Origin of the sequence: Idiomarina sp. 017G (assembly GCF_004362265.1) — a bacterium.
GTDB classification, from domain to species: Bacteria; Pseudomonadota; Gammaproteobacteria; order Enterobacterales; family Alteromonadaceae; genus Idiomarina; species Idiomarina loihiensis.
In genome coordinates, this window is sequence record NZ_SNWT01000009.1 from 1 (window position 1) to 56,542 (window position 56,542).

A 56,542-nucleotide genomic window follows, 5' to 3' on the forward strand; every position below is an offset into this window, starting at 1 on the left:
ACCATAAACAGGCCGTATATATGCGAGCGCCCCGACATTTACCACGAGTTGCCGTTGCAAAACGGGAGGGGACCATATATGACGTTCACGTCAGGAATGGCACCTCACCTGACATAAATGTCAGGCTACGTGATTAATCCTGCATATAATTTTTTGGTAAATCGATTTTAGCTGCGCCGGACTTCACCGCGGCTTCGGCAACGGCGCGCGATACGCGTGGACACAAGCGCGGGTCAATTGGCTTAGGAATAATATAATCACGGCCGAAGGTTAATTCTTTGACACCGGCCGCTTTCAATACCGATTCCGGCACTGGCTCTTTCGCCAGCTGACGAATAGCTTCCACTGCTGCAACTTTCATTTCGTCGTTAATCGCAGTAGCACGCACATCTAATGCACCGCGGAACATAAACGGGAAGCATAAAACGTTGTTCACCTGGTTCGGGTAGTCTGAGCGTCCGGTGCCCATAATCAGGTCATCACGTGCGGCCATAGCGGTTTCCGGCTTAATCTCCGGGTCTGGGTTAGAGCAGGCAAACAGAACCGGGTTAGGTGCCATAAGTTTTAGCTCTTCTGCGCTGAGTAAGTTTGGTCCTGAAACCCCAACAAAGATATCGGCACCTTCAATAACGTCTTTTAGCGTACGTTTGTCAGTATTGTTGGCAAACAGCTGTTTGTATTCGTTTAAGTCATCGCGACGGGTGTGAATAACGCCTTTTGAGTCGAGCATATAAATGTGCTCGCGTTGTGCGCCACATTTAATTAAAAGCTCCATACAGGCAATGGCGGCAGCACCGGCACCAAGGCAAACAATGCGAGATTCTGCCAGGTTTTTACCCTGAATTTCTAACGCATTCAGCATACCGGCGGCCGTCACAATGGCAGTACCGTGCTGATCATCATGGAATACCGGTACATTGCAGCGCTCTATTAAGGCTTGTTCAATTTCAAAGCACTCAGGGGCTTTAATGTCTTCTAAGTTAATACCACCAAAGGTATCGGCAATGTTAGCAACGGTATTGATAAAGTCCTGAGTAGTACGATGATTCACTTCAATATCAATAGAGTCGAGTCCGGCGAAGCGTTTAAATAGAAGAGCTTTACCTTCCATGACCGGTTTTGATGCCAGCGGTCCCAGGTTTCCTAAGCCAAGAATGGCAGTTCCGTTAGTAATAACCGCAACCATATTGCCTTTGGCCGTATAACGGTAAGCCGCGTCCGGGTCCTGAGCAATTTCCCTAACCGGCTCTGCGACGCCCGGACTGTAGGCCAAAGCTAAATCTTTGCTGGTTTCTGCGGGAGTGGTGAGTTCAACCGAAATTTTACCCGGGGTCGGGTATTCGTGGTAATCCAGTGCCTGTTGGCGAAAATCTGTCATGCGGTGATACCTGAGTCTGGTTATCAGAATGCCAGTCAGTCTATCGCTTTTATGCTAAGAAACAAATCTTACCTCCGTCTTTATGCCGAATGACGAGAACTAAATTTAATGAGTGTTCAAAAGTACACCAGTTAACTTTTCGTTAACAATAGGAGGTTTAGGCAAGCGGGCACAAAAAAAGGCGCTGTTTAGCGCCTTTCTCTTAAGATCTGCTATTAAGCAGCGTTTTCTATAGGTTTTCTTAGGAGTCTTTCTTGCCCAGAGCACCAAAACGCTTCTTAAATTTATCAACACGACCACCAGTGTCCATTACACGTTGCTTACCAGTGTAGAACGGGTGGCACTCTGAACAGACGTCCAGGTGAAGATCTTCTGAGCGGGTTGAACGCGTTTCGAACGTGTGACCGCAAGAACAGCTGACTTTTAAAGTCTCGTACTTAGGATGAATACCTTGTTTCATGGGGTTACCTCAGTTATGGGCCGCATCGCCATTCGATCCAAAGCCGAACACCATGCGCAAAAAAACATCAATGAATTAAGAGCCGCGCATTTTATGTGATCCTGAGCCTGTGATCAAGTAGAATCTGCTGCCTTGTATTCTGCGCGGTAGCGTTCCAGAATAGAGCCATGAAGCAAGCCAGCACCGGTAGCGAACGACGTTATAAAGTCGCACTGCCGCTACCTCTTCGACAAACCTATGATTATCTGTGCAAAAGTGCCGAGCCACTGCCGCAGGGAGTCCGCGTGCGCGTGCCTTTTGGCCAGCGTCAGCTAGTGGGTTACGTGGTTGCCGAAGCCAGTGACGAACCGCCAACATTTGAACTGAAGTCGGTTGCTTCGGTTCTCGATGAGCAGCGACTGTGGCCGGATGATATCTGGCAGCTGGTGCGCTGGTCTTCCGACTACTACCATCATTCATTGGGGGATGTAGCCGCTAATAGCCTGCCGGTTCTGTTGCGCAAAGGCGATGCGCCGGAATATCTGACCGAAACTTTTTATGCGTTGACCGACTTAGGCCGGGCGCAGTCCATTAATGATTTAAAAGGGGCTGCAAGACAGCAGCAGGTGCTGGCGGCGCTTAAATATCAGCCGCTCAGGCGCAGCGACTTGACCGATATAGGCGTCACCTCAGCCGTGCTTCGTACCTTACAGGATAAAGGCTGGATTGAAGTGCGCGAGCAGGCACCGACTAAGAATCAGGGCTGGCAAAAGCAGTCATCGGTGCTAAAAGAGCAGGGGCATGCACTAAATACCGAGCAGGCAGTGGCGGTTTCGACCATTAACCAACAGCAGAAGCACAGTACGTTGTTGCTGGAAGGGGTTACTGGTAGTGGCAAAACCGAAGTGTATTTGCAAGCCATGGAACCGGTGCTGGAGCGTGGAGAGCAGGTGTTGGTGCTGGTACCGGAAATAGGCCTGACTCCACAGACTTTACAGCGCTTTAAAGAGCGTTTTGACGCGCCGGTGGTCATGCTGCACTCCGGTATGAGTGACAGAGAACGTTTGAATACCTGGCTGGACGCGAAGCACGGACATGCGGCAATCATTATCGGTACCCGTTCGGCGGTGTTCACACCCTGCCAGAAGCTCGGACTTATCGTGGTCGATGAAGAACATGACTTGTCTTACAAGCAACAGGACGGCTTTCGCTACCACGCTCGGGATATTGCCATTAAACGGGCGTCTTTACTGAATATTCCGCTGGTACTGGGTAGTGCAACGGCCTCGCTGGAAACGCTGAATAACGCGGTCAGCAAGCGTTTTCACTGGCTTAAGCTGGGGCAGCGAGCTGGTGGTGCGCAAATGGTTAAACACGAGCTTATTGACCTGAAGCAGCAGCCCATTAAAGCCGGTGTTTCCAAAGCGTTGCAGGAACAGATTCAGGTAGAAATTGAACGCGGTAATCAGGTATTGCTGTTTCTTAACCGTCGCGGTTTTGCACCGGCGTTAATGTGTCATGAATGTGGCTGGCTGGCGCAGTGTCATCGTTGTGACGCTTATTACACCGTACATAAAGCTCATCACCAGTTGCAGTGTCATCATTGCGGTAGTCAGCAGCGAATACCTAAGCAGTGCGGTTCCTGCGGCTCCACGCACTTAATTTCACATGGTGTGGGTACCGAGCAGTTAGAGCACAGCCTGAAGGAGATGTTTCCGGGTCGTGGAGTGCTGCGCATTGACCGGGACTCCACCCGCCGTAAAGGCCAACTGGATGATTACCTGCAAAAGGCCACCAACAATGAGTATCCGCTGCTGGTCGGCACGCAGATGCTGGCAAAAGGCCATCACTTTCCCCATGTCACTCTGGTGGCGCTGTTGGATGTTGATGGTGCGCTTTACAGTGCGGATTTCCGGGCAGCAGAGCGTTTAGGCCAGCTTTATACTCAGGTAGCGGGGCGCGCCGGGCGGGAGCACAAAGCCGGCAAGGTGGTGCTGCAAACCCATCATCCGGAACACGACTTAATTCAGGACTTACTCAACAACGGTTATTCACATTTCGCGTTGACGGCTTTAGCCGAACGCCAGCAAAGCGAGCTGCCGCCGTTCTCTTATTTGGCGTTGTTCCGTGGCGAAGCAACCGACAGAGACTCGGTGGTACAGGCTATGACCCAAATTCAGCAGTTAATGCCGCAGGTGGAAGGTGCGTTTTTACTGGGGCCGATGCCAGCTTTAATGGAGCGTAAAGCTGGTCGTTACCGCTATCAATTACTGTTACATTGTCAGTCACGTAAATTGCGTTTTCAGCTTATCGAACACTTGTTGCCGCAGATTAACGCCTTGCCGTTATTGAAAAAAGTGCGCTGGTCACTGGACATTGATCCACAAGACTTCAGCTGATTAACAACTAAGCGGTTTTTTTTATCGAGCGTAGCGATTAAACTAAGCGCTTTGAATTTCCTCTTCGATTTTTCATACAGGTAGTCGCATTAATGAAAGAACAACTTGAACAGTTACTGGCCGAAGCCATTGGTCAACTTAAAGCACAGGGCACAATTCCGGCGGATCATTCAGTAAACATTCAGTTGGACCGACCCCGCGATAAGTCTCACGGTGACTTTGCGACAAACCTGGCATTAATGCTGGCAAAGCCTGCGAAATCGAATCCGCGTCAGTTGGCAGAAGCCATTGTTGCCGCGGTTCCGGAAAACTCTTTACTGTCAAAAATGGACATTGCGGGTCCCGGCTTTATTAACTTCACCATTTCGCAGGACCAGCTGAAAGACCAGCTAACCGCAATGCTTAACAGCGACAGCCTGAACGTGGATGTGGCAGAAGAAAGCAAAACCATTGTTATTGACTACTCGTCGCCTAACCTGGCCAAAGAAATGCACGTAGGCCATTTACGTTCAGCCATTATTGGCGATGCCGTGTCCCGTGTGTGTGAATTTTTAGGGCACAAAGTGATTCGCCAGAACCACGTGGGCGACTGGGGCACGCAGTTCGGCATGCTCTTAGCGTACATGGAAGCGCTGGATAATCAGTCTGCTGAATATGAGCTGAGCAACCTGGAGACTTTCTATAAAGCCGCCAAGCAACGTTTTGACGAAAGCGAAGAGTTTGCTGACCGTGCACGTCAGCTAGTCGTAAAACTGCAGTCGGGCGACGAATACTGCCTGAAGCTGTGGAACCAGTTTATTGATGTGTCATTGAGCCATTGTCAGGACGTTTACGACCGTTTAGGCGTTAAACTGACTCGTGACGATGTGATGGCTGAAAGCGCCTACAACGACAAGTTACCGGGTGTTATTGAGCACCTGCGAGAAAAAGGCCTGTTGACGGAAGATCAGGGGGCACAATGTGTGTTCCTTGAAGAATACAAAGGCAAAGAAGGCGAGCCGCTGCCAATTATTGTGCAGAAAAAAGGTGGGGGTTATCTTTATGCCACTACCGACTTAGCCGCCATTGAGTACCGTCAGAAAGAACTGGGCGGCGACCATTTGATGTACTTTGTGGATGCCCGTCAGGCACTGCATTTTGACCAAATTTTTACGCTGGCGCGCAAAGCCGGTTTTGTGGAAGGCGATATACAGCTGAACCATTACGGTTTTGGTACAGTAATGGGCAAAGACGGTAAACCTTATAAAAGTCGTGACGGCGGCGTAACCAAGCTGGCTGACTTACTGGATGAAGCCGAACGCCGTGCGCTGGAACTATTGCAGCAAAAAACTACCGACCTTAGCGAAGAGCAGCAGAAACGAGTTGCTGAAGTAGTGGGTATTAGCTCAGTTAAATACGCGGACTTATCGAAAAACCGTACCAGCGACTACGTTTTCGACTGGAACCACATGCTGACTTTTGAAGGCAACACTGCACCTTACCTGCTTTATGCTTTCACCCGCGTGAACAGTATTTTTGACCGTTTAGGCGACACCGCCTTTGACCGTAACGCAGATATTATTCTGAGTGATGAGCGCGAGCTGGCGCTAGCGAATCAGTTGGTCCGTTTTAACGAAGTACTGCATCAGGTTCAGGATAAAGCGATGCCGCATTTCTTATGTGGTTTTCTGTTTGATTTGGCCGGTCGCTTCTCCAGTTTTTACGAAGCCTGCCCAATTTTGAACCAGGAAGACGAAGCGCTTCGTAACAGCCGCCTGAAATTGTCGATGTTAACGGCTAATGTGCTGAAGCAAGGTCTGGAATTGCTGGGCATTCCAACTCTGGAGAAAATGTAACGCACTATGGATTACGCGAATCGTAAGCCAAAGTCGCCGAAACGTAAGCCGACTAAGAAAAAAGGAACCAATAAAAAACAGCAACGCGGCGCAAAACCGGTTGCTGAGCGAAAACCGGTGCCCTGGTTTGTGGTCGCTGTTGCCATTGGTCTCATTGCTTTCTTTACCTATATTCTGGTGCAAATTAGTGGTAAGTCTGAACAGGTTGAACAGCCGCAGGTGCAACCACCTCCGGCGGATTTATTGCCGAAAAAATCGGCTGAGCGCTGGCGTTATATTGAAGAGTTAAGAAGTAAAGAAGTAGAAGTGGATGTGCCGGAACGTGAAGTGGGTCCACCGAAACTCATGCAATGTGGCTCTTTCCGTCAGCAGGAGGACGCCGAAAGGTTGCGTGCACAAATTGCGATGGCGGGGCTGGAATCTCAGGTGCGCTCGACTGAAGGCAGTAATGGGCTTTGGTACCGAGTCATTCTGGGGCCTTATGAAACCAAACGCGATGCCGAACGTGATCGCCATAAATTGCAGCGTAATCAGGTGTTTGGCTGCGCAATCTGGAACTGGAATATCGATTAGTCGACATTCACCATTGAAAAATACGATATAGACCCTCAAATACTTGTCATCGATGTCACTAAGACAAAAAAGAGGGTCTTGATTTGACTACTATCGTATCTGTTCGCCGCGGCGATAAAGTTGTTATTGGCGGTGATGGCCAGGTTTCTCTGGGTAATACCGTAATGAAAGGCAACGCGCGCAAAGTGCGTCGTCTATACCACGATAAAGTGCTGGCAGGTTTTGCCGGTGGCACCGCTGACGCTTTCACACTATTCGAACGTTTTGAATCCAAACTTGAGCAACATCAGGGGAACCTGATGCGTGCGGCTGTGGAGCTGGCAAAAGACTGGCGTACCGACCGTGCTTTGCGCCGACTGGAGGCATTGCTTGCGGTTGCTGACAAAGAAACGTCATTAATTATTACCGGTAATGGCGATGTCGTGCAGCCGGAAAACGACTTGATCGCGATTGGCTCCGGTGGGCCGTTTGCGCAGTCGGCAGCAAGAGCTTTGCTGGAAAATACTGACTTAAATGCCCGCGACATTGTGCAAAAAGCACTGACCATTGCAGGCGATATTTGCGTGTATACCAACGGCAACCAGACCATTGAAGAAGAAGAGTCTATTGCTGAAGACAAAACGAAGCAGGGGAAAAAATAAGATGTCTGAGATGACCCCAAGAGAAATTGTAGACGAATTAAACCGACATATTATTGGTCAGGATAAAGCCAAACGCGCTGTCGCTGTTGCTTTGCGTAATCGCTGGCGCCGGATGCAGCTGGATGACGAGCTGCGTCAGGAAGTAACACCTAAGAATATCTTAATGATAGGTCCTACCGGTGTGGGCAAAACGGAAATTGCCCGTCGGCTGGCTAAATTAGCGAGAGCGCCTTTTATTAAAGTTGAAGCGACTAAGTTCACAGAAGTGGGTTATGTGGGTAAAGAAATTGAATCCATTATTAAGGATTTAACCGACGTTGCTGTGAAACAAACGCGCGAAGAAATGATGCAGAAGGTACGTTACCGCGCTGAAGAAGCGGCGGAAGAGCGTATTCTGGATGTACTGCTGCCACCAGCTAAGACGTCTTCTTCTGGTTGGGCTCAGCAACAGGAAGAGACGCCGGAAAACGATGACCAACGTGGCACGCGTCAGGTATTCCGTAAGAAATTGCGTGAAGGCCAGCTGGACGACAAAGAAATAGAAATTGATTTAGCCATGCCGCAAATGGGTGTTGAAATTATGGCGCCGCCGGGAATGGAAGAAATGACGTCGCAATTGCAGAACATGTTCCAGAACATGGGCAGCGATAAGACCAAGGCGCGCAAAATGCGCATTAAAGACGCTTACAAACAATTGGTTGATGAGGAAGCGGCAAAGCTGCTGAATCCTGACGACGTTAAAGAAGCCGCTATTGAGTCGGTTGAGCAGAACGGCATTGTCTTTTTAGATGAAATTGACAAAATTTGTAAGCGTGGTGATACCAGCGGGCCAGACGTTTCCCGCGAAGGTGTACAGCGCGATTTACTGCCTTTGGTTGAAGGAACCACGGTGAATACCAAGCATGGTATGATAAAAACCGATCATATTCTGTTTATTGCTTCTGGTGCATTCCAGATGAGCAAGCCGTCAGACCTTATCCCTGAATTACAGGGGCGTTTGCCTATTCGGGTTGAGTTGGAAGCACTGACTAGTGGTGACTTTGTTCGCATTCTGACAGAGCCAAGCGCGTCGCTGACCACTCAGTATCATGCTCTGCTGAACACTGAAGGCGTAGAGGTAAGCTTTACTGAAGAAGGTATCCAGCGCATTGCTGAAGTGGCCTTCCATGTAAACGAAACCACAGAAAATATTGGTGCGCGTCGCTTACATACGGTGCTGGAGCGTTTAATGGAAGAAATTTCGTTCCATGCCACTGACCACAGCGGTGAGAAACTGGTTATTGATGCCGACTACGTGAATGAACATGTCGGTGAGCTGTCACAGGACGAAGACTTAAGCCGGTTCATCCTGTAAAAAAACTCTGCAGAAATTGTAGAGCTAGAAAGCCGTTGCAAACTCTCCGGGTGGCAACGGCTTTTTGTCGCCCTGAATTTGGCGTTCAATAAACTGCTCGGCAAATTGCAGACGCATTGGTGGTGAATAGAAGTAGCCCTGCATCATGTCGCAACCCAGCTTTTGCAACATGTCCTGTTGCTCTTCGGTTTCAATGCCTTCGGCAATAACGCGTTTACCCAGACCGTGAGACAAACGGATCATAGCTTTTAAAATGGTGACATCGTTATTATTTTGCTGCAGTTCGCTGACAAAGCTGCGGTCTATTTTAATTTTGTTAATAGGTAATGAGCGAAGGTAAGCCAGTGAAGAATGGCCGGTACCAAAGTCATCAATAGAAATGCCAAAACCCATTTCCCGCAACCGCTGGATAACACTCATGCCGTTGTGTAAATCTGACATAGCTACGTTTTCGGTAATCTCAAGCTCCAGCCATTCAGGTGAAATACTGTAGTCTTCCAGTAGTTGCTGCATTTTTTCGATTAATTGAAAATGCTGAAATTGCGGCGCGGATAAATTCACCGCTATGGGCCAGCAGAGACCAAACTTTTGTTTCCAGGAGGCAAGGATAGCCGCCGCGTGGTTCAGCACCCAGTCATCCAGTTCGGTGGAAAGCCCCAATTGCTCGATATATGGCAGAAACTCTGCTGGACTCAGTAGGCCGCGATCAGGATGTTGCCAGCGGATCAGGGCTTCAAAGCCGCAAAGCTGTTGATGGTCAAAATCAAACTGCGGCTGAAGATACAGGGTGAACTCATTTTCCCGCATCGCGCGTCGCAAAATTGGCTCCATATCAACCAGGTAAGAGTACATCTCATCCATGCCCCGCTCATAAACGGTAACACTGGGCTGGTGTGACTGCTTTGCCTGAGTCAGCGCAATGGTTGCTTTGTTCAGCAGAACTTCTGAGCGACTGCCGTGCTGAGGGTAGCGGGAAATGCCAATACCAGCGGCAATATTCAACGTTTTTTCACCCACTTCAATGGGCTTACTCAGTGTGTCCTGAAGTTCTGCAGCTAAATCTTTTATAAGACTGCGACTTTTTAAATGATCAAAGGCAATAGCAAAGACATCGCCGCTGATACGGGATACCGCCAGGGGCTGTTTGCGAAAGTTCTGCAGGCGTCGGGCAATTTCTTTTAACACCTGGTCACCACCGCGAATACCAATGTTTTCGTTAACCACTTTAAAGCGACTGACGCCAATAAGCATAATGGTTAACTGGCGGTTATTACTGCGGCAATACTCGATGAATAAAGGAATTTTACTGACTAGCTGATCACGGTTAGAGACTCCGGTCAGTGCGTCATGGGTATGCAGATACTCGGCTCTTTGAATGGCGCGCACGGCAGTATTGCGTTCAGATTCCAGTAGCCAAATAATTATACCGACAATGACAGCTGCAATGAGGATAACGGTGAACAGTGCCTGAAAGCTGAGGATCCAGTCAATGGCGTTGCCGGGCAAGAAGAAAATAGCACCGAGTACAATAAAGTTTTTAAAACCAATGCTGAAAAAGCCACCGGATACCAGTTTAGGGCCGAGACCGCTCCCTAATTTGCGCCACATAAACAAGCTGACCGCCACTAAGACTGAACCTGTGACCAGAAACCTCATAAACCCGGCATTGGGCGTGCTACCAGCGTAGCTGATGGTTGGTTCCAGCCAAAAGTATGAAATAATGCCGCCCAGCAAAGATGCCGCATAAGCTATGTATTGCCAGTAGTTTTGTGGTTTTTTATTAAAAGCGGCGCAAGAGGCACCCAGGGCAATAAAAGAAATGGCGAGGTACTGGCAGGTTAAAGCAACCCCCTGTAAACCACTGGACCAGCTAAGCGCAGACTCAGGCGCGATCATGGCGCTACCGGCCAGAAAGGCTCTGATGATTTCTCCGGGACCAAATGCACAGCAGGCGAAAGCCCAGTAGCCTAGATAATCGCGCTGATAGTATCTATGGTAATACATCAGTAAAGCGGCAAATCCGAGCAGAAAAACTGCCTGTATTGAATGCGCAAAGGTCTCTATAGCCAGACTGGTCATGAGGTCAAGCTGGGGCATGAAAATAGCAATTCACTTTATTATTATTATGGTTAGTTAGATTAAACGGGTTTTTATCCTATAATTCAAGGGTTTCGTTGCCGCTATCAGGTTGCTTTTGTCCGCACCGGATAGCAGGTATACTGCCAGCTACTGCTATAGCAACGTCAGGAATACAATCATGGAATACAACACTTCAGAACTTTGCGATTTATACCCCGATATGGTCGATGTGGTTGAACCCATGTTTGAGTCTTACGGAGGCCGCAGCTCTTTTGGCGGAAGTTTGGTTATTATCAAGTGCCACGAAGATAAAGGGCTTATTGAGGAAACCATTGCTGCCGACGGTGGTGGTAAGATTCTATTGATTGATGGTGGTGGTTCATCGCGCCGCGCTCTGGTTGATGCAGCCATTGCTGAGCAAGCCATGGATAACGACTGGGAAGGCATTGTCTGTTATGGCGCCGTGCGCGAAGTTGACGCGCTGGAAGAGCTGGATATTGGGATTCTGGGCGTTGCTTCTATTCCGGTTGGCGCTATTAGCGAAGGCGTAGGTGAACTGAATGTGCCGGTAAACTTTGGTGGCGTAACCTTTTTGCCGGAAGACCACCTTTATATCGATACTACTGGCGTTATCTTGTCTCCGGAACCATTAGATATTGAATGATGAGTGACATCTCTTACTTAGAACTGACCGACCCGGCAAAATGGGTCACGGTACGTGAACAGGAAACGAAAATTGGCCAGGCCATTCGGGGGCTCTCTGAACAAGGCACTTACGAAGAAAGCCTGGCGGCAGCCTGGGAAGACGGCCAGCGTGTAGCATTAGTCGGTATTCCCGAGAGTATCGGTGTGCGAGCCAACCTTGGTCGCGCCGGTGCCGATGACGGTTGGCAGGCTTTTTTGAAAAGCTTCTTAAACCTGCAAAAAACGGGGCTACTTTCTACGCACGAACTGTTGTTGGTTGGAGCGGTTAATTGCGACGACTTAAACGAAAAGGCCGCTGAACTCGATGCTACAGACGCCCATGATCTGGCCACTTTACGTGAACTTTGCGCGCAGGTTGATGCCCGCGTCGAGAAAATTCTGACGCCGTTATTCGAGCAGGGTTTTGAGGTGATTGTTATTGGCGGGGGTCACAATAATGCGTATCCGCTGCTGAAGAGTTTGCATAAAGTGACAGAGGAAGCTTGTGGTGCGGTCAATTTAGACCCTCATGCAGACTTTCGTCCGCGCGAAGGCCGCCACTCCGGCAATGGCTTTAGTTACGCTTATATGGAAGGTGCGCTGGAGTTTTACCATATTGTTGGTTTGCATCAGGGCAAAAACTCTGCCAGTAGCCTGCGTCAGCTGCAAGACGCTGGCATGCGTTATCATACCCTGCATCGCTTATATGAGCGTCCATTTGTTGAGGTGATGGACGAAGTGGTAGCAAAAGCCGTGTCCTGGCAGAGGCCGCTAGGTATTGAAGTTGATGTTGATGCATTAAATGCCGTACCAGCCAGCGCTGTAAACTATGTTGGTTTGAGTCTGGGGCAGGGTTTTCAGTACGTTAAGCGCTTAGCAGAGGTGAACGAAGCGCGTTATTTACACCTTGCCGAAGCCGCTCCTTCTTTGTGCAGTACCGGCTTCGACGAAGGCATGAAAATATGCGGACAGTTGCTTAGCGAGCTGACCACGGCTTACTTACACGGTCGTGAGCGACGCCGTTAAACCATAAGGTTTTTAACGGGTTCACACCAAACTGGTACGTGAGCTCAGCGGCGTCTTTGCAACTCCATAGTGCTAAATCTGCGTAACAGCCTTCTGCAATAACGCCGCGCTGGTTTTCGCCTAATGCTTTTGCTGCATTGACGGTAACGCCCCGCAGACACTCTTCCGGTGTCATGTGGAAAAAAGTCGCAGCCATTTGCAGCATTAACGGTAAGTTATGAATCGGTGATGAACCCGGGTTTGCATCGGTGGCAATGGCCATGGGAACACCGTGTTTGCGCAGTAACTCAACTGGCGGTTTTTGCGTGTCGCGCAGGAAGTAAAATGCGCCGGGCAATAACACCGCCACCGTGCCATTTTCGGCCATGGCCTTAACACCTTCTTCATCCAATTGCTCAAGATGATCAGCCGATAATGCCTGATAATCCGCGGCCAGCTTGGCACCTTTCTGGTTGGTGATTTGCTCGGCGTGAAGCTTAATTGGCAGTTCTAAGTCTTTTGCCGTTTTAAATACTTTTTCGGTTTGTGCCGGGCTAAACCCAATACTTTCACAAAAGGCATCAACCGCGTCGACCAGGCCTTCATTAGCCAGCGTCGGTAAAATGTTTTGAATAATTTCTTCAATATAGCCGTCGGCGTTATCCTTGAACTCAGGTGGCACTGCGTGTGCCGCCAGCAAAGTGGTTTTAATGTTCACTGGTAACTGTTCGGCTAACTGACGCGCTACGGTTAATTGTTTGCGCTCATTTTCCAGATCCAAGCCGTAACCGGACTTCACTTCTATGGTGGTAACTCCTTGTGACATGAGCGTTTCTGCGCGCTCTAACGCCAGTGTCAGTAACTCTTCTGCGGAGGCCTCGCGGGTGGCTTTAACCGTACTTTTGATACCGCCGCCCTGCTCAGCAATTTCCTGATAGCTGGCGCCATGCAGGCGTTGCGCGAATTCGTTAGCGCGGGATCCGGCCCATACCAGGTGAGTGTGGCAATCAATTAACCCGGGAGTCAGCAGACCACCGTTACCGTCAATGACTTCTGCAGTCGGGGTGGCGGGGGCGTCAAAAGCGGCACCCACAAATTCAATTTTGCCCTTATTAATAATGACTGTAGCGTCCTGGATAAGGCCATAACCCTTATCATCAGTCATTGTCGCTGCGTTGATATTTTCTATGCGTTGCATAACAGTCCTTTAAGGTTGGTTCTGATAAAAGAGTAGCAAAATCTGCTTGTATATACAATTATTCTGAACTAGACTTTTAGCCTCAAAAACATCGAATCATGTCATTTACATGTTGGGGTCGGGATGAACAAGTTCTCAAAGATAAAACAGCATATTTATCTGAAGATAGAATCCGGTGAGTGGCCTGAAAACCACCCTGTCAGTTCAGAAAATGCCTTGTCGGCGCAGTTTTCTGTCAGTCGAATGACGGCAAGACGCGCGCTACAGGAACTGGCCGATGAGGGGCTGGTCATTCGGACTCAGGGCTCTGGTACCTACGTTGCGCCAATTAAATCGCAAACCTCGTTCATGGCCATTCGCAATATTGCCGATGAAGTGCGTTCACGTGGCCACGATTACCGCGCCAAAGTGCATATGCTGAAAGAACAACCCGCCTCGACTCAGGTAGCTGAAGCGCTGGAGCTGGAAGAAGGGAGCCCGGTATTTCATTCGCTAATCACTCACTATGAAAATGACTTGCCGGTGCAGCTGGAAGAACGTTTTGTTAACCCCAAACTGGTTCCCGATTATCTTAAGCAGGACTACAGCAAGGTAACCCCGCACGAATATTTGTGTGTGGTTAGTCCGCTCACCGAAGCCAGTCATCAAATTGAAGCTATTCTGCCGGTCAATACTCTCTGCCAATACTTAAGTATCGACCGTCACGAACCTTGTCTCAGAATTTTGCGCCGCACCTGGAGCTCAGGTGGCGTGGTGACTTTCGCCACGCTGACCCATCCGGGCTCCCGCTTTAAGTTAGGCGGCCATTTAACCTTTAAGGAGTAAGTCATGTCATTCACCCGTTTGGATAAAAGCCGCAAAATTAGCGCCCCTCATGGAACCGAGCTAACCACCTGCAACTGGCAGGTGGAAGCTGCAAAGCGGATGCTGATGAACAATCTGGATGATGAAGTGGCGGAACACCCACAGGCGCTGGTTGTTTACGGCGGCATTGGTCGTGCAGCGCGCAGTTGGGAATGCTATGACAAAATTATTGAAACCTTAGAGCGTTTAAAACCAGACGAATCGCTGTTGATTCAATCCGGTAAGCCGGTAGGTGTATTTCCTACCCATGAAAACGCGCCGCGCGTGCTGATTGCAAACTCTAACCTGGTGCCTGAATGGGCAAACTGGGAACACTTTAACGAGCTCGATAAAAAAGGTCTGATGATGTACGGCCAGATGACCGCAGGCTCCTGGATTTACATTGGTTCACAAGGCATTGTGCAGGGCACTTACGAAACCTTTGGTTCGGTTTCGCGTCAACACTTTAACGGTGACGCAAAAGGTAAGTGGGTACTTACTGGTGGCCTTGGTGGCATGGGTGGAGCTCAGCCATTAGCGGCAACCATGGCCGGTTTTTGTATGTTGGCTGTTGAATGTGACGAGTCACGTATCGATTTTCGCCTGCGTACCGGCTATGTGGACCATAAAGCTACTAACTTAGACGATGCGTTAAAACTGATTAATGATGCGATGGCAAAAGGCGAAGCCATTTCAGTGGGCTTACTGGGTAATGCCGCTGACGTTTATTCGGAATTGCAGCAGCAAGGCGTGACGCCGGACGTAGTGACTGACCAGACCTCAGCCCACGACCCTCTGCATGGTTATTTGCCACAGGGTTGGACACTGGAAGAATACAAAGCGAAGCAGGAAAGCGATGCCACTGGTACGGTAAATGCTGCGAAAGAATCTATGGCGGTGCAGGTGCGCGCTATGTTGCACTTCCAGAAAGAAGGCGCGGCAGTACTGGATTACGGTAACAACATTCGCCAGATGGCCAAAGACGTAGGTGTTGATAACGCCTTTGACTTCCCGGGCTTTGTGCCGGCTTATATTCGTCCGCTGTTCTGTGAAGGTATTGGCCCATTCCGTTGGGTTGCGCTTTCGGGTGACCCGGAAGACATCTACAAAACCGACGAGAAAGTGAAAGAGCTGATTCCGGATAACGAGCACTTACACAACTGGCTGGACATGGCTAAAGAACGCATTAGCTTCCAGGGCCTGCCGTCACGTATTTGCTGGATTGGCCTTAAAGACCGGGCCCGCATTGCCCGCGCGTTTAACGACATGGTTAAAAGCGGCGAGCTGAAAGCGCCGGTTGTTATCGGCCGTGACCACTTGGATTCTGGCTCAGTTGCCAGCCCTAACCGTGAAACCGAAGCGATGCAGGACGGATCTGACGCGGTATCGGACTGGCCTCTGCTGAATGCTTTGCTGAATACAGCAGGCGGCGCGACCTGGGTCAGCCTGCACCACGGTGGTGGCGTTGGCATGGGTTACTCACAGCACGCCGGTGTGGTGATTGTAGCCGACGGTACCGAAGAAGCTGACAAGCGGTTAGGCCGGGTGCTGTGGAACGACCCGGGTACGGGCGTTATGCGCCACGCTGATGCCGGATACGATATTGCGAAAAACTGCGCCCGTGAACAAGGGCTTGATTTACCTATGCTGGATACGAAGTAAGGAGGTTGCATGAGTCATTTTGAATTACAGCCAGGACAATTGCAGTTAAGTGAACTGCGCGACTGGTTTTATCAGCATCAGACACTAAAGCTATCTGATGAAGCTAAGGACAACATTGCGACTTCGGCGAAAACCGTTGCAGATGTACTTGAGCAAGGGCGAGTAGTTTACGGTATTAATACCGGTTTTGGGCTGCTGGCGAATACCCGTATTCCACCTGAGCGCTTGACTGATCTCCAGCGTCGTATTGTGTTATCGCACGCTGCGGGAACCGGCGATTTAATGGAAGACTCCGTTGTGCGTCTAATGCTGCTACTGAAAATTAACTCTCTGTCGCGCGGGTTTTCTGGCGTACGGCAAGTGTTGGTTGATGCGCTGATCAAGCTATTGAACGCCGAAGTGTACCCCTGCATTCCGGAAAAAGGGTCTGTGGGCGCATCCGGTGATTTAGCGCCGTTAGCGCACATGGTATTGCCATTAGTGGGTGAAGGTACGGTTCGTCACAACGGAAAGGTGCTAAACGCTGAGGAAGGTCTGAAAATAGCGGGTATTGAGCCGTTTGAGTTGGCACCGAAAGAAGGTCTGGCTTTACTGAACGGCACTCAAGCATCGACTGCGTTAGCTCTAGCCGGACTGTTCCGCATTGAGCGTAATTTCCATGCCGCCATTGTGGTGGGTGCGACTTCTGTGGAAGCCGCTATGGGCTCGCGTGCGCCGTTTGATGAACGTGTTCACGCAGTACGCGGCCAACCGGGGCAGATTAAAGCCGCCGAAATGCTTCGTCACGTGCTGACCGACAGTTCTGAAATTGCTAAAGACCACGAGAATTGCGAAAAAGTGCAGGACCCGTATTCTCTGCGTTGTCAGCCTCAGGTAATGGGTGCGGTGTTAGACCAAATTGAGCATGCCTCGGGTATTTTAGTGCGCGAAGCCAACGGAGTTACTGACAACCCACTGGTGTTCAGCGAAGAGCAGGACATTATTTCCGGTGGTAACTTCCACGCAGAGCCTGTCGCTATGGCAGCCGATATTCTGGCCATTGCTGCCAGCGAAATTGGTGCCTTGTCAGAGCGTCGTAGTGCCCTGCTCATAGACAGCCATTTAAGCAAGTTACCGGCGTTTTTGGTCAATGACGGCGGAGTTAACTCGGGCTTTATGCTGGCACAAGTTACCGCTGCGGCATTGGCGTCAGAGAATAAAACCCTGGCGCATCCGGCGTCTGTGGACAGTCTGCCAACGTCTGCCAACCAGGAAGACCATGTGTCTATGGCAACCTTTGCGGCGCGTCGGTTAACGGATATCGCTAAAAACGTCAGTGACATTATTGCGATTGAGTGGTTAGAAGCCGCACAAGGACTGGATTTCCGTCGCCCGTTGAAAGGTGCTGCTGCGGTTGAAACGGCGTTTAACTGTTTGCGTGAGCAAGTGGCGTACTATGCTGAAGACCGCTTCTTCGCGCCGGATATTAAAGCGGCTAGTGACCTGATTCAAAATGGTGAGCTGGCGGCAGTGGTGAAACTACCGCATATTTTGTCTGAAGTTTAATTCTGCGGGCTAGTCCCGTTTTGCCAGAACCACAAAGCGGCCGGTAAATTCTGCTACCGGCTGCTCTTCATCCAGTATCTGAGCCTTAATCGTTAAACGCGCATTTTTTCCTTGTTTTAACGCGGAAAAGTCACCGGTAACGTCGCTCAAACGCGCTATTGCCCGGGGTTCCTGGGTAACTGGCTTGTGATAGTGAATGTTACCATCGCCTAATACCACGGCTCCTTCCAGTTCCCGCTCTAACAGCTGTAAATGCAGCAATCCCCAGCAGGTTAAGGTACCCAGTGAGTAAATGCTGCCGGCAAACATGGTGCCGTGCACATTAATGTTTCGCGAGAGTACCGCGCGGGTTTCGAATACGCGACCGGTATACTGATGGATTTTAATGCCCATGGCGTCGGAAATAGGTATGTCTTCCTGCCAGGTTTTCTGTAGCTCGGTACACCACTCAGGCCGATAAATAATGCGGTTGTACTCAGTGAAGGACTTGCGTAAATGGTGTTCTGCCATGGGGTTATTTACGGTATCGGCTTCTTCCGCTACGTCGTAACCACACTTTTTATAAAAGCCAATGGTGTTGTCGCGTGAGTTGATCACCACATGCGTTGCGCCTTCTTTGCGCGCAGCAAGCTCAAGAGCGTAGATAATAGCGACCCCATGCCCTTCCCCCCGGTATTCAGGAGCAACCGCCATAAAGCGTATTTGAGCTTCTTCCGGGCTGTTAAAGTGAAGCCGGCCAACCGCAACGGGTTCCTCTGCTTCATTGACTACCATTCGGTGATGACCAACTTGATCGTATTCGTCTTGTTCAGAGCCTAAAGGGCGTTGAAAAGGCTCGCGCAGAACCCGCCAGCGAAGGTAGTAATAACGCTCGAGTTGTTCGTCTGTTTCCGGAGTAATAACGCGATACATAGGTGTTATACCTTCAATTCAAATGTGACCGGGCCGTCATTGACCAACTCAACCTGCATATCTGCTGCAAAGCGCCCGGTTTTTACCGGCAAGCCTTGCGCAGCCATTTGCTCACAAAAAACCTGATACAAATGCTGTGCCTGGTCGGGCGTTGCCGCTGAAGAAAAGCTGGGACGCCGTCCTTTACGAGTATCGGCCGCTAAGGTGAATTGAGAAACCACCAAAACTTCGCCCTGCGCATCGATAACACTATTATTCATTTTGTCTTCAACGTCACTAAACACGCGATAATTGGCTATGCGCTGAGCTAATTTGGCAGCACTGGCTTCGTCGTCTTTGTGTTCAACACCTAATAAGATTAACAGCCCGGGCCCGATAGAACCGACCAGTTCATCGGCAACAGTGACTTTGGCACGGCTAACGCGCTGAATGAGTCCGATCATGAGTACATACCTTTCAAAAACAGAACGGCTATGGTCGGCGAAAATGCAAAGCAGGTCAATCAGACTTCGGCTCAGGCTGCTGTAACTGGTACTCCTCTAAACTGACGGTTAAAACCGCACCAATGAGTACAATTAACCATGACAGATATATCCATACGATAAGAATTGGGATGGTTGCCAGTGCGCCGTAAATGGCCTGATAAGTCGGGAAAAAAGTAATGTACAGTGAAAACAGTTGTTTACTCAGCTCGAACAGAAGCGCGGCAATAACCGCCCCAAAGGCCGCGTAGCGGAATTTAACCTGACGGTTAGGCACTAACTGATACATGAGCACAAAGAATACAAAGGAGGTCACAATGGGTACGAACCACAAGACAAAGCTTTGTATGCCGGAAACATATTCATCAGCAAACTGGCTGAGCGACATCAAGTAAGAGGTTGCAGCCAAGCCCGATCCAATAAGCACCGGACCTAGGGTAAGTAGCATCCAGTAAACAGCAAAAGAAACCAACCAATGTCTGCTGCTGGAATCCCGCCATATGCTGTTCAATGCTTTATCGATGGCTGACATGAGCATAATGGCGACAATAAACAGGAAACCGACGCCAATTGCAGTCATTTTGGAGGCATTAGTCACAAACTCGTTAAGATATTCTTCCAGTTGTTCACCGGAAGTGGGTAAGAGATTCGCAAAAAGTGCCTGCTCAAGATTCTCTTTCAGCTCATCAAACATTGGAAATGCTGAGAAAACCGTAAACATAACGACTAGAAGGGGTACCAGCGACAGCATGCTGACGTAGGTCAGGTGACCGGCGGTGATATTGGTATTGTCGCTATTAAACCTTTGCCCAAAGTACTTTAGAAAGCCTAAGGTGTGGTTGAAATACGATTTCCATTCAATTTGCTTCATGGTGTATTGAGCTAATCCAGTTTTATTCACGTAGGGAAGTAATAACTATCATGATAGAGAGTCGTGCAAATGGCAATGGTGGTATTAGGTGCTGGCGGCGGATTAGGTCGGGCCATCACTCTGGAATTAAGCAAGCAATATCCCGATGAGAGGATATTCGCGTTGTCGCGGCAGCCTGAGGTGCCGGAAACAGACTCGTCAGATGTAACTTATTGCCGAATAGAAGACTACGATGAGAAAGCACTGGGCGCCTGGGTTAGTGAGTTTAAAAATAACGGTGAACAGTTAAGTGGCGTCGTCTCAACCATAGGTATGTTGCATGACGAAGAAACCTTTCCGGAGAAAAAGTTGACCGATATTACGGCAGACAACTTGAATAAGTTATTTTCCGTTAACGCAGTGAAACCCATGCTGGCGCTTAAGGCGTTTTTGCCAATTCTTGACAGAAAGAAGACCCGCTTTTGGGTACAGTTGTCAGCGAAAGTCGGCAGTATTGAGGATAACTATTTAGGCGGCTGGTACGCCTACCGCTCAAGCAAGGCCGGGTTAAATATGCTGTTGAAAACGGCGTCAATAGAGTTAAAGCGTACTCATAAAAACCTGATCGTGGCGGCAATACATCCGGGGACAACGGACACTCGTTTGTCTGAACCTTTTCAGGAGCGAATATCCACCGACAAACTGTATTCGCCTGAACTCTCTGCAGAGCGGATTGTGGCTGTAGTGAAAAACTTAAAACCGGAAAATACCGGAGCGTTATGGCATTGGGATGGTAGTCGTTTACCTTACTGATTTAGTTTGCTTTTTCTAAAGTAATGGCTCTTAATTGGTAAGCTGCATGTTAAGTGCAAGGAGAACACAATGTTGTATATTTTAGCTATTTTACTTCCCCCCGTCGCTATTTTACTGACGGGTAAAATTTTTCAGGCGATATTTAATGCGGTTATCGCTATTGTCGGCGTAGTACTTTTTATTGTCTCGCTTGGTGCGCTGGGAGCTCTTTATATTATCGCTATTCTTCACGCCATTATTGCGGTGCATGGTTATCACCGTGACAAACGCGACGAACGTATTATTAAAGCTGCACGAGGTGACAAATGAGAAAATGGACATTGCCGTTGGTAACGGTCTTCATGCTGTCAGCATGTCAAAGTGCTTACTATGGCACTATGGAAAAATTTGGCGTAGAAAAGCGCGATATTTTAGTCGATAGAGTGGATGATGCACGTGACTCACAAACCGATGCTCAGGAAGAGTTCCGTTCTGCATTAGAGCGTCTGGACGCTATGCTAAACATTGATGGTGGTAATCTGGAAAAGCAATATAACGCGCTGCTTGATGATTACGAAGACAGTAAATCTGCAGCAGAGAGCGTTCGTAGCCGTATCGACGAAGTTGACGAAGTAGCTAATGACTTATTCGACGAATGGAGCGAAGAGCTGGGTGAATACAGTAACGACACTATGCGTCGCGAAAGTGAGCGACAGTTACGCCAGACGGAACGCCGTTATGCCGAGTTGCTGAGGGTGATGGAGCGCGCGGCAGATAAGATGCAGCCGGTGCTGGATAAAATGCAGGATAACGTGCTTTATCTGAAACATAACCTGAATGCTAAGGCCATTGATGCTATTCGCGGTGAGTTTGGTAATCTGCAGAATGATATTTCCGCATTAATTAAAGACATGGAAGCGGCGGTAAGTGAGTCAAACCGCTTTATTGAAGCAATGAAGAGTTCTCAATCCGAATAATCAGGAGATAGTAATCGTATGACCGTTGTATTCATTGGTGGTAGCCGTCGTAAAGACTCGCTTAATGCCAAACTCAAACATCGTTTGGCTGAAGTTGCAGATAAGCATGGCATTCGACATGACATCGTTGATGCCGATGCGCTGGACGCGCCGATCTACCATGGCGACTTAGAGGCCGCAGATGGTGTTCCCGAGTCGATGAAAAAGTTGGCTGAAAAGATTCAGTCAGCCTCAAAAGTGGTTTTAGTCAGCCCTGAATATAATTCGTCGGTCTCTCCACTGATAAAAAATGCGATTGACTGGGTGTCGCGGGTTGAGACGCAGGCCTGGGCCGGTAAAACGGTATTATTGGCTGCTGCTTCACCCGGGGGGTTAGGGGGCATTCGGGGGCTAAGCCACTTGCGGGACATTCTTGGCAATGTGAAGGCATGGACTGCGCCGTTGTTTGCCTGCTGTCCGAATGCCAATGACGAAAGCATTGCGGCAATGGATGAAAGTTTTCTTAAGCAATTTTTAGAGCAAGGAGAGGCCAGCTAGTGATTGACTGGCAAGTTGTTCAGGAACTGGGTCCTTACTCATGGAATGGCATCGGCACTGCCCTGCTCTGTGGTGCCATTGTCGGGCTCGAGCGACAGGTTAGAGGCAAACCGGTTGGTATAAGGACCGCTGCACTTATCATCTTAGGTACCTATCTATTTTTAACTGGTGGCTCCTCGGTTGTCAGTCAGGGCGGCGATCCATCCCGCGTCATTGGACAAATTATTACCGGCATTGGCTTTCTTGGTGCAGGCGTTATGTTGGCTCGGGACGGTGTTGTAGTTGGTGTCACATCGGCGGCGACAATCTGGGCCCTGGCGGCAATTGGCATTGCAGTCGGTCTTGGTATGTACGGGGTTAGTATTGTGTTGTCGATGGTAATTGTTGGTGTATTGCTTGGTGTCGACTTACTGGAAGATACTTTTCAATCTTTGACCCGCGGCGTGCACCGAAAATACAATGGCTGGCGCCGCGGACGTGCAGACAGCAACGAGCCTTAGCGTGCTAACCCGTTAATATAGCTATCGATAGCCTGGTTGCCGTACTCCACTAAAGGAAAGTAATCCGGAGCAAGCAGCCAGTTATAAATAAGGCCGTCCACTAATGAAAACAAGCCAATAACCGCAACCCTGGGGCTAGCTTTTGAGGACAACTGACCTTTTTGGATAGCTGATTCAAACAACTTTTCGACTTCACAAATGCATTCGTTACGACCGCTAACATGCCGTAATTTTATAGGATTTACTTCGTCAATGTACTCGCACTTGTGAAGAAGGATGCTGGCAATAGAACGTACCTGGGGCTCATTTTGAACGCGAGCTAAAAATTCTTTAGAGCGGGCTTTTACTTCTTCTAAGGCATCGAATTCTAAACTCTCGGCTATTTGTTCCCGCATTTCATCGATCGGAAGAGAAATTCTTCCCATTAACGATTCAATGAGATCCATTTTATTTTCAAAATGGTGATAGATAGCACCGCGAGTGACACCCGCTTTTTCAGCCACTTGCATCATCGACGTTTGAGTCACACCATTCTCGCTGAATAAAGCCTCAGCAGCGTCTAATAACTTGGCGCGGGTCTCCATTGCGTCTTCTTTTGTGCGTCGAACCATGTTCGGCTCCTATTTCTTAACATCCGTTCATTATTATAGCGGCTTTTGCCTAATCATGCACCTATGTATGTATATTCTGATACAAGGTTTTTGAAACAAATAGGTAAAAGCGGTTGTGGAATGGACATTCGACCCTAATAATAAGGGTATACATTTAGTTAGAAAACGCTGAGGTGTGTGATGAAAAACGAACTTGATAACAAACTGATGTTGGATGCGTACGAAAAGATCCACACTCATGGCGAAGCTCGTCAGGGACGTCACTACTTGGACGGAATAGAAGCTTATACCGACCATGACGGTTATACCGTTTTTTTGGAAGGGCATGGTGTCACGCTAACCCTGCAGTTTCATAACTCATATAACTTAAAATACGACAATGAAAGACAGTATGACCAGTTTATAAGGGCACTCAAGAATATCAGTAAAGGTTATGAGACGCCGGGAATGGAACGAGGATGAGCAATCAGCATAAAGTCTATACCGTAAAGGAAGAGGTGGCTCATGCATTAACTCATGGCATTGGTGCCGTTTTAAGTATTGTTGCTTTAGTTTTCATGTTGATTTGGGCGGCGGCTTACGGTGATGGTTGGCATGTTGTTGCTGCGAGTATCTACGGTGCTAGTCTTATTCTGCTTTATACCGCTTCAACGCTTTATCATGCGTTTCCCTGGCCAAAAATGAAAGCGGTGTTTCAACAGCTTGATCATGCCGCTATTTACATTTTAATTGCTGGTACTTATACGCCATTTGCTTTAATCAATTTAAGAGATGCCTGGGGCTGGACCTTATTGGGCGTGGCTTGGGGAATTGCTTTGGTGGGTGTCGTGCTTGAGCTGACGCTGAAAAAGCGAATTGCCTGGCTGTCGCTTACTCTCTACCTTGGAATGGGCTGGATGGCGATTATTGCGATTAACCCGATGATTGATAATGTGGATGCAGGTGGCTTGATGTTGCTTGTCGCCGGCGGTTTAGCTTATACGCTGGGTGTTATCTTTTATGTCTGGAAATCTCTGCCTTATCATCATGCCATCTGGCATTTGTTTGTATTGGCGGGCAGCGTCTTCCATTTCTTCTCGATTTTCTACTTTGTATTGCCGCAACCGGAGTTGCTGAGTGCGAACTAGCTGATAAGCTGAATTTTGGTTATAAAAAACGCCCGCTAAAGTAGCGGGCGTCTTTTTATAACAGCTCTGCAAATCTTAACCGTTCTTCGGCTCACGACCTAAACGTTTACGATCGTTTTCTGTCAGTGCGCGTTTACGAATACGAATAGACTCAGGTGTCACTTCGACCAGTTCATCGTCATTGATGAATTCCAGTGCTTGCTCCAACGTTAAACGAATTGGTGTACTTAAGGTCTGTGCTTCGTCAGTACCAGAAGCGCGTACGTTAGTCAGCTGTTTACCTTTCAGGCAGTTTACTGTCAGGTCGTTTGAACGGTTATGAATACCGATGATCTGGCCTTCATAAACTTCATCACCGTGTGATGCAAATAACTTACCGCGCTCCTGCAGGTTAAACAGTGAGTAAGTCAGAGCTTTACCCTGAGCATTTGAAATCAGTACACCGTTACTACGCTGACCGATGGTTCCGCCTTTGTGCGGACCGTAGTGGTCAAACGTATGGTACATAAGGCCAGTACCTGAAGTCAGTGTCATGAATTCTGTCTGGAAGCCAATCAAACCACGGCTTGGTACTTCAAAATCAACGCGAACGCGACCTTTACCGTCTGGTGTCATGTTGGTCATTTCGGCTTTACGCAAGCCTAATTTTTCCATAACCGCACCTTGATGCTGCTCTTCAATATCAACCGTCATGGTTTCATAAGGTTCCATTTTCTTACCATCTTCGTACTTGATGATAACTTCTGGACGAGAAACGGCTAATTCAAAACCTTCACGACGCATGTTTTCAATAAGAACACCTAAGTGAAGCTCACCACGGCCAGATACGCGGAAACGATCCGGGTTGTCAGTTTCTTCAACACGTAAAGCTACGTTATGAACCAACTCTTGTTGCAAACGTTCAAGAATTTGACGAGAAGTAACAAACTTTCCTTCTTTACCTGCGAAAGGTGAGGTGTTTACCTGGAAGGTCATAGTTACTGTTGGCTCGTCAACGGTCAGTGGCTTCATAGCTTCAGCTTTACCAACTGCACACACGGTGTCGGAGATTTTTAGCTCGCCCAGACCGGTAATGGCGCAGATGTCGCCTGCTGCAGCTTTGTCCGCTTCAATGCGGTCAAGACCCAGGTAGCTAAAGACTTTACCAATTTTTCCGTTACGTTCTTTGCCGTCGGCACCAACAATAGTCACTTGCTGGTTCACTTTAACGCTACCGCGGGTAACGCGACCAATACCAATAACGCCTAAGTAGCTCGAGTAATCAAGCTGTGACACCTGCATTTGCAGGTCGCTTTCAGGGTCAGCATCGGGATGGCTTACCTTACTAACGATAGTTTCGAACAATGGCGTCATGTCGCCGTCTTGATCTTCTATGTCTAATGATGCCCAGCCGTTAAGCGCTGATGCGTAAACTACCGGAAAGTCCAGCTGTTCGTCAGTAGCGCCCAGGTTATCAAATAAGTCGAATACCTGATCCATCACCCAGTCAGGGCGTGCACCAGGACGGTCAACTTTGTTAATAACAAGAATAGGGTTCAAACCATGAGAGAAAGCTTTCTGCGTGACAAATCGAGTTTGAGGCATAGGACCGTCAACGGCATCAACCACTAACAATACGGAGTCTGCCATAGAAAGTACGCGTTCAACTTCGCCACCGAAATCGGCGTGTCCCGGAGTATCCAGAATGTTGATGCGGTAATCTTGCCAGTTAACCGCGGTGTTTTTGGCGAGGATAGTAATACCACGTTCTTTTTCAAGATCGTTGGAATCCATAATACGGTCTTCTATTTCGCCACGGCTTTCTAAAGTGCCAGATTGTTGCAACAACTTGTCGACTAGGGTGGTTTTACCATGGTCAACGTGCGCGATAATCGCGATGTTGCGTAATTTTTCTATATCAAATACCTGAATTGTCATTAAGAACTGCCTGTAGTTGTCCGGGAATGAAACCCGTCCAAGGGGTTTTGTGAAAAATAGCGGCGTATTCTACCTTTTTGAGTTGGATTAAGAAAGACCTGATTGTTTTTTGTTCGTTATATTTTTATGACGTTATCTTAGAATGTTACTTTTGCACCAATTTTGTGCGTTATGCGCTATACTGGTGCGTATTAATTTACGCATTATAGTGCTAAATGAACTAACTTTATGAATATAAACAAAAAAGTCAGTTGGCACAGGCTTTGCTATACTCAAGCTGTATTTTTAGACGCTGTCTACGGAGGACAACATGTCAGCTAATAAGATTTTCGATACCATCAAAGAACACGACGTAAAATTCGTCGATTTACGCTTTACCGATACTAAAGGTAAAGAGCAACACGTCACTATTCCGGTGTCGCAAATCGATGAAGACTTCTTTGAAGAAGGTAAAATGTTTGATGGTTCATCTATTTCCGGCTGGAAAGGCATTAACGAATCAGACATGGTACTGATGCCAGACAACGAGTCTGCGGTGATTGATCCCTTTACTGATGAAGTCACATTGAATGTACGTTGTGACATTCTTGAGCCGGAAACTATGCAGGGCTATAGCCGTGACCCTCGTTCAATTGCAAAGCGTGCGGAAGATTTCCTGCGCTCATCAGGCATTGCAGACGACGCTTACTTCGGTCCGGAACCTGAGTTCTTCCTGTTCAACGACGTACGTTTCCACACAGACATGAGTGGTTCGTTCTACAAGATTGACGCGGAAGAAGCGAAGTGGAACTCAGGCCGTGAATATTCAGAAGGTAACCTGGCTCACCGTCCTGGAGTAAAAGGCGGCTACTTCCCGGTACCTCCGGTAGACTCAGCGCACGACATTCGTGGCACCATGAGCTTAGTAATGGAAGACATGGGTATGGTTGTTGAAGCCCATCACCACGAAGTAGCAACAGCAGGTCAGAACGAAGTGGCTACACGCTTCAATACTCTGACTAAGAAAGCTGATGAACTGCAGGTTTATAAGTATGTGGTGCATAACGTCGCGCACTCTTACGGCATGACCGCAACCTTTATGCCGAAGCCACTGGTTGGCGATAACGGCTCTGGCATGCACGTGCATATGTCACTGAACAAAGGCGGCGAAAACTTATTTGCCGGCGACCAGTACGCAGGCTTGAGCGAAACCGCGCTGTTCTATATTGGCGGTATTATTAAGCACGCACGTGCCATTAACGCTTTTGCGAACGCCTCTACTAACTCGTACAAGCGTCTGGTTCCTGGTTTTGAAGCACCGGTGATGCTGGCTTATTCCGCCCGTAACCGTTCGGCTTCTATCCGTATTCCATTGGTTTCCAGCGCGAAAGGTCGCCGTATTGAAGTGCGCTTCCCTGACCCAAGTGCGAACCCGTACCTGGCCTTTACTGCGCTGTTAATGGCTGGCCTTGACGGTATCCGTAACAAGATCCACCCTGGCGATGCCATGGACAAAGATTTATACAATCTGCCTCCTGAAGAAGCGAAAGACATTCCGACCGTTTGTCACTCACTGGAAATGGCTCTGGACGCGCTGGATAAAGACCGCGACTTCCTTAAGCAAGGCGGCGTTATGGACGACGACATGATTGATGCCTACATCGATCTTAAGTACAACGAAGTAGAGACATTGAAGAAGACTACCCACCCGGTAGAATTCGATATGTACTACAGCGTTTAATGGTTACTGGCCGGGTAAGGTGTCTTGCCTTACCCGGTTGCACCAACTTGGTGCGTAATTTATCCTGCCTTCGTGAACGATAGCGCGCTACTTAACCAACTACTCACAGGCATACTCATCCTCGATGATCGCCTGACCATCCGTTACGTCAATTCGTCTGCTGAATCCTTACTCGATCACAGTGCAAAACGCCTGTTGGGCGAACCTTTCACTGCGGCTTTTTATCAGTGTTCGCTGGCGTCAGAAACGCTGATGGAGTGCCTGAATAGCGAGCAAACGGTGCTGAATGCGGAAGCTCAGTTCGCGCTGCATTCCGGGCACAATATTCGGGTGGAAACCAGTATTCAAACAGTAGAGCAACCTTTTGGACGTGCTTTGCTACTGGAATTAAAACAAGTAGACCAGTTGCGGCGAATAAATCAGGAAGATCAACAGCGTAATCAGCTATTCGCTACCCAGCACTTATTGCGCGGTATGGCGCATGAAATAAAGAACCCTCTGGGAGGTTTACGCGGCGCTGCGCAGTTACTGGCACGGCAACTTCCGGACGAGAGCCTGACAGAGTATACGGACTTGATCATCACCCAGTCGGACCGGTTAAGGTATTTGGTCGACAGGTTATTAGGGCCGGTAAAAAGGGGCGAGTCGAAGGAAACCAATATTCATGAAGTGTTGGAAAGAGTTGCCAGAACTTTGGTGTACGAATATGGAGACTCGCTGAATTTAGTTCGGGATTACGACCCGTCGCTGCCGGATATTCAGGTGGTTGCGGAAGCTTGTGAACAGGTGTTTTTGAATATTGCCCAAAATGCAGCACAAGCTATGTCAGGCGAAGGCACTATTACAATTAAAACGCGGGTAGAACACCAATTGACTCTGTTTGGACAGCGCTATCGACAATGTGCGGTGGTTACTTTGACCGATAATGGGCCCGGTATTCCGGCCGAGTTGCGCGAAACCCTGTTTTATCCGTTGATAAGCGGCCGTGCTGAAGGAACCGGACTCGGCTTGTCGCTGGCACAAAATTTAGTGCATCAGCATAAAGGGAAAATTGATTTTGATTCCAGTCCCGGAAAAACCCGATTTTCAGTGTATTTGCCTTATCTTTCAGCAGAAAATGGTAATGAGGTGACGGATGACCACTAATGCTCAGTTATGGATAATTGATGATGACGACTCTATTCGCTGGGTACTGGAAAAAGCCTTTGCTGATAGCCGTTATCACGTGCGCAGTTTTGCCAATGGCGAAGACTTTTTCATGGCTCTAAAGAGCGATAAACCAACCGTTGTGCTCACCGATATCCGTATGCCGGGAGAAAACGGCCTGGCTGTACTGGAGCGGCTGCATCAGACCGAGGCGCATTTGCCTGTTGTGGTTATGACCGCGCATTCCGATCTCGAGACAACGGTAAAAGCGTTTCAGGGCGGCGCATTTGAGTATCTGGCAAAGCCCTTTGACATTGATGAAGCTATTACCGCCGTTGACCGTGCTCTGCAGCATGCCAGACAAAGTGAAAATGCGCCCGCGCAAATAGACGCAAATTCAGTTCCCGAGCTTATTGGTGAAGCCACGCCTATGCAGGATGTGTTTCGTGCTATCGGTCGCTTGTCGGGCTCAAGCGTTAGTGTGCTGCTTACCGGAGAAACCGGTACTGGCAAAGAAGTTGTCGCGCGAGCTCTGCATAAACACAGCCCACGGGCGGATAAACCTTTTATTGCGCTTAACATGGCAGCAATACCCGCCGATTTAATTGAGTCGGAGCTGTTCGGGCACGAACGCGGGGCCTTTACCGGAGCCGACCGTAAACGCGTCGGGCGTTTTCAGCAAGCTGACGGTGGTACTTTGTTTCTGGATGAAATTGGCGATATGCCTTTACCAGTTCAGACACGGCTGTTGAGAGTTCTGGCCGAAGGACAGTTTTACCCGGTGGGAGCGTTGCAACCGGTAAAAGTGGATGTGCGCGTTATTGCCGCCACCCACCGGGAACTAGAACACTTGGTTAACCAGGGCACATTCAGGGATGACCTTTATCATCGTCTTAACGTTATCCGTTTGCGGCTGCCGCCTCTGCGTGAGCGGGCGGAAGATATCGATACTCTGGCAAGACACTTTCTTAAAAAGTCGGCCGAAGAGTTGAATGTCACACCAAAAACATTGTTAAATGAAACGCTTAGCACATTAAAGAGTTACAATTGGCCAGGTAACGTCCGACAACTGGAAAATACCTGTCGCTGGCTAACCGTTATGGCGCCCGGGCAGCAAATAAGTCCCCGGGACTTGCCTGAAGACATTCTGGTGACTTCAGAGCCAGGTTCGACAGAGCCAGGCGGTGAGCTTACCTGGTTACACTTTTTGCAAACTGAGCTGGAACAGCAGCCGTTAAACTCGCAGGATGTTCTGCAAAGTTATCAGCAGCAGCTGGAGCAGGTTGCGTTACAGACTGCTTTAAAACGTTTTTCCGGACATAAACAAAAAGCAGCCGCATGGCTGGGCTGGGGAAGGAATACCTTAACCCGAAAGTTGAAAACTCTGCTAAAGTAAAAGTTATGTAAAGAGGGTCGTATCCATCCCCGGCATTTTGGATCATGGATTTATTTCTGGAGAGAACAACAAGTTATGAGACATTCCGTACTACTCATTGACGATGATACTGAAATGTCTGTCATGCTGACAGAATTGTTTAAACGTGAATCTGTGGATTTAAGTGTCGCCGAAGATGGTGTCACTGGTCTTGATAAAGCACTTAACGGTGACTACGAACTTATTTTGCTGGACGTTATGCTACCCGGCATTGATGGTATGCAGCTTTTGCAGCGGTTACGCCAACAACATCGTGATACCGCGGTGCTGATGCTGACGGCTCGTGGTGACGATGATGACAGAGTCATGGGGCTGGAGCTTGGCGCAGATGATTATCTGCCAAAGCCTTTTAATCCACGTGAGCTGATTGCCCGTGTAAGAGCTTTGCTGCGTCGCACGCCAAACACAACCATGCAGAATGAAAGCCTGAACGTTTGTGGCATAGTGCTGGATCCGGCTACTACGGAAGTAAAATGCGATGATGCTGAACTGATTCTGACACCAACTGAGTTTGATATTTTGCGTTGTCTGATGCAGCAAGCCGGTCAAATGGTCAGTAAAGATCAGCTTTCTGTTGCGGCACTGGGACGAAAAATGGAGCCTTTTGACCGCAGTCTTGACGTGCATATCAGTAACATCCGGAAGAAATTCCCGGCAAAACCTGATCGTATTCAAACTATACGAGGTCGCGGCTACCGACTGATTGCAAGCTTATGAAGAACCGGCGTACGCGGTGGTACCGATCGCTTGCTCTGAGATTACTTTTCATTTTTTGGGCGCTGCTTTCGGTCACAGCGGCCAGTGGTTATTTGTTGGCGGTTTGGAACAAACCTAAAGCTGAACTTAAACCACTGGAGCCGGAGATTTATCAGACGTTACAGCCTTTATTGAGCGATGCGTTAACCTTTCACTCTCTACAACCCGGCCGGCTTATTGCTGGCGACTACCGCGTTGCCGCACAGTTGTCGGTGCAGGGCAGCGAAAAGCTATTAATGGACGAGATGCTGCGCGTAAGTCACGGTTCCACGCTATTGCGTATGCTGGGTCAAGAGTCTCCGCAGCAGATTCCTCTGGACGAGCGTTTGTTAATGGGTCCGTTCGAGCTCGACGGCAATAAAATTCTGGTGACTAAGCCCTTAGGCATTGAAGAGCAGGTTGACCGTGAGCGGTTGGAAGCAGAATCGACCCGCGCGCGCATACTGACCTTAATGGTTGGTAGCGGTTTACTCGCAGTATTACTGGGTATTTGGCTTATTCGACCTATACGACGAATGATTCTGGCAATGCGCGAAGTGGCTGATGGTAGTGCAACGCCTGAACTTAAACGTTTACCTAAACGTGGTGATGAAATTGGTGAACTGGCACGGGCTTTATCGCAAGGGGCGGTCGACTTAGCAACTTCGCGTGACGCGCAACGGCGATTACTCAGCGATGTATCGCACGAATTACGTTCACCTATGGCGCGTATGCAGGTGGCTCTGGATTTAGCCGATTGCAATGAGGACGACCCTAATTGGCAACAATTGCGCCGCGATACGGAACGTCTCAGTGTGATTATTGAGCGAATTCTTTCGCTGTCGAGACTGGAGAATGGGCTGGTTGATCTGAACCATGAAAGCCTGGATAGCGGTGAACTGGTGCAGCAGCTTATTAATGATATGTGTTATCAGCATCCAGAAGTACGCGAGCGCTTGCTGCGGCATGGTAGCAACTGGCCGGTTATTGATACTGACCCTGAATTGCTGCGGCTGGTTCTGGAAAATATTGTCCGTAATGCACTGCACTACACCGAAGATAACGTAGAGCTTTCCTGTGACGATTACGGCAAAGGCTGTCATATTCGCATTCGGGATCACGGCCCGGGGGTTGATGAGAGCACCATAAGTAAACTGTTTGTGCCTTTTTATCGCGGCGATCCGGCGCGACACCATAAAGCCGGCGTTGGTCTTGGTTTAGCCTTGAGTCATCGCGCGGCGGCTGTTCTGGGTGGTGAATTAAAAGCTCATAATCACTCTGAAGGGGGACTTGAAGTCGTGTTAGACTTACCCAAAAGTCAGCCCGAACAGAAAGAATGAAGCAACCGCCTACTACACAACAACGCCCTGCAGACGACACGCCCGAATGGCTGGAGTTTTTTAAGGCTCAAGTCGAAGTCTTTTGGGAACAACAAGTTACCTCTGAGTATTTTGCTGCGTTTGATGGTCTCAAATTACATTTTGCCTATTACCGACATAGTGACTCCGCACCCTTAGTGGTTATTGCTCCGGGGCGAATAGAGTCGGCACTGAAGTATCAGGAACTGTTTTGGGAGCTGGCACAGCAGGGCTTTTCTGTTGCGGCACTGGATCACCGTGGGCAGGGATTGTCGGGGCGCCTGACGGCGAACCCTCATCAGGGACATGTCGAAAACTTTAATGACTTTGTACGTGACTTTTCGGACTTTACCAACCTGTTAGTGGCACGATTTGGCGATGTACCCAAAACACTGTTTTCTCACTCGATGGGCGGAACAATAGCGACCATTTACTGTGCCACTTACCAGCATCCTTATAAAAAACTCATACTCTCTGCTCCTATGTTTTCTATAGAAACAGGAATAGTGCCTTATTGGTTCGCGCGTTGGATAGTTTTTGCGGGAGCCTGGTTAAACCGCTGGCTGGCAAAACCGTGGTATTTTCTCGGTATGGGAAATTATAAGCCGGTGCCTTTTGAAGAGAACGTTCTGACACATAGCCGACAGCGATATAAGGCGTTTCGGGATGCTTATGATAATGTTTCGGATGTTCAGCTAGGCGGGCCCACATTTAATTGGCTGTATGAGGCCATCAGTGCCGCTATCAACGCGCAGAAACTGGCAAATGACATTACCATTTCGGTCATTCTGTTTCAGGCAGGGAATGATAAAGTGGTTTCCGCGTCAGGACAAAAGAAAGTAGCTGCTGCGGTTACCCGGGACCACTTTAGGTTTGAGACCATTAAAGGTGCATCGCACGAGCTTATGATGGAAACTGACAAGTTTCGTCAACCTGTGCTGGACGCTCTTATTGAAGAAACCCGGAAACTTGCTAACGCTTAAGTGAACCTTCTACCACGGCGACAATTTCAGGATCCATGTGGACAATAATATCGGCGCCCGGGAAAGCTTTCATCAGCTGTGCTTCAACATCATCGGCAATGGCGTGAGCCCGTAATAAAGACAATTCGTTGGCCAGCTCAATGTGTAACTGAATAAAGCGCACCGGGCCTGCCTCCCGTGTGCGTAGACCGTGAAAGCCTTTAACGCCGTTTACCGCCATTGTGATATTAGCAATCTGCTCTTGCAGCTCTTCTGACAACTCACGATCCATCAGTGCCTGAAATGCATCCCAGCCAATACGAACTGCGCCAATAATGAGGTAAACGGCAATGCCCATGGCAAAAATACTGTCAGCCCAGAGCCAGCCATAGCTACTTAAAATTAACGCCACAATAACGGCTAAGTTCAGCAGTATGTCCGACTGATAGTGAAGATTATCGGCCTGCACGGCCTGAGAGTTGGTATGACGAATAGCCATACGCTGTATAACAATTAAAACAAAGGTAATGACAATAGCAATGGCAGAAACCGCGATACCGTAACCCACTTTAGGCACACTGCCGCCCTGCATAAACTGTTGAACGCTGTGAAAAATAAGCAGCATGCTGGAACCGGAAATAAAGGCGCTTTGCGCTAACGCCGCCAGGGATTCGGCTTTACCGTGACCGAATCGATGCTCTTCATCTGCTGGTTGCAAAGCGTAGCGAATCGCAAAAAAGCTGAATATGGAAGCGCCGCTGTCTAAAATTGAATCGGTGAGAGATGCCAGCATACTGGCGGATTCTGTCTGGAACCAGGCAAAAAGCTTAATGGTAATTAGGATTATGGCAACGATAACCGACGCTGTACTAGCCAGTCGTACCCAAAAAGCATAATTCTGTTGGTAGTTTTTCTGATTTGCCACAGTACCGGTACACATTTATAAAAGATATTCTGCTATTCTACCGCTTTTACCCAAGTGATGAAAACGACCATGTTGCACCTTGTACTGTTTGAGCCTGAAATTCCCCCTAATACCGGCAACGTTATTCGTTTGGCGGCGAACACGGGCATGTCCTTGCATTTAATTGAGCCCTTAGGGTTTGAGCTGGATGAAAAAAAAGTACGTCGGGCGGGTCTTGATTATCACGATTTAGCTTCTGTAAATATCCATAAAGACTGGCAGAGCTTTCTGAATAGTACCTCGTTTAACCGCATTTTTGCGTGCACAACCAAAGGTAAGACAAATTACTCTGCAGTGGCTTATGAGGCCGGCGATGTTTTGTTGTTTGGCCCTGAAACTCGCGGGCTGCCAATGGAGGTCCTGGAAACTTTTCCACAAGAGAACTGGTTGCGGTTGCCAATGGCGGACACCAGCCGAAGCCTGAATTTATCCAATTCAGTGGCTATTTTTGCTTATGAAGCCTGGCGCCAGAACGATTTTACAGGCGCTCGTTAATTTGCTGTTTAGCCCTTTTTTCAATTGTCTGTTCGAACAGCGTGTTATCAAATAGTTGACGAAGTGCACGGCCTCTGTTGTTGTCGAGAAAGGCCATGAATAAAGGTTGTGGTCCCGACAGCTTCTGTTTCTTGTAGGGCTTTTCGGTCCAGTCAGGCAGGTTGTCCTTGTAGTCTATTACCGCACTGACCCTTTCCATATCCAGCAGTGCAAAGCAGTCCAGTGAATTCGAGGCCCGGTAAAAGGGTCGGTCGGTATCCACTAAGGTTTGCATGAAGCGAGGGCCGGATACACAAATAGGACCATCATTCGGTTGTTCAAGGGTGAAAAGAAAAATGCTGTCGTCGTAGCCAATATGATATTTAGACAGAATGATATTTTTTATTTTCTGATCAGGACGAACACCGATTAACGCATCTGCACGGCCTTCCTGTAGTAATTGAATACTTCGCTGCCAACTGCTGACAACCGTATTGAGCCGGGAGGTAAAAGTCGGAAATACGGATTTAGCCAAATTCCATAATTTGCCCGTGCCGTCGGCATTCAGTAAGCCCTGGTGTATGGCTCCTACAACCGTCAGTTGCTCAGGACGCTTTATGGGCTGTATTGGTGTTTCCAGGGTGACACCATACTGCTCGCGCAGTGCCTTCATCCGGCCGTTGTCGCGCATAGTTTGCAGGTGATAAGTCAGTTGAGGTATCAGTCTCGCATGCTCTTCATTCAGATAATGAAAACCAACCTCTGTCGATAACTTATGAGTAATTAAATGAGGGTTATCTTTCAGATCTGAATTTTCAAATTGAAAATCCCCCATAAATGCCATTTGAATGCGCCCCGAATCGAGTAATTTTACCACTTGCTCAATATCAATAGGGGTGACAATAGACGGTTCGTAAGGCAGGTTTTCGACCAATTTGGTAATTGAGTCCATACCGTTAACATAGGCCAGACTTTTCATTTCTGACAATGGGCAGTAACCACAGTTACGACGATCGGCTACCGCGATAATATCGAAAGTGAATAGTGGAAAAGGCACCCGGCGCAGGTGCCGGCGCTTGTCTTCAAGTAGCGCTGTTCTTCCCAGCTCCCCGGCGATGGTACCTTCAGCAGCCAACTGCTCACCTCGTAAGCGGGGAAGTTCGATGTACTCGAGTTCAATACCGAGTTTTTCGTATGCCTCTTCAAGCACCGCTGTTACATATTGCGTAAAGGGACCTTCCTCGGGAGCACGGAAAGTCAGTTTCTGCTCTGAGAAGGCAAAACTGGTCATCGGGAGCAGGCCCGCGAGCAGTAACAGAACGCAAAAACGTAACGGTGACTTCATAACAACACGTGTGATCTTATTTCATAAAAGAGAGATTAGTATAGCAGTGTTCGGATGCTCGTCACGAGCCCTGAAAATTATTTATTTTCATAGGTTTACGCTTATTAACAGTGAGTTTACTATGCCGTATCACATAAGTTAATTCTGCGAGAATTTTAGGTCTGTCTATAATAAATGCGTTAATCTATTGTCCTATATTTGACAGTTGGGTTGTTAACGCTCTAGCGTTGCAGCCTGTTGATTTTGTTAGTTGAAATATTCTAGCGGTGAAAGCCGTCGGTAACTAGGGGTTTTATTTATGGTTAAGTCGTTGTTTTCCTTGCTCTCTTTGGCGGCATTGTCATCAGCTTTTGCGGCGCCGTCAAATGCTGCCGATGACGATACATACCGACATTTATTGTTGGCTGGTGGCGGTCTGACGGCCTGTTCCAGTTTCGCGTCGGATAACTGTGATGACGTTGACTGGATTGATAAGGAAACGATGCGCACCGACAGGTATTTAAACCTGTCGAAAAAATTTCGTTCGAGAGCAACGGCAGAGTCGGTTTGGCCTAGTTACCGTGAAGAAACTCGCAAAAAAGTTGCTGATGCGCTGGAATTAATTCACGAGCGTTTAAAAGAAGACATTGTTCCTGAGCGCGTTTTTCTGCGTGAGTTTACCCGGCGGGCGACACAACAGCTTTATAACTCGTTGTCAGATGCTGAGTGGAACCGGATTATTGACTTAATTGAGCTACCGGTTCCGGATTCCGCACGTGAAGTGGTTAATCTGGATGAAAACCTCAAAGGTGAGTCAAAAGCAATTTTTCAGCGCTTTGTTGAAATGGCGCAGTCAGTTGCCGGAGATGAACGGAAGCCAAAGGTGTATTTCCTGACCTCTGCATCACGTAATCCGTACGATAAGATAGATTTTTACAATAGTGTATTTGAACAGCTGGGAGCAGAAGTGCATTGGCTGCCACTGGATTCTGCTGTAGTAAAAGCTCAGCGGGAAGGTCGTTGCGATGAACTGGCAAAAATTCAGCAAAAGCAATTAGGTGCTTATGAACGTGACCGGGTGCATAAAGACCGGTATCAGGAGCAAGTCGCTTTTTGCAAAGATTCTGATGCGGCCGCAGAGATGCTGGCCGATGCCGATGGACTGTTTTTTAATGATGGTGATCAGAACCTGACTCGTTCAACCTTTATTAAGGCGAATAATGAACCCGGCGATGTGCTGAAGACGATTATTGCAGCTGTGCAACAAAAGGAAGTGGTTATTGGCGGAACGGGTGCCGGCACTGCGGTTATGACTTCTAAGCCTATGATTTCTAATGGCACAACCGCTCAGGCCATAAAAGAGGGAGCGATTGCTTCCGATCCTCCTCCATTTGGTTGCAATTTAGACACCACCTGTCCGCCGAATGTTGGACCTGATAGCCTGACTTACCATCCGCTGGGCGGCTTAAGTTTGTTTCACTATGCCACATTGGATACTGAGTTTTCTGAGCGCGGGCGGCAGGGGCGCTTAATGCGTCTGGCGGCTGCGAGTTCCACACCATTATCTATTGGTATTGACGAAAACACCGCAATGGAAGTGAATTTAGAAAGCGGCGCTTTCAACATTATTGGTGAGCGTGGTGCGTTTATGGTGGAAGATGCACAAGGAACCGATAATGCCGTAGCTGCTACGTTTCATTATCTGGTCGCCGGAGCATCGGGGGTTATCTCTCCGTATGGATTACAAACCGCCGAGTTTGCGAAAGGCGATGATGTTGTTCAGGAAGAGCCAACAACAAACTTTCTCAGTGATCGTGGCTTAATCGATTCTATGCGCATTTTGTGTGGCGAGCGTAAGCAGGTTAGCTTGCTAAATAAAGACTTCCGCCTAATTGCACAGCGCGGGGAATCCAGTCGCGTGCAGTCTTCAGGTGGCGAATGCCAGATTGTAAACGGCAGCATTGGTATTGCCTGGCAGCCACAGGAAAAGCTGTAGCGGCTGGGAAACTGGGAAAGCGAGTGCTGAGGTTACGAGGAGTCTTTTGGAGGACGCCCGTGAATACATCCTTGTAGGACTTGAGCAGCGCCATCCACGGCGCTGCACACCTCCACAAGACCCCTCGCAACCGTCAGGCGCACTCTTATTCCCCGATATTCCACCTGGCGTGAATGAAAACGGCAATCACTTATTGCCGTTTTCCTGGTAGCCTGACATTCATGTCAGGTGAGATATTGGACCTGACGTAAACGTCAGGCTACGCACATTCGTATCAGGCGACGCCGAACTCGGCGCGATACGCTTCAACTTTGGGAAGATATTCGTTAAAAGTGTCGTCATCTTTCAAAAAGTTGATGACATCATTCAAGCTTACAATGCTAACCACCTGGGCATTAAAATCACGCTCAACTTCCTGAATCGCCGATAGTTCGCCTTTGCCTTTTTCCTGACGATCCAGAGCAATCAGAACACCGGACAATTCTGCGCCGTTGGCTTCGACAATCTCCATGGCTTCACGAATAGCTGTGCCTGCGGTGATCACGTCATCCACCAGCATCACTTTGCCTTCCAGCGCTGAGCCCACCAGGTTACCGCCTTCGCCGTGGTCTTTCTTTTCTTTACGGTTAAAGCAATATGGGGTGTCTTGCTGATGGTGGTCGTATAAGGCGACCGCTGTGGCAGTGGCAATAGGAATGCCTTTGTAAGCCGGGCCAAAAAGCACATCAAAATTGATACCGGAGTCGACCAGCGCGGCGGCATAAAAGCGGCCTAAGCGTGCTAAGTCAGAACCTTTATTAAACAGCCCGGCATTAAAAAAGTACGGGCTGGTGCGGCCGGACTTTAAGGTAAACTCACCAAACTTTAATACGCCACGCTCTATGGCAAACTCAATAAACTCTTTTTGATACGCTTTCATTGCCGAAGGGTTCCTCACCTACTGTTACACCAAATTTATGCTAAAGCTTGTTTCTGAATATCAATCAACTCGCGAATACTGTGACGCGCCATTTCAACCAGGCTGTTCATTTCGTCAAAACTGAAGGCTTCGCCCTCGGCTGTGCCCTGAATTTCGATAAACTTACCGGCTTCTGTCATCACTATGTTCATGTCAGTATCGGCTTTTGAGTCTTCAATGTATTCAAGATCGCTGACCGGCTCGCCATCTAAAATACCGACTGAAATTGCCGCGACCATTTCTTTTAACGGGTTCACTTTGACCATACCTTGCGCCCGCATCCAGTTCAGCGCGTCAACTAAGGCGACACAAGCACCGGTAATAGACGCGGTACGTGTGCCGCCGTCGGCCTGAATCACGTCACAGTCGATAGTAATGGTGTGCTCACCTAAGGCGCTCATGTCGATGCAGGTACGCAGTGAACGGCCAATTAAGCGCTGAATTTCTAAGGTACGACCGCCTTGTTTACCGCGGGAGGCTTCGCGGGCAGAACGGGTATGAGTTGCGCGTGGTAACATGCTGTATTCAGCGGTAACCCAGCCCTGGCCTTTACCTTTTAAAAAGCGAGGAACACCTCTTTCTACCGAGGCATTACAAAGCACCTTGGTTTCGCCAAACTCGATTAAAACCGAGCCTTCTGCGTGTTTGGTAAAGTTACGGGTAATGGTTACCGGTCGAATTTGTTGTGCCGTACGGCCACTTGGACGCATGTCATCTCCTTACTGAGTGAATGTCGCAATGTATAAATTGAGCGCAATTGTAGCAGAATTGCACGATTAATGGATCGCGATTCGCGCAGCAACGTATTACACTAGACCGATTAGAAAAATATGGACGGGAGGCAGTATGTCGCGTTCAGATGATGAAGAATTTGAGCTGTTTCGTCAGGAAATGACTGACGTAACGCCCTTGGCGGGGGAAGAAGTTGCTGATATTAAGCAGGCTTTTGAACCGACGCTGGCACAAAAAGAGCGCCGCCGTGCCGCTGAGGCAGAAGAAGCTGAAAACGAAAACTTTTTATCGACCGAATATGTGGATTTAGTGGAGCCGGATGACGTTATTGAGTTTCATCGGGACGGTGTTCAGGCTGGAGTGTATAAACGCCTTAAACAGGGGCGTTACAGCATGGAAGCCAGTTTGAACTTGCACCACCATACGTTGGCAGAGGCGCGCACGGCACTGTTTAACTTTGTGAAAGATTGTCACGCCGCCGGTGTACGTACGGCTTTAATTATCCACGGCATGGGCAAGCACACAAAGCCGCATCCGGCACTGATAAAAAGTTACGTGAATAAGTGGCTGCGCGAGCTGGAACCTGTACTGGCGTTTCATAGCGCACAGCGACCACATGGTGGCCGCGGCGCAGCCTACGTAATGATGAAAAAGAACGCCGAACAGAAACAAAAGAACCGCGAGAAACACGCAAAGCGGTAACTGAGTAAAGTGGTGGCCGACTAGAGTCGGCCACTCATGATTAAACCCGCAATGAATGATATTCCCCCGCCACCAAAACCCAAAATGGCGCCTAAATAGCAGCTCCAGCGTTTTGATTTTGGGTTATTAACGTGACGCTGCACCTGAACTTGATAGTACATGATGCCAGTCACTAACAGACTGTAGGTCGCAAGCGGAAGAATCCAGCCGGGGTCCAGCTCATAACTGGCAAAAAACAAACCGCCTATAACGACCAAGAATACGGCTGCCCGATTTCGCAAACGAACCAGATGCTGTTTCGCCTGGTGTGTTGGGGCGTACTTCTGTGCTTGACGAGAGCCGATAAACAAGCCGGCTAAAGCGGCAAAAATACCAATGGCTGCAATACCCAAAAAGGTGATCCACTTGATTCCGCTACCGAGTGCGCCGGAAGCGGATAAGCCAGCCGCTGCTGCCGGTGGACTGCCAAATGTTAGTGTCGAGCTGAGTATCGTGGTGACGCTGAGTGACGGAGCACTGAGTAAGGCAGCTTTCCCGACTCGGCTGAGAAGATCCTGCGCCAACGTTTTGCGGGCTCGTGACAAGCGTTTACGCACCGTTGCGGCGTCAACACCCAACAGTTCAGCAACGTGCTCACTGGACTGTTGCTCTCGGTAGTACAGCAGCACAATATCGCGGCTGTCATCGGGCAGGCGAGTGAGTGCTTGTGCAATAATTTGGTTCCGCTGTTGCTGTGTAAAGTCCTCATCTGGCTGTTCAGTTGCTATTAGCTGTTCCAGCTCTTTGTCGAGAGGTTTTTGGTGTTGCCGGTGATTGTGTTTTTCCTTCTCAAGCCACTGATAAGCACAATGGCGGGTGGTTTGCCGCAGCCAGGGTAAAAAGCTTTGTGCCTGTTTCAACTGGTTCATTTTCTGCCAGGCCAGTATATAGGCTTCTTGGGCCACATCTTCACTAGCTTTAACGTCCTGAACAATGGCCAGCGCGACACTGGCAACCAGGTTTTGTGTGCACTGAACAATTTCAGCAAAAGCTGATTTATCACCGGCTTGCGCGTGTTTGACGTGTTGAGTTAACGCAGCGATGTTACTGTGCATGACAACGCTCCTCGATAAAGTCGGTGGTTTGCTGAATAAAGGATTGCGGCTGGTCCCACATAATAAAATGCCGCGCCTGATCAAACTCTACCAAGGTTATCAGGTTGCTACCACTGACTTGTTTTTGGTAATGCGTCATAGCGGCAGCGCGTTGCTCTTTCGGAAATGCACCCGTTGCTGCCATCTGTAACACCGGAATCTCCAGTTGTGTTAATTGAGGCCTTAAATCTGTTGTCATCAACTCATAGATAGCACGCCCTGCCGTTTTCGGATCGGACGATTTAGCCATATCTACAATAAGTTCTTGCCCTTGAGTTAAAGCGGTGTGACGGGAGACTCCCTGCGCTGTTTGAGCCGCCATGGTTGCTGCAGACATTTGCTGATAAACCGACAGTAATTGCTGTGCCTGAGGTTTGGCCTGGTCTGCAGTTAAGGCCGGGTTCCTCGTCACCAATGCAGAGAAAAACGGGACGCCATCAACGGCAACCACACAGCTTATGGCAGGCTTATCGGCTACGGCTAACTGGTAACCGAGGAAGCCGCCCAGACTATGACCTACAATCACCGCATTCCCAGAGGTATGGTCAGTTAGATAGTTGGTTATGGCAGCCATGACGGGCTGGGTAAATTGCTGCCGTAGTGGCCGGTAATGTGGTTGGTCACCAAACCCGGCAATACTGAGCTGATGAACCCGATAATTTTTACTAAGTTTATGTGCAGTATCCTGCCAAACTCGACTGTCGCTGGTAAGGCCGGGTATTAGCAGCATATCCTGTCCGCTACCCGACACCTGACTTGAAAGAATGTCTGAGTGTTCATTGGCGAACGTGGGGTTCATACTGGCATTGACTATGAATGACAAAATAACGGCTATTGTGGATTTCATCTTTTATTTCCTTTGTTGTGGCCGGCTACGGCGGTTTACTGTGTGGCTTAATGTTGCGTACTCAGTAATAAAGTCAGGTTGGCCGTTATAAGTGTGACATCTTTATTTATCGAGGCTTTGACTTCACCTTGGTCGGGATCACAGGTAATATCAGCGCACATTGTTATCACAACGTCATCCGCAACGGCTGCTTAGCAGCAAAGGAACCGACATGATTCAAAGTATGACCGGTTATGCTCGTTACGAGCAAAAAGCCGACTGGGGCACCGCAGTTTGGGAAATTCGTTCCGTTAACCAACGGTATCTGGAAACCTACTTCCGCCTGCCGGAAACCTTTCGCTCTCTGGAAAATTCACTACGTGAGCAGTTTCGTAAAAAGCTGCAGCGCGGCAAAGTCGAGTGCAAGCTTAGCCTGCAGGTAGACGAAGCGCAGCAAAGCGCTTTGTCGATTAACGAAGACCTGGCAAAAAGCGTGATTGCCAGCGCCAAGTGGGTGAGTCAGCATTCCGCTGCAGGGCAGTTAAACCCTATTGATGTTTTAAAGTGGCCTGGCGTTGTTGCTGCTCAGGACCAGGACATGGACGAGCTGCAAAAAGACGTTTTGGCCGCACTGGAAAAGACCACTAACGACTTTATCGAGAACCGCAAAAGCGAAGGCGCAGCCATTGATAAAATGCTGCAGGAACGCCTCGACGGTGTGACCACGCAGGTGGCTTTTGTGCGTGAGCGCATGCCGGAAGTGATGGCCTGGCAACGTGAGCGCTTACTAACCCGTTTTGAAGAAGCTAAAGTTGAGTTAGAGCCGCAGCGCGTAGAGCAGGAAATGGTGATGCTGGCGCAGAAAACCGACGTAGCCGAAGAGCTCGACCGCTTAGACGCCCACGTGGAAGAAGCCCGCAAAATACTGAAAAAAGGCGGCCCTTGCGGACGACGCCTGGACTTTATGATGCAAGAGTTCAACCGCGAAGCAAATACACTCGCCTCTAAGTCTATCAACTCTGACATTACCGCGGCTGCGGTGGAATTAAAGGTTTTGATTGAGCAGATGCGTGAGCAGATCCAGAACATCGAATAATGCATTTTGACGTAGCCTGCGGTTATTATCGCAGGTGCGATCTCATAAGTCAGTAAACCGCAACAACGGGGCAATATTCAACGCATCATCAATACCGCGATGGTGCGTTCCCTCAAACGATAAACCATGATATTTCATAGCATTGGCTAAGTCAGCGCTACGACTATTCACTTTGCCCCGCCGCCACTCTTGCTTGATGTTCATGTGCGACAGTGAGAAAAACTCTGGCGCCAGGTTATGACGTCTTTGCTCCGCGCTAATTTGGTTTTTGTCGTAATTACCCCATGACCCCCAACCCTCTAACTTATAATTCTTTAACCACTGGTCTATTTCAGGGACAACACTTTGGTAAACAGGAGCCGCGTCAACATCACTTTGTGCGATGCTGGTCAGTTGTGTACAAAACTCACTAAGGTTAGGGTGTGATTGTGGGCGCACCATGAAAGAGCGGTAGTCTCTTACGGTGCCATTGTCTTCCGCGATAACACAACCGAACTCGATAATTTCCATATCATCGACGGTTTGCTTTCGGTCTAAACCTTCAACATTGCCGTCCCAGCAGGTGGCTTCAAGATCGACTATTAGATAAAGCCTGTTGGAATTCACGATACTTGGGTCCATAGGTCAAAATTTGATTTGATATTTGAAGAGAAACTTTCAATGAGACCTCTACCTCGACTTTTCGTAGACCGTCATTGTGAAGTGAACGGGTTCGTTAGTGCTGTTTTGGTAGGTGTGCGCAACGTCCATTTCGGCGGTCATTGAGTCACCTGCCGATAAAGTATAAGTTTCTTCATTCACCAAAACGTCTAAACAACCCCCCTCAACGTGAATGAGTTCAATGGTTCCTTTAGAGTGCGCCTCAGATACAAATTGTTCTTTGGGAAACATAGACCATCGCCATAACTCGATCATGATTGTGCCCTTTGAACCTGCAAGCAGTCGAGCAACCCCCCCATGATCACCATTCCAGAGTGTCGGAATGTCCTGAGGCTGTCGAATCGTTACTTTAGGGTCGTCTGATACAGCTACTATATCCGCCACAGAAACGGCAAGTGCATTGGCTAATTTGCATAGAATTCCGATACTTGGGTTTGCACGCCCTTTCTCTATTTGCACTAGCATTCCTTTGCTGATTTCGGCATTTTTAGCCAGCTCATCAAGGGACATTCCGTATTGCTTACGAAAGGTGTAAACGCGTTTTGCGATAGCTTCGTTAATAGCTGTTTTATCTTTATCGGTCATTATATTGACTATTTGTTTCTTTATATTAAACTGACGATAATTTCCATTATCGTTGACTTAAACGATTAGAACAACGCAGGAAGTGATAATGTTCGAGTTTGTCAGTGTATTCGTTATGGGTGCCGTAATTTCTGGTGGATTGATTATTGCAATTGGTAGCCAGAATGCCTTTCTGTTAAAAACCGGGCTAACGAATAATCATCCGTTTGCAGCGGCGACCGTTTGCTTTATCGGCGATATTCTACTTATTGGTGCGGGCGTATTTGGCGTTGGCGCGCTCTTTTCGATTGAAAGCATCTGGGGGCAAATGCTGAGCTTAGCGGGTGCTATTTTCTTAATCTGGTATGGAAGTAATGCGCTAAAAGCTGCGATAAAAGGTGAAAGTCGATTATCGATAGAAAAGGGTGAAAGCAAAAGAACATCGCTTAAAAGCGCATTATTGATGGCTTTTGCAATGACATTTCTAAACCCACACGTTTATATAGACACTGTTGTTCTGGTTGGCGGTGTTACTGCTGGCTTTGAGCAAGTCTATAGACCGTGGTTCGTTGCCGGAGCTTTATGTGCCTCGGCAGCCTGGTTCTATACACTGGTATTTGTTGCAAAAAAACTTGCGAACAAACTGAATAAACCAAGAACCTGGCGTATTATCAATGCATTAATCAGTGCGGTAATGTATCTGATCGCAGGTAGTCTTTTAGTAGATTTAGTCCCGTATTGGCTTTAGCAGGTAAAAGGTACAGAAGTACCAATGTTTGCAAAATGAGCCGAATACACCTACTATTTGGCTCATAAATCGAGCCGAATAACTTTAGTATTCAGCTCACGACGCAAGCAACTAAGGTAATCAGCAAATGACCGCGTGGCTTTGGCAGCACAAAGACTGGCCGAACATGGTGTGGCAGCAACAACAGCTGACGCCTTTGTTGCGTGGTGTTTATGATCGTCTTGGTCAGCTAAAGGGTAAATCTGCACTAGTTGAGAATGACGCTGAGTTTAGTCTGGATACGCTCTTGGCAAATATTGTTGCATCGTCGGCGATAGAAAGTGAAAAAGTTGATGTGTACGCGGTGCGCTCCTCCTTAGCTCGGCAACTTGGTATCAATGACAAATCACCGGTAAAGACAGATGGTTCGTCGGAAGGGTTAGCCAGTTTAATGCGCTCTGCAGTAACAGACCTGGATGAGACAATTAACTTAGAAAGGCTACTAAACTGGCATAGGTGGTTGTTTGAACATCATGAATCACTTATGCAAAAAGTAGAGCCTGGCGTTTTGCGCGGTGAAGCACCCATGCAAATTGTTTCTGGGCCTATTACACGGCCGACCGTTCATTTTGAAGCCCCGCCAAGAGCCAATATAGAAACAGAGCTCGAAAGCTTTGTTAATTGGTACAACGAAACGCAGCAGGACTTGCACTATGACCCTTTGTTACGTGCTGCTATTGCCCATTTGTGGTTTGTGACAATACACCCATTTGAGGATGGTAATGGGCGAATAACTCGAGCGCTTACCGACAGAGCTCTGGCTCAGGCGGACAGACAAAGTATTCGATTATTTGCGATGTCTGAAGCGATTCTGGCAAATCGTACGGGTTATTACGACATACTGGAATATACTCAGAAACATGGGGTTGATATAACGCCATGGCTTGTTTGGTTTTTACAAACACTTGCTGAGGCTGTTGATGCCGCCCTAATAAAAATTGACAGGGTTGTCGCTAAGGCAAAATTCTGGGCTCACCACGCGGATAAAAATATTCAACCAAATCAGCAAAAGGTGCTTAACCGGTTGTTGGATGGTGATTTTTCGGACGGCATTAATGCATCGCAGTATAAGTCGGTGGCTAAGGTGAGCAAAGCAACGGCGACGCGACATTTGGCGGATATGGTTGCACAAGGGCTGCTTTATAAAACAGAAGGCGGTGGGCGAAGTACGCGTTATAAGGCTTCTACCTAACTTATCGACAACCACATGCTACCAGCATAGAGCACCGTAATAAATACGCTTTCCATACCAATATAGCCGAGGCTTTCTGTTGAACGAATACGAAAGGTTTCTATGCGAAAAACGGACAAAAAAATTGAGCGCGAGATAATCCGCGAACTGACTCAAATGTGCGAAGCCGCAAAGTTTGATCATGAAGGTTTTATCTGGCTGACGCACGAGGTTAATTATCAGCGTTTCCCGCAAAGCTTAAAGGTGACACTTGTGTTTAATGAAAGCGTAAGCGAAGAGGTTTTGCTGGCGGAGTTTCAGGCACTGATCCCAAAAGTGCAGTTAGCTCTTGAACCGGTAATAGGTGAGTCCTTGCCTGCGGCGCAAATTGAAGCCTGCCGGGAACATAGACTGCAATAAGCAGCTGCCTGCCTTAACAATTTACCCTGTGGTCGTGCCTGCGTTGACATACTGTGCTACAACAGATATCAAGTTTAGAAAACTGAAAGGAGAGAACACGTGTTTGAATATAAAAAGATAGCGCTGGCGGTCTCGCTAGTGTTAATGACAACAGCCTGCTCTGACGCTTCCAAAGAAGAAGCGACGACGGCAACTGTGGAGTCGAAAACTGCGACGACTGAAAACACTACCCAAAATGCGGAGCAAACCGAATCGGAAAAGGCGAATAAGCTGTTTGAAGACATTTTCATGGAAAATGTTATGCGCAGCCCTATGTATCAGTCTTACCTTGGTATTAAAGATGATCAGGATAAATGGGACGATATTTCTGAAGAGCGCGCAAAAGAAGATTTAGAGTTTCAGAAAGCACAGCTGGAACGGGTAATGGCTATTGATGAATCTAAGCTTAACGAGCAGACTAAAATTAGCTGGACGCTAATGAAGCAGAAGCTGGAAAACGACATTGCTGACTTTAAATGGCGTCACTATAACTACCCGGTTAACCAAATGTTCGGTATGCACTCCAGCGTAGCATCGTTGCTAATTAATCAGCACGGTATTAGCGAAGTGGATGATGCAGAAGACTATATTGCGCGTCTTAATGGCCTGCCGGAATTATTTGAGCAGTTGGCAGAGAACCTGGAGCTGCGGGCTGAGAAAGGCATTATCGCACCTAAGTTCGTTTACCCTTATGTCATTAGCGACAGTGAAAATATCATTACCGGTGCGCCGTTTGATGATGGTGAACCCAGCGCGTTATGGGCAGACTTTTCTAAGAAAATAGACGGCTTAGATATTGATGACAGTCAGCGCGATGAGCTTTTAGATTCGGCGAAAAAAGCGATGCTGGAATCAGTAAAACCGGCCTATGAAAGCTTGATCACCTCAGTAGAGGGCATTGCTGAGCAAGCGGATACTAAAGACGGCGCCTGGAAATTTCCTGATGGCGAAGCTTTTTACAATAACGCATTAAAACGCACCACCACGACCGACCTGACTGCCGATGAAATTCATCAAATTGGTCTGGACGAAGTAGAGCGTATTCACGAAGAAATGCGCGGCATTATGAAAGAAGTTGGCTTTGACGGCACGCTTCAGGAGTTCTTTGTACATATGCGCAACAGTGACGACTTTACTTATTCGAGTACGGAAGAAGGTCGTCAACGTTATCTGGATGAAGCCACTGCGGTTATTGATGACATGCGTGGACGCCTTGATGAATTGTTTCTTAATAAACCAAAAGCTGAGTTAACGGTAAAAGCGGTAGAGCCTTTCCGCGAGAAGTCTGCAGGTAAAGCATTCTATCAGCAGCCGTCAATGGACGGTTCACGTCCGGGAATCTATTACGCCAACCTGTACGATATGTCATCTATGCCGACGTATCAGATGGAAGCTTTGGCTTATCATGAGGGTATTCCGGGCCACCATATGCAAATTGCAATGGCGCAGGAGCTAGAAGGTATTCCGAGTTTCAGAAAGTATGGCCGTTACACGGCTTATACAGAAGGCTGGGGGCTATATACCGAAAAACTTCCAAAAGAGATTGGCCTTTATGAAGACCCTTACTCTGACTTTGGTCGTTTAGCTATGGAGCTTTGGCGTGCAGTGCGTTTGGTTGTTGATACCGGTATCCATGACAAAAAATGGACTCGTGAAGAGGGTATCGATTTCTACGTGAACAATACGCCGAACGCGAAAGCCGATGCCGTGAAAATGGTTGAGCGTCATATTGTTATGCCAGGCCAGGCAACAGCCTATAAAATTGGTATGAACAAAATTCTTGAATTGCGCGAAAAAGCTAAATCAGAGCTTGGTGATGCGTTTGATATTCGTGAATTCCATGACGTTGTGCTGGGTAGTGGTCCGGTACCACTTAATGTACTTGAGCAATTCGTTAACGACTATATTAGCGAAACGAAAAGTTCTTAAATCTTTTCCCTAAATACAGCGCATCACCGCACTAACTCTGCGGTGATGCGCTGCTTTCATTGGCTATTCACTTAGTCGATTCCCACCGCCGCGCTTGGCCTGATACATAGCTTGATCTGCCCGGTTTATTAGAGCGTCTACGGTGTCTCCGTGTTTAGGCCACAGAGCCATTCCTATACTGGCGGTAACAACCTCTTCTCCATGCGGCAGTATTAATGGTGCCTGCATTGCCTGACGAATTTTCTCAGCAACGGTTCGCACTATATCGACTCCTTCATCTGTTGTCGGAACCGCATCAATAAGTACCACAAACTCATCGCCACCTAAGCGCGCTACCGTGTCGGTTGCACGAACTGAAGCTGCAATCCGTTCAGCAACTCCCTTCAGTAACTGGTCTCCGGTTGCGTGCCCATAGGCGTCATTGATAACTTTGAATTTATCGAGATCTAAATACAACAGACCCAGGCCGCCGCCATCGCGTTCTGCTCGTGTTTGTGATGTACGAACCCGGTCATAAAATAGTGCGCGGTTGGGGAGCTGGGTTAATGGATCGGTCAGTGCCATATGCTCTAAGCGCGCTATTAAAGCTTCACGTTCTGCTTCAAGTTGCTTTTGCTCAGATACATCCCGGGCAACGCCAACCCGCATCTGGTCTCGTTCAGACCAGCGCGCGGACCATAGCAAATGCACTATTGAGCCGTCTTTACGTATGTATCGGTTCTCGAACTGAACAACCTCGTTACCTGAGTTGACTTGTTGAGCGATAGCCATGGTTGCCTGATGGTCATCGGGGTGCATAAAGTCAAACATTGAACGACCAATCATTTCTTCAGGGGTATAGCCAAAAACACGGGCTGCACCCGGGCTCAAATAACTGAACTGGTGCTGCTTATTAACAACGCAAATCGCATCTAATAGCAAATCCATGTATTCGGCAAGATCGGCGAACGCGGCTTTATTCATTGAAAATATAAGACCCGGCTGGTGTAAATAGGAATATGGACATGGTTACGCTTAAGCAAAACCATTGTCCACTGTTTTAAGCAGGTTTTCTCCTGTGCGATTTAGTACGTAATTTTATGTTCGTAGGTTCAGTATACACATTCCAATCTTTACAAAACCACGCTAGCATAGAAGAAAAGCGGCTAAAGAATTTTATGAAATATTGGCGAAAATACCACCCGACTATTGGCGCTGATGACCCTCGGTATCATCAGGTGTGGCTAGTTTTGACGACCTTGTCTTCGACAGCGCTCAGAGCAGTATTTAACGTCACCCCAGCAGTCCTTCCATTTTTTACGCCAAATAAACGGACGCTGGCAAACAGAACATAGCTTACTGGGCAGGTGCGGTTTTTGGTGCGCCAATTGAAAGCTCCTCTTTTAATAAAGCATGAACAGCGTTTATTCCAACTGCATTCTACGGCTCCTTAAAGATATTGAAAGAGTTGAGTGAAATCTCCACTTCTGTGCTATTGATTAAGGATGGAATTAAAAACGAGAGTCGTATTATGAAACACAACATTTCTTATGGTTTAGTTTTTGGTCTGGCGTTGTTAATGGCGGGCTGTGCGTCACCGTCTTCTTCCGTGCTTATTGGTGATGCCCGTCCGGAAATTCCGGTTGAGCAGGTAAAAGTCTATTTAGAAAAGCCAGATAACTATGAGGAAATTGCCTTAATTGAAGCAACCAGCGACTCCTCATGGAGCTTTGGTGAGCAGGCGAAAATGGATGCTGTATTAAAGCGCCTGAAACAGGAAGCGGCAAAAGTTGGGGCGAATGGAATTTTGCTTCAAAAAACGGGTGAAAAAGAAGGTAACTCTGTTTATGTCGGCACCGGTGCCGGGAAATACTCTGGTAACTTGGGCTTAGGAGTGAGTGTGGGTAAGGCTTTTGGGTTGACTGATAAAACCGGAGAAGGCATTGCTATTTATGTAAAATCTGAAAACGAGAAAGGCGTTGAGCCGGAACAAAATAATTAAGTCCGGCACCGCCCCGGCTAGCTAGCTGCGAGACAACGTCTTAATTAAGTGCCAGCCAAATTGGGTTTTGACCGGGCCATGCACTTCAAGAGTGGGCTTGCCGAACACTACTTTGTCAAAAGCAGGAACCATTTGTCCGCGGCTAAACTCGCCTAAGTCACCACCTTTTTTGCCCGAGGGGCAAAGTGAATGCTTACGTGCAAGCTCGGCAAACTTAGCACCTTTGGTCAGTTGCTCTTTTAGTTTTTCGGCTTCATCTTTAGTCTCGACTAAAATATGTAATGCGTGTGCTCTTGCCATTTTTACCCCCGGCGTTTATGTCGGTTTTATTCAGGGACTTCAGTCGCGTTCCAGTTAACTGCCTGCCAGCGACCATCCAGCTCAATGAGAACGCCGGTATTGTAATAGTATTTTGTCACTTTTCCTTCTTCTTCGGCGGTTAGTGTGAAATTAAAAACCACCGTGTCACCGAATTGTTTTACTTCGATATCTTCGGCACCGTACCAAACTTCGACGTTTTCCGGTTCTTTGGTTTTTGAGCTTTTCACGCCGGACATAAGGTGCTCTTTATCGAAGCGATTACCGCTGGAGCTGGTATAAGTTAACTCATCTGCCCAGAAACGGTCGTGAGCTTGAGGGTCGTTAATGCTGGCGCCATAAAGAAAGCCCTCGACAGCTTTCGTTGTAGCCTCTTCTACGCTCTCTTGCGCTAAAGCCGCGCTGCTGAATAGCAAGGTAAAAACTATAATTAAGTATCGCATGGTTATTCTTCCTTTAAGTTATACTTTTATTTTCTGTATGCTGTCAGCATATGGCAAGCTTTCATAAGCGGCAAATAGGTTTACATATGCTTACTAAACAGACCGAAGTTCAGTTAAAGCCCAAAACACGAGGGTTTCACCTTATTACTCATGAAGTTGAGCAAGCTTTATCGCAACTCGGCGTGGTTAAAGTGGGGCTATTACACGTATTTATAAAGCACACATCAGCGTCCCTGACCATCAACGAAAACGCTGATCCAACAGTGCGGCAGGATTTTGAAAGCCACTTTAATGAAATGATACCGGAGAATGCGCCCTATTACCGGCATACATTTGAAGGTTCTGACGACATGCCCGCGCATTTAAAGTCCAGTATTCTGGGAAGTAGCGTGACGGTTCCGGTTACCGAAGGTGGTCTGAATATGGGAACATGGCAAGGTATATACCTATGTGAACATAGAGATCATGGTGGCGCCCGTACTTTAGTTTTGACATTGCAGGGTGAGTGAGGGGTAGCGAGTACTCACTTAGCCAAACCTGGCAATAAGAAAAATAAGAGCTAAAGCAGCAATTACCCCGACAATGGTGAAAATGCCGTGTTTGTAGATACGCTGGTCTTTCCGTTCTGTCGTCATGCTTTTTCTCTATGCTGATAATTTACGCATTGCCCATAAACCAATAACGGGGCCGGGCAGTAAAAGCCAGGTTACCCATTCATTATGTATAGACCACAAATTGCTGGTTAGCCATATTGCCGGTAGTGTTAAAGAAAAGCCAATGGCATTCATTATAGCCAGTGCCGAACCAATATTCTCCTTTGGCGCAAACTGGGCGGCTAGTGCCGAAAATTGTGGGGAGTCGGCGATAACAGTCAGTCCCCACAGTAGTAATAAAGCGAAAATAAACCCTGCCGGAAGCTCTGTCATTAAAGGGTATAGTAAGCAAATAGCACCGGAACTGAATAAAGCCAGTCGGGCAACGCGTAAACCGCCTATTTTTTTACTCATGATACCGCCGCCAATGCAGCCCAGGCTACCAATAGCAATAATGCTAAAGGCCAGCCATGGCACTGTGCCTAACGGCACGTTGAGAGTCGCTAATGGGTGCAATACCAACAATGGTGTCAGCATCCAAAAGGCGTAGAGTTCCCAGGCATGACCAAAGTAGCCTATTGCTATGGCACGAAACTTAGGTTGGGTTAATGCGCGTAATCCGGAACGTAACGTTTGGGGTGTCGCTACGCTAGGTAAATGAGGCCCACTACCAAGCCAGCCCACTAATAAACCGCCAAGCAATGCCAGTATTGACGAAGTTAAAAGAGGAATTTCCCAGGAAAAGTCCAGAGTAATGCCACGCATAAGATGTGGTAGCGCTGTTCCGAGCGTTAGCATGGCTAATAACCAGGAAAGGGCACTGCCAGCGTAGCGTGGAACCCAGGATATCACCAGTTTCATTCCCATTGGGTAAATTCCTGCCAGGCAAAGTCCGGTTAAGAAACGTAATAGCCAGCCGAGAGTTGAGTGATCAATTGCAACAATAAATAGGGCATTAACCAGGGCACCGGCAATGCTCGAGAGTAAAAATATCTGACTGGCTCGGTAACGATCAGCAAAACCGGTTAACGCCAGCGTTAGAGTTCCGATAATAAAGCCCAGCTGCACAGCCAGGGTATAAGCGCCTAAGTCTGCTTCGTTAAGGTGATGCTCTGCCGATAAAGGAAGCCAGACACCGTTAATGCTGAACCACAAGGACGTGCCCAGTAATTGAGAGAGAATAATCAAGGGTAAAGCGAGTTGCTGGTGCAGTTTGGTATTGCTTAGCATGGCGCCGTTAGTTGCATCTTTTAGGAGGTCATTTTTTATTTGCCTTACATTACCTTAGTTAGCGAACTAACGCGACGTTAGGTTTTCTTCTGTGCTAATTTAAGTTGGAAACCCATTGTTAAAACAAAGAGCGATGTTAAAGAAAGCTGAAATCAACGAGTTAAAAGAGGCGCTGACCTGGCCTGAGAATGCCGCCGAGTTCCGGCTGTGGTTTGGCGATAAAGTTCGGTATGGCAGTCCGGCTGAGGCCATCTGGCAACAGATTAAAGGTAACGAACGCGGGACTTTTGGGTTTTACCAGAATGAAGAGCTGGTTGGTTTTGCCCAGGCTTATGAAAAAGTCGAGAACGGTATTCACATAGCCTGCCTTATTGTTAACCCGAAAGTTAGAGGCAAAGGACTGGGCCGGTTGTTTGTAAAAGCCTTACTGGGAAATGCCTGGGCGCAGCAGCAAACGCGGTTTATTACGTTGAATGTATACCCCGAAAATACGCCGGCGCGGTCACTCTATAAAAGCCTTGGCTTCCACGAAGCCGGAGAGAATAGCGGTATGGTTGCTATGCGGCTGGAGAAAGAATAATTCAAAAGGCTTTGCCTTGTATTTAAGATAAACTAGCCGCTATTGATTGCCATTAAATTCATGTATACGGACTTCCCATGACAGAAAATGAATTACATCGACGCCGCTTAATTTCAGCAAAGCAGTCTGAAGAATCTATCGCAAAAATAGAAGGACAAAGTTCGTATAAGCTGGCATTTGCCGATCATGATTTTTTACTTCAGGACGATTTGCGTGCGGTACGTTTGCAACTGGAATATTTAAAGCCTCAGTTAACTCTGGAAAAGCATCAGATAGACGCAACCATTGTTGTCTTCGGTAGTGCTCGATTCTTATCCCCTGAACAGGCGCAACATGATGCTCGCATGGCCGAGCAGGCATTAGCAGAAGAACCGGGAAACGACAGCTTAAAGGGTAACTTAAAGCGTGCTCAGCGGGCATTAAAAAATAGCGCTTATTATCAGCAGGCAATGGAGTTTGCCCGTATAGCGACCGAACACAATCTCCGTCACAACGATGAAAACCTGATGATTGTCAGTGGCGGTGGCCCCGGCATCATGGAAGCTGCGAATCGGGGAGCGATGGAAGCCGGAGGTGAAAGTATTGGACTGAATATTGTACTGCCTCATGAGCAACGCCCAAACCCATACATAACCCCGGAATATTGCTTCCAATTTCATTATTTTGCCATTCGCAAAATGCACTTTCTGCAACGAGCCCGTGCGTTGGTTGCTTTTCCCGGCGGCTTTGGAACACTGGACGAGTTATTCGAAACTTTAACCTTGGTACAAACCAAAAAGTCTGAGCCAGTTCCTATTGTTTTGGTGGGCTCTGAATTTTGGCGTCGGGCAATCGATTTCGATTTGCTGGTAGAAGAAGGCACTATTGCAGAATACGACTTAGATTTGTTCCAGATTGTGGATAGTGCAGAAGACGCTTGGCAGGCTATTTGTCATTGTTATGACTTAAAAAATAGTTCACACCATATCCGCTAATCGCTCATGAAAGTGGCGCCAGGAAACCCAAAAGAATAAGGCTCCAATACCGCTTAGTGCAAGTAGCTGTGGCCAAACAATGCCTAACCCTGCACCACGGAATAAGATGCTTTGACCAAATTCGGTAAAGTGAGAGGTAGGAGCAAAGTACATCACAGCCTGAACTGCAGCCGGCATACTATCAAAAGGTGTCATGCCGCCGGAGAGTATCTGCATTGGCATAATAATGAGCAAAAACAGTAACCCGAACTGAGGCATAGAGCGGGCATAGGTTCCTAAGAAAATGCCAATAGACGTGGTGGCAAAAAGGTGCAGAGCGGTACCGAATAAAAACAGTGTTAAGGAACCGCTGGTAGGTATAGCAAGCGCCTGTTTAATTATCACAGTGAGTGAGAACGCAGAGGCAACTAATACCACTAAGGCCATAGCCCAAACCTTGCTGACCATAATTTGAAAAGGGCTGACCGGCATTACCATAAGGTGTTCAATGGTGCCGTGTTCCCGTTCTTTTATCAGGGCTGCACCGGTTAAAATAATCGACAACATGGTAATTTGGTTAATCAATTCCATAATGGCACTGAACCATCCGCTATCAAGCTCTGGGTTAAACTGCGCCCTTACGGCTATATCGACAGGTAACTGAGTGTCGGACTGCGTGAAGGAGCTGACTTCGCGATTAATAATAGATTGAATGTAACCGTTACCAGTAAAGGCTTGACTCATTCGAGTGGCGTCAACAATGAGCTGTAGCTGAGGCTGCTCACCGCTTAGCAAATCACGCTGCAGCCCTTCAGGAATATCAATAATAAAGGTGTAGCGCCCCTCGTCCATAAGCTCATCTGCTTCTTGAGCTGAAACCGCTTCCGGAGGCAAAAAATAAGGCATTAAGAAACTGTTGATCAGTTGGTTAGAAAGCTGGGAACGGTCATTGTCGATAACGGCTATTGGTGTT

58 protein-coding genes (1 of these 58 cut by a window edge) are annotated in these 56,542 nt (G+C 48.1%); 35 read left to right on the plus strand and 23 right to left on the minus strand.

Annotated features, from left to right (window positions below; translation table 11 throughout):
- Positions 1–133 precede the first annotated feature (133 nt).
- Together DEU30_RS11145 and rpmE are read right to left on the minus strand one after the other, a co-directional pair.
- Positions 134–1,378 (minus strand): malic enzyme-like NAD(P)-binding protein, encoded by a 1,245-nt coding sequence (locus DEU30_RS11145; protein ID WP_011235688.1) that lies wholly within the window; start codon positions 1,376–1,378, stop codon positions 134–136.
- A gap of 241 nt (positions 1,379–1,619) precedes the next feature.
- On the minus strand, positions 1,620–1,838 hold the full coding sequence (gene rpmE, locus DEU30_RS11150; RefSeq protein ID WP_011235687.1) for a 50S ribosomal protein L31: 219 nt from the start codon (positions 1,836–1,838) through the stop codon (positions 1,620–1,622).
- Between the two features lie 167 nt (positions 1,839–2,005).
- Here rpmE and priA point away from each other — a divergent pair, with 167 nt between their 5' ends.
- The 5 genes from priA to hslU all read left to right on the plus strand — a co-directional run bounded on the left by priA (position 2,006) and on the right by hslU (position 8,619).
- Positions 2,006–4,216 (plus strand): primosomal protein N', encoded by a 2,211-nt coding sequence (gene priA / locus DEU30_RS11155; RefSeq protein WP_011235686.1) that lies wholly within the window; start codon positions 2,006–2,008, stop codon positions 4,214–4,216.
- Positions 4,217–4,308: 92 nt separating this feature from the next.
- Positions 4,309–6,051 carry an arginine--tRNA ligase gene (argS, locus tag DEU30_RS11160; protein ID WP_011235685.1) on the plus strand — a complete coding sequence of 581 codons (1,743 nt, stop codon included), beginning with the start codon at positions 4,309–4,311 and terminating at the stop codon, positions 6,049–6,051.
- Positions 6,052–6,057: 6 nt separating this feature from the next.
- A complete protein-coding gene (locus tag DEU30_RS11165) occupies positions 6,058–6,624 on the plus strand; it encodes an SPOR domain-containing protein (RefSeq protein WP_011235684.1) in 567 nt (188 codons plus the stop codon).
- Positions 6,625–6,707: 83 nt separating this feature from the next.
- Positions 6,708–7,265, plus strand: coding sequence for an ATP-dependent protease subunit HslV (gene hslV / locus DEU30_RS11170; protein ID WP_011235683.1), 558 nt, complete (start codon positions 6,708–6,710; stop codon positions 7,263–7,265).
- 1 nt (position 7,266) lies between these two features.
- Positions 7,267–8,619 (plus strand): ATP-dependent protease ATPase subunit HslU, encoded by a 1,353-nt coding sequence (gene hslU / locus DEU30_RS11175; RefSeq protein WP_011235682.1) that lies wholly within the window; start codon positions 7,267–7,269, stop codon positions 8,617–8,619.
- 24 nt (positions 8,620–8,643) lie between these two features.
- Here hslU and DEU30_RS11180 read toward each other — a convergent pair whose 3' ends face one another.
- The gene (locus DEU30_RS11180) at positions 8,644–10,716 is read right to left on the minus strand and encodes a bifunctional diguanylate cyclase/phosphodiesterase (RefSeq protein ID WP_011235681.1); all 2,073 of its coding nucleotides are present in this window, start codon (positions 10,714–10,716) and stop codon (positions 8,644–8,646) included.
- A gap of 160 nt (positions 10,717–10,876) precedes the next feature.
- Here DEU30_RS11180 and rraA point away from each other — a divergent pair, with 160 nt between their 5' ends.
- Positions 10,877–11,362: a ribonuclease E activity regulator RraA gene (gene rraA, locus DEU30_RS11185; RefSeq protein WP_011235680.1), complete on the plus strand. Its 486-nt coding sequence runs from the start codon at positions 10,877–10,879 to the stop codon at positions 11,360–11,362.
- Entirely contained in the window at positions 11,359–12,408 is a 1,050-nt protein-coding gene (locus tag DEU30_RS11190) for a formimidoylglutamase (RefSeq protein WP_011235679.1), read from the plus strand. The genes rraA and DEU30_RS11190 overlap by 4 nt, the downstream gene beginning before the upstream one ends.
- Here DEU30_RS11190 and hutI read toward each other — a convergent pair.
- On the minus strand, positions 12,359–13,585 hold the full coding sequence (hutI, locus tag DEU30_RS11195; RefSeq protein ID WP_011235678.1) for an imidazolonepropionase: 1,227 nt from the start codon (positions 13,583–13,585) through the stop codon (positions 12,359–12,361). The two genes, DEU30_RS11190 and hutI, sit on opposite strands and share 50 nt — an antisense overlap.
- A gap of 123 nt (positions 13,586–13,708) precedes the next feature.
- Here hutI and hutC point away from each other — a divergent pair, with 123 nt between their 5' ends.
- Genes hutC through hutH form a run of 3 tightly spaced genes read left to right on the plus strand, consistent with a single transcriptional unit; the run spans position 13,709 to position 17,635 of the window.
- The gene (gene hutC, locus DEU30_RS11200) at positions 13,709–14,410 is read left to right on the plus strand and encodes a histidine utilization repressor (protein WP_011235677.1); all 702 of its coding nucleotides are present in this window, start codon (positions 13,709–13,711) and stop codon (positions 14,408–14,410) included.
- Between the two features lie 3 nt (positions 14,411–14,413).
- Positions 14,414–16,090 (plus strand): urocanate hydratase, encoded by a 1,677-nt coding sequence (gene hutU, locus DEU30_RS11205; RefSeq protein ID WP_011235676.1) that lies wholly within the window; start codon positions 14,414–14,416, stop codon positions 16,088–16,090.
- A 9-nt stretch (positions 16,091–16,099) separates the two neighbouring features.
- A complete protein-coding gene (hutH, locus tag DEU30_RS11210; RefSeq protein WP_011235675.1) occupies positions 16,100–17,635 on the plus strand; it encodes a histidine ammonia-lyase in 1,536 nt (511 codons plus the stop codon).
- Between the two features lie 9 nt (positions 17,636–17,644).
- Here the strand turns inward: hutH and DEU30_RS11215 are convergent, their stop codons facing one another.
- The 3 genes from DEU30_RS11215 to DEU30_RS11225 are packed head-to-tail and all read right to left on the minus strand — an operon-like array spanning position 17,645 to position 19,900.
- Positions 17,645–18,547, minus strand: coding sequence for a bifunctional GNAT family N-acetyltransferase/hotdog fold thioesterase (locus DEU30_RS11215; RefSeq protein WP_011235674.1), 903 nt, complete (start codon positions 18,545–18,547; stop codon positions 17,645–17,647).
- 5 nt (positions 18,548–18,552) lie between these two features.
- On the minus strand, positions 18,553–18,990 hold the full coding sequence (dtd, locus tag DEU30_RS11220; RefSeq protein ID WP_011235673.1) for a D-aminoacyl-tRNA deacylase: 438 nt from the start codon (positions 18,988–18,990) through the stop codon (positions 18,553–18,555).
- A gap of 55 nt (positions 18,991–19,045) precedes the next feature.
- Complete coding sequence (locus tag DEU30_RS11225; protein ID WP_011235672.1) at positions 19,046–19,900, minus strand: virulence factor BrkB family protein; 855 nt, start codon at positions 19,898–19,900, stop codon at positions 19,046–19,048.
- Positions 19,901–19,969: 69 nt separating this feature from the next.
- Between DEU30_RS11225 and DEU30_RS11230 the strand changes: the two genes are divergently transcribed.
- The 5 genes from DEU30_RS11230 (at position 19,970) to DEU30_RS11250 (ending at position 22,685) form a co-directional block, all read left to right on the plus strand.
- On the plus strand, positions 19,970–20,692 hold the full coding sequence (locus DEU30_RS11230; protein WP_011235671.1) for an SDR family NAD(P)-dependent oxidoreductase: 723 nt from the start codon (positions 19,970–19,972) through the stop codon (positions 20,690–20,692).
- A gap of 69 nt (positions 20,693–20,761) precedes the next feature.
- A complete protein-coding gene (locus DEU30_RS11235) occupies positions 20,762–21,001 on the plus strand; it encodes a hypothetical protein (RefSeq protein WP_011235670.1) in 240 nt (79 codons plus the stop codon).
- Positions 20,998–21,648: a DUF2959 domain-containing protein gene (locus DEU30_RS11240; RefSeq protein ID WP_011235669.1), complete on the plus strand. Its 651-nt coding sequence runs from the start codon at positions 20,998–21,000 to the stop codon at positions 21,646–21,648. Before DEU30_RS11235 ends, DEU30_RS11240 begins: the two co-directional genes overlap by 4 nt.
- A gap of 18 nt (positions 21,649–21,666) precedes the next feature.
- Positions 21,667–22,185, plus strand: a complete 519-nt coding sequence (locus tag DEU30_RS11245; protein WP_011235668.1) for an NAD(P)H-dependent oxidoreductase — start codon at positions 21,667–21,669, stop codon at positions 22,183–22,185.
- A complete protein-coding gene (locus DEU30_RS11250; RefSeq protein ID WP_011235667.1) occupies positions 22,185–22,685 on the plus strand; it encodes an MgtC/SapB family protein in 501 nt (166 codons plus the stop codon). The genes DEU30_RS11245 and DEU30_RS11250 overlap by 1 nt, the downstream gene beginning before the upstream one ends.
- Here the strand turns inward: DEU30_RS11250 and DEU30_RS11255 are convergent.
- Positions 22,682–23,296, minus strand: a complete 615-nt coding sequence (locus DEU30_RS11255; protein ID WP_011235666.1) for a TetR family transcriptional regulator — start codon at positions 23,294–23,296, stop codon at positions 22,682–22,684. The two genes, DEU30_RS11250 and DEU30_RS11255, sit on opposite strands and share 4 nt — an antisense overlap.
- Before the next feature lie 180 nt (positions 23,297–23,476).
- Here DEU30_RS11255 and DEU30_RS11260 point away from each other — a divergent pair, with 180 nt between their 5' ends.
- Both DEU30_RS11260 and DEU30_RS11265 read left to right on the plus strand, forming a co-directional pair.
- Positions 23,477–23,758 carry a DUF3081 domain-containing protein gene (locus tag DEU30_RS11260; protein ID WP_011235665.1) on the plus strand — a complete coding sequence of 94 codons (282 nt, stop codon included), beginning with the start codon at positions 23,477–23,479 and terminating at the stop codon, positions 23,756–23,758.
- Positions 23,755–24,423: a hemolysin III family protein gene (locus tag DEU30_RS11265; RefSeq protein ID WP_011235664.1), complete on the plus strand. Its 669-nt coding sequence runs from the start codon at positions 23,755–23,757 to the stop codon at positions 24,421–24,423. The genes DEU30_RS11260 and DEU30_RS11265 overlap by 4 nt, the downstream gene beginning before the upstream one ends.
- A 75-nt stretch (positions 24,424–24,498) precedes the next feature.
- Here the strand turns inward: DEU30_RS11265 and typA are convergent, their stop codons facing one another.
- Positions 24,499–26,340: a translational GTPase TypA gene (typA, locus tag DEU30_RS11270; RefSeq protein ID WP_011235663.1), complete on the minus strand. Its 1,842-nt coding sequence runs from the start codon at positions 26,338–26,340 to the stop codon at positions 24,499–24,501.
- 310 nt (positions 26,341–26,650) lie between these two features.
- Between typA and glnA the strand changes: the two genes are divergently transcribed.
- The 6 genes from glnA (at position 26,651) to DEU30_RS11300 (ending at position 33,717) form a co-directional block, all read left to right on the plus strand.
- Positions 26,651–28,060, plus strand: a complete 1,410-nt coding sequence (gene glnA, locus DEU30_RS11275) for a glutamate--ammonia ligase (protein WP_011235662.1) — start codon at positions 26,651–26,653, stop codon at positions 28,058–28,060.
- A 72-nt stretch (positions 28,061–28,132) separates the two neighbouring features.
- Complete coding sequence (glnL, locus tag DEU30_RS11280; RefSeq protein ID WP_231378597.1) at positions 28,133–29,206, plus strand: nitrogen regulation protein NR(II); 1,074 nt, start codon at positions 28,133–28,135, stop codon at positions 29,204–29,206.
- The gene (ntrC, locus tag DEU30_RS11285) at positions 29,196–30,602 is read left to right on the plus strand and encodes a nitrogen regulation protein NR(I) (RefSeq protein WP_011235660.1); all 1,407 of its coding nucleotides are present in this window, start codon (positions 29,196–29,198) and stop codon (positions 30,600–30,602) included. Before glnL ends, ntrC begins: the two co-directional genes overlap by 11 nt.
- Before the next feature lie 75 nt (positions 30,603–30,677).
- Complete coding sequence (locus tag DEU30_RS11290; protein ID WP_011235659.1) at positions 30,678–31,358, plus strand: response regulator transcription factor; 681 nt, start codon at positions 30,678–30,680, stop codon at positions 31,356–31,358.
- A 95-nt stretch (positions 31,359–31,453) separates the two neighbouring features.
- A complete protein-coding gene (locus DEU30_RS11295) occupies positions 31,454–32,716 on the plus strand; it encodes a HAMP domain-containing sensor histidine kinase (protein ID WP_227016379.1) in 1,263 nt (420 codons plus the stop codon).
- Positions 32,713–33,717, plus strand: coding sequence for an alpha/beta hydrolase (locus DEU30_RS11300; RefSeq protein ID WP_011235657.1), 1,005 nt, complete (start codon positions 32,713–32,715; stop codon positions 33,715–33,717). Before DEU30_RS11295 ends, DEU30_RS11300 begins: the two co-directional genes overlap by 4 nt.
- Here DEU30_RS11300 and DEU30_RS11305 read toward each other — a convergent pair.
- On the minus strand, positions 33,707–34,636 hold the full coding sequence (locus tag DEU30_RS11305) for a cation diffusion facilitator family transporter (protein WP_011235656.1): 930 nt from the start codon (positions 34,634–34,636) through the stop codon (positions 33,707–33,709). The genes DEU30_RS11300 and DEU30_RS11305 overlap by 11 nt on opposite strands.
- A gap of 54 nt (positions 34,637–34,690) precedes the next feature.
- Between DEU30_RS11305 and trmL the strand changes: the two genes are divergently transcribed.
- Positions 34,691–35,155, plus strand: a complete 465-nt coding sequence (trmL, locus tag DEU30_RS11310) for a tRNA (uridine(34)/cytosine(34)/5-carboxymethylaminomethyluridine(34)-2'-O)-methyltransferase TrmL (protein ID WP_011235655.1) — start codon at positions 34,691–34,693, stop codon at positions 35,153–35,155.
- Here trmL and DEU30_RS11315 read toward each other — a convergent pair.
- Positions 35,139–36,479, minus strand: a complete 1,341-nt coding sequence (locus DEU30_RS11315) for a hypothetical protein (RefSeq protein ID WP_016341407.1) — start codon at positions 36,477–36,479, stop codon at positions 35,139–35,141. The two genes, trmL and DEU30_RS11315, sit on opposite strands and share 17 nt — an antisense overlap.
- A gap of 298 nt (positions 36,480–36,777) precedes the next feature.
- On the opposite strand from DEU30_RS11315, the gene DEU30_RS11320 reads away from it, so the two are divergent.
- Complete coding sequence (locus DEU30_RS11320; protein ID WP_011235653.1) at positions 36,778–38,454, plus strand: cyanophycinase; 1,677 nt, start codon at positions 36,778–36,780, stop codon at positions 38,452–38,454.
- 274 nt (positions 38,455–38,728) lie between these two features.
- On the opposite strand, the gene pyrE is transcribed toward DEU30_RS11320, so the two are convergent.
- Positions 38,729–39,373, minus strand: coding sequence for an orotate phosphoribosyltransferase (gene pyrE, locus DEU30_RS11325; RefSeq protein ID WP_114982246.1), 645 nt, complete (start codon positions 39,371–39,373; stop codon positions 38,729–38,731).
- 35 nt (positions 39,374–39,408) lie between these two features.
- Positions 39,409–40,122, minus strand: a complete 714-nt coding sequence (gene rph / locus DEU30_RS11330; RefSeq protein WP_011235651.1) for a ribonuclease PH — start codon at positions 40,120–40,122, stop codon at positions 39,409–39,411.
- A gap of 136 nt (positions 40,123–40,258) precedes the next feature.
- On the opposite strand from rph, the gene smrA reads away from it, so the two are divergent.
- Positions 40,259–40,846, plus strand: coding sequence for a DNA endonuclease SmrA (gene smrA, locus DEU30_RS11335; RefSeq protein ID WP_114982247.1), 588 nt, complete (start codon positions 40,259–40,261; stop codon positions 40,844–40,846).
- 20 nt (positions 40,847–40,866) lie between these two features.
- On the opposite strand, the gene DEU30_RS11340 is transcribed toward smrA, so the two are convergent.
- Both DEU30_RS11340 and DEU30_RS11345 read right to left on the minus strand, forming a co-directional pair.
- Complete coding sequence (locus DEU30_RS11340; protein ID WP_114982248.1) at positions 40,867–41,940, minus strand: sigma-70 family RNA polymerase sigma factor; 1,074 nt, start codon at positions 41,938–41,940, stop codon at positions 40,867–40,869.
- Positions 41,930–42,826, minus strand: a complete 897-nt coding sequence (locus DEU30_RS11345) for an alpha/beta hydrolase (RefSeq protein ID WP_011235648.1) — start codon at positions 42,824–42,826, stop codon at positions 41,930–41,932. The genes DEU30_RS11340 and DEU30_RS11345 overlap by 11 nt, the downstream gene beginning before the upstream one ends.
- A 211-nt stretch (positions 42,827–43,037) precedes the next feature.
- On the opposite strand from DEU30_RS11345, the gene DEU30_RS11350 reads away from it, so the two are divergent.
- The gene (locus DEU30_RS11350; protein WP_011235647.1) at positions 43,038–43,901 is read left to right on the plus strand and encodes a YicC/YloC family endoribonuclease; all 864 of its coding nucleotides are present in this window, start codon (positions 43,038–43,040) and stop codon (positions 43,899–43,901) included.
- A 42-nt stretch (positions 43,902–43,943) separates the two neighbouring features.
- Here DEU30_RS11350 and DEU30_RS11355 read toward each other — a convergent pair whose 3' ends face one another.
- Together DEU30_RS11355 and DEU30_RS11360 are read right to left on the minus strand one after the other, a co-directional pair.
- Positions 43,944–44,507: a 3'-5' exonuclease gene (locus tag DEU30_RS11355; protein WP_016341406.1), complete on the minus strand. Its 564-nt coding sequence runs from the start codon at positions 44,505–44,507 to the stop codon at positions 43,944–43,946.
- Positions 44,508–44,570: 63 nt separating this feature from the next.
- Positions 44,571–45,146: an XRE family transcriptional regulator gene (locus DEU30_RS11360; protein ID WP_011235645.1), complete on the minus strand. Its 576-nt coding sequence runs from the start codon at positions 45,144–45,146 to the stop codon at positions 44,571–44,573.
- 88 nt (positions 45,147–45,234) lie between these two features.
- On the opposite strand from DEU30_RS11360, the gene DEU30_RS11365 reads away from it, so the two are divergent.
- From DEU30_RS11365 to DEU30_RS11380, 4 genes are all read left to right on the plus strand, one after another.
- Positions 45,235–45,873, plus strand: coding sequence for a LysE family transporter (locus DEU30_RS11365; RefSeq protein ID WP_011235644.1), 639 nt, complete (start codon positions 45,235–45,237; stop codon positions 45,871–45,873).
- A 127-nt stretch (positions 45,874–46,000) separates the two neighbouring features.
- Positions 46,001–47,104 (plus strand): Fic family protein, encoded by a 1,104-nt coding sequence (locus DEU30_RS11370; protein WP_011235643.1) that lies wholly within the window; start codon positions 46,001–46,003, stop codon positions 47,102–47,104.
- A gap of 102 nt (positions 47,105–47,206) precedes the next feature.
- Positions 47,207–47,503 (plus strand): hypothetical protein, encoded by a 297-nt coding sequence (locus DEU30_RS11375; protein ID WP_011235642.1) that lies wholly within the window; start codon positions 47,207–47,209, stop codon positions 47,501–47,503.
- Positions 47,504–47,602: 99 nt separating this feature from the next.
- Complete coding sequence (locus DEU30_RS11380; RefSeq protein WP_011235641.1) at positions 47,603–49,471, plus strand: DUF885 domain-containing protein; 1,869 nt, start codon at positions 47,603–47,605, stop codon at positions 49,469–49,471.
- Between the two features lie 63 nt (positions 49,472–49,534).
- Here DEU30_RS11380 and DEU30_RS11385 read toward each other — a convergent pair whose 3' ends face one another.
- The gene (locus DEU30_RS11385) at positions 49,535–50,434 is read right to left on the minus strand and encodes a sensor domain-containing diguanylate cyclase (protein WP_011235640.1); all 900 of its coding nucleotides are present in this window, start codon (positions 50,432–50,434) and stop codon (positions 49,535–49,537) included.
- Between the two features lie 260 nt (positions 50,435–50,694).
- Positions 50,695–50,838, minus strand: coding sequence for a DUF2256 domain-containing protein (locus tag DEU30_RS11390; RefSeq protein ID WP_011235639.1), 144 nt, complete (start codon positions 50,836–50,838; stop codon positions 50,695–50,697).
- Between the two features lie 143 nt (positions 50,839–50,981).
- On the opposite strand from DEU30_RS11390, the gene DEU30_RS11395 reads away from it, so the two are divergent.
- On the plus strand, positions 50,982–51,452 hold the full coding sequence (locus DEU30_RS11395) for a hypothetical protein (RefSeq protein ID WP_011235638.1): 471 nt from the start codon (positions 50,982–50,984) through the stop codon (positions 51,450–51,452).
- 21 nt (positions 51,453–51,473) lie between these two features.
- Here the strand turns inward: DEU30_RS11395 and DEU30_RS11400 are convergent, their stop codons facing one another.
- Positions 51,474–51,752, minus strand: coding sequence for a peptidylprolyl isomerase (locus tag DEU30_RS11400; RefSeq protein ID WP_011235637.1), 279 nt, complete (start codon positions 51,750–51,752; stop codon positions 51,474–51,476).
- Positions 51,753–51,778: 26 nt separating this feature from the next.
- Entirely contained in the window at positions 51,779–52,213 is a 435-nt protein-coding gene (locus tag DEU30_RS11405; RefSeq protein ID WP_011235636.1) for a nuclear transport factor 2 family protein, read from the minus strand.
- An 86-nt stretch (positions 52,214–52,299) separates the two neighbouring features.
- Here DEU30_RS11405 and DEU30_RS11410 point away from each other — a divergent pair, with 86 nt between their 5' ends.
- Positions 52,300–52,722 carry a secondary thiamine-phosphate synthase enzyme YjbQ gene (locus DEU30_RS11410; RefSeq protein ID WP_016341405.1) on the plus strand — a complete coding sequence of 141 codons (423 nt, stop codon included), beginning with the start codon at positions 52,300–52,302 and terminating at the stop codon, positions 52,720–52,722.
- 135 nt (positions 52,723–52,857) lie between these two features.
- Here DEU30_RS11410 and DEU30_RS11415 read toward each other — a convergent pair whose 3' ends face one another.
- Positions 52,858–54,036, minus strand: coding sequence for an MFS transporter (locus DEU30_RS11415; RefSeq protein ID WP_011235634.1), 1,179 nt, complete (start codon positions 54,034–54,036; stop codon positions 52,858–52,860).
- Between the two features lie 115 nt (positions 54,037–54,151).
- Here DEU30_RS11415 and DEU30_RS11420 point away from each other — a divergent pair, with 115 nt between their 5' ends.
- Both DEU30_RS11420 and DEU30_RS11425 read left to right on the plus strand, forming a co-directional pair.
- Complete coding sequence (locus tag DEU30_RS11420) at positions 54,152–54,616, plus strand: GNAT family N-acetyltransferase (RefSeq protein WP_227016380.1); 465 nt, start codon at positions 54,152–54,154, stop codon at positions 54,614–54,616.
- Between the two features lie 77 nt (positions 54,617–54,693).
- Positions 54,694–55,590, plus strand: coding sequence for a TIGR00730 family Rossman fold protein (locus DEU30_RS11425; RefSeq protein WP_011235632.1), 897 nt, complete (start codon positions 54,694–54,696; stop codon positions 55,588–55,590).
- Here the strand turns inward: DEU30_RS11425 and DEU30_RS11430 are convergent.
- Positions 55,573–56,542 carry the 3' portion of an ABC transporter permease gene (locus tag DEU30_RS11430; protein WP_011235631.1) on the minus strand. The gene runs 146 nt beyond the window's last position, so only the last 970 of its 1,116 coding nucleotides appear in the window; the start codon falls outside the window, past its right edge; its stop codon occupies positions 55,573–55,575. The two genes, DEU30_RS11425 and DEU30_RS11430, sit on opposite strands and share 18 nt — an antisense overlap.

What these genes read in the sequence shown, in the direction of transcription:
- DEU30_RS11410 (WP_016341405.1), top strand. Translation starts at nt 52,300, where the DNA reads ATGCTTACTAAACAGACCGAAGTTCAGTTAAAGCCCAAAACACGAGGG.
- DEU30_RS11255 (WP_011235666.1), bottom strand. Translation starts at nt 23,296, where the DNA reads ATGGTTCGACGCACAAAAGAAGACGCAATGGAGACCCGCGCCAAGTTA.
- DEU30_RS11225 (WP_011235672.1), bottom strand. Translation starts at nt 19,900, where the DNA reads ATGAAGCAAATTGAATGGAAATCGTATTTCAACCACACCTTAGGCTTT.
- DEU30_RS11245 (WP_011235668.1), top strand. Translation starts at nt 21,667, where the DNA reads ATGACCGTTGTATTCATTGGTGGTAGCCGTCGTAAAGACTCGCTTAAT.
- DEU30_RS11230 (WP_011235671.1), top strand. Translation starts at nt 19,970, where the DNA reads ATGGCAATGGTGGTATTAGGTGCTGGCGGCGGATTAGGTCGGGCCATC.
- DEU30_RS11350 (WP_011235647.1), top strand. Translation starts at nt 43,038, where the DNA reads ATGATTCAAAGTATGACCGGTTATGCTCGTTACGAGCAAAAAGCCGAC.
- DEU30_RS11370 (WP_011235643.1), top strand. Translation starts at nt 46,001, where the DNA reads ATGACCGCGTGGCTTTGGCAGCACAAAGACTGGCCGAACATGGTGTGG.
- DEU30_RS11400 (WP_011235637.1), bottom strand. Translation starts at nt 51,752, where the DNA reads ATGGCAAGAGCACACGCATTACATATTTTAGTCGAGACTAAAGATGAA.
- DEU30_RS11190 (WP_011235679.1), top strand. Translation starts at nt 11,359, where the DNA reads ATGATGAGTGACATCTCTTACTTAGAACTGACCGACCCGGCAAAATGG.
- DEU30_RS11320 (WP_011235653.1), top strand. Translation starts at nt 36,778, where the DNA reads ATGGTTAAGTCGTTGTTTTCCTTGCTCTCTTTGGCGGCATTGTCATCA.
- DEU30_RS11265 (WP_011235664.1), top strand. Translation starts at nt 23,755, where the DNA reads ATGAGCAATCAGCATAAAGTCTATACCGTAAAGGAAGAGGTGGCTCAT.
- hutC (WP_011235677.1), top strand. Translation starts at nt 13,709, where the DNA reads ATGAACAAGTTCTCAAAGATAAAACAGCATATTTATCTGAAGATAGAA.
- hutU (WP_011235676.1), top strand. Translation starts at nt 14,414, where the DNA reads ATGTCATTCACCCGTTTGGATAAAAGCCGCAAAATTAGCGCCCCTCAT.
- glnA (WP_011235662.1), top strand. Translation starts at nt 26,651, where the DNA reads ATGTCAGCTAATAAGATTTTCGATACCATCAAAGAACACGACGTAAAA.
- DEU30_RS11305 (WP_011235656.1), bottom strand. Translation starts at nt 34,636, where the DNA reads ATGTGTACCGGTACTGTGGCAAATCAGAAAAACTACCAACAGAATTAT.
- ntrC (WP_011235660.1), top strand. Translation starts at nt 29,196, where the DNA reads ATGACCACTAATGCTCAGTTATGGATAATTGATGATGACGACTCTATT.
- rpmE (WP_011235687.1), bottom strand. Translation starts at nt 1,838, where the DNA reads ATGAAACAAGGTATTCATCCTAAGTACGAGACTTTAAAAGTCAGCTGT.
- hutI (WP_011235678.1), bottom strand. Translation starts at nt 13,585, where the DNA reads ATGCAACGCATAGAAAATATCAACGCAGCGACAATGACTGATGATAAG.
- smrA (WP_114982247.1), top strand. Translation starts at nt 40,259, where the DNA reads ATGTCGCGTTCAGATGATGAAGAATTTGAGCTGTTTCGTCAGGAAATG.
- DEU30_RS11345 (WP_011235648.1), bottom strand. Translation starts at nt 42,826, where the DNA reads ATGAAATCCACAATAGCCGTTATTTTGTCATTCATAGTCAATGCCAGT.
- DEU30_RS11215 (WP_011235674.1), bottom strand. Translation starts at nt 18,547, where the DNA reads ATGTATCGCGTTATTACTCCGGAAACAGACGAACAACTCGAGCGTTAT.
- DEU30_RS11395 (WP_011235638.1), top strand. Translation starts at nt 50,982, where the DNA reads ATGAAACACAACATTTCTTATGGTTTAGTTTTTGGTCTGGCGTTGTTA.
- DEU30_RS11290 (WP_011235659.1), top strand. Translation starts at nt 30,678, where the DNA reads ATGAGACATTCCGTACTACTCATTGACGATGATACTGAAATGTCTGTC.
- DEU30_RS11235 (WP_011235670.1), top strand. Translation starts at nt 20,762, where the DNA reads ATGTTGTATATTTTAGCTATTTTACTTCCCCCCGTCGCTATTTTACTG.
- DEU30_RS11425 (WP_011235632.1), top strand. Translation starts at nt 54,694, where the DNA reads ATGACAGAAAATGAATTACATCGACGCCGCTTAATTTCAGCAAAGCAG.
- DEU30_RS11180 (WP_011235681.1), bottom strand. Translation starts at nt 10,716, where the DNA reads ATGCCCCAGCTTGACCTCATGACCAGTCTGGCTATAGAGACCTTTGCG.
- DEU30_RS11145 (WP_011235688.1), bottom strand. Translation starts at nt 1,378, where the DNA reads ATGACAGATTTTCGCCAACAGGCACTGGATTACCACGAATACCCGACC.
- DEU30_RS11415 (WP_011235634.1), bottom strand. Translation starts at nt 54,036, where the DNA reads ATGCTAAGCAATACCAAACTGCACCAGCAACTCGCTTTACCCTTGATT.
- priA (WP_011235686.1), top strand. Translation starts at nt 2,006, where the DNA reads ATGAAGCAAGCCAGCACCGGTAGCGAACGACGTTATAAAGTCGCACTG.
- argS (WP_011235685.1), top strand. Translation starts at nt 4,309, where the DNA reads ATGAAAGAACAACTTGAACAGTTACTGGCCGAAGCCATTGGTCAACTT.
- DEU30_RS11405 (WP_011235636.1), bottom strand. Translation starts at nt 52,213, where the DNA reads ATGCGATACTTAATTATAGTTTTTACCTTGCTATTCAGCAGCGCGGCT.
- DEU30_RS11300 (WP_011235657.1), top strand. Translation starts at nt 32,713, where the DNA reads ATGAAGCAACCGCCTACTACACAACAACGCCCTGCAGACGACACGCCC.
- hutH (WP_011235675.1), top strand. Translation starts at nt 16,100, where the DNA reads ATGAGTCATTTTGAATTACAGCCAGGACAATTGCAGTTAAGTGAACTG.
- DEU30_RS11340 (WP_114982248.1), bottom strand. Translation starts at nt 41,940, where the DNA reads ATGCACAGTAACATCGCTGCGTTAACTCAACACGTCAAACACGCGCAA.
- pyrE (WP_114982246.1), bottom strand. Translation starts at nt 39,373, where the DNA reads ATGAAAGCGTATCAAAAAGAGTTTATTGAGTTTGCCATAGAGCGTGGC.
- typA (WP_011235663.1), bottom strand. Translation starts at nt 26,340, where the DNA reads ATGACAATTCAGGTATTTGATATAGAAAAATTACGCAACATCGCGATT.
- DEU30_RS11315 (WP_016341407.1), bottom strand. Translation starts at nt 36,479, where the DNA reads ATGAAGTCACCGTTACGTTTTTGCGTTCTGTTACTGCTCGCGGGCCTG.
- DEU30_RS11260 (WP_011235665.1), top strand. Translation starts at nt 23,477, where the DNA reads ATGAAAAACGAACTTGATAACAAACTGATGTTGGATGCGTACGAAAAG.
- dtd (WP_011235673.1), bottom strand. Translation starts at nt 18,990, where the DNA reads ATGATCGGACTCATTCAGCGCGTTAGCCGTGCCAAAGTCACTGTTGCC.
- DEU30_RS11360 (WP_011235645.1), bottom strand. Translation starts at nt 45,146, where the DNA reads ATGACCGATAAAGATAAAACAGCTATTAACGAAGCTATCGCAAAACGC.
- DEU30_RS11375 (WP_011235642.1), top strand. Translation starts at nt 47,207, where the DNA reads ATGCGAAAAACGGACAAAAAAATTGAGCGCGAGATAATCCGCGAACTG.
- rph (WP_011235651.1), bottom strand. Translation starts at nt 40,122, where the DNA reads ATGCGTCCAAGTGGCCGTACGGCACAACAAATTCGACCGGTAACCATT.
- DEU30_RS11365 (WP_011235644.1), top strand. Translation starts at nt 45,235, where the DNA reads ATGTTCGAGTTTGTCAGTGTATTCGTTATGGGTGCCGTAATTTCTGGT.
- DEU30_RS11165 (WP_011235684.1), top strand. Translation starts at nt 6,058, where the DNA reads ATGGATTACGCGAATCGTAAGCCAAAGTCGCCGAAACGTAAGCCGACT.
- DEU30_RS11240 (WP_011235669.1), top strand. Translation starts at nt 20,998, where the DNA reads ATGAGAAAATGGACATTGCCGTTGGTAACGGTCTTCATGCTGTCAGCA.
- trmL (WP_011235655.1), top strand. Translation starts at nt 34,691, where the DNA reads ATGTTGCACCTTGTACTGTTTGAGCCTGAAATTCCCCCTAATACCGGC.
- hslU (WP_011235682.1), top strand. Translation starts at nt 7,267, where the DNA reads ATGTCTGAGATGACCCCAAGAGAAATTGTAGACGAATTAAACCGACAT.
- DEU30_RS11385 (WP_011235640.1), bottom strand. Translation starts at nt 50,434, where the DNA reads ATGAATAAAGCCGCGTTCGCCGATCTTGCCGAATACATGGATTTGCTA.
- rraA (WP_011235680.1), top strand. Translation starts at nt 10,877, where the DNA reads ATGGAATACAACACTTCAGAACTTTGCGATTTATACCCCGATATGGTC.